Annotated in this window: 47 protein-coding genes and 5 pseudogenes (1 of these 52 only partly in view); 29 read left to right on the top strand and 23 right to left on the bottom strand. The window is 72.7% G+C overall.

The annotated features are described in order from the left end of the window. Window positions 1-87: the 3' portion of a hypothetical protein gene (locus ACGFRF_RS01370; RefSeq protein WP_393736002.1), read on the top strand. Its footprint begins 411 nt before the window's first position; 87 of the gene's 498 nt are visible here — the last part of the coding sequence; the start codon falls outside the window, past its left edge; the stop codon is at window positions 85-87. 14 nt (window positions 88-101) lie between these two features. On the opposite strand, the gene ACGFRF_RS01365 is transcribed toward ACGFRF_RS01370, so the two are convergent. Continuing rightward, window positions 102-2,072 (bottom strand): N-acetylmuramoyl-L-alanine amidase, encoded by a 1,971-nt coding sequence (locus ACGFRF_RS01365; RefSeq protein WP_393736000.1) that lies wholly within the window; start codon window positions 2,070-2,072, stop codon window positions 102-104. 290 nt (window positions 2,073-2,362) lie between these two features. Then, on the bottom strand, window positions 2,363-3,508 hold the full coding sequence (locus ACGFRF_RS01360; RefSeq protein ID WP_393735998.1) for an aminoglycoside phosphotransferase family protein: 1,146 nt from the start codon (window positions 3,506-3,508) through the stop codon (window positions 2,363-2,365). Between the two features lie 291 nt (window positions 3,509-3,799). Between ACGFRF_RS01360 and ACGFRF_RS01355 the strand changes: the two genes are divergently transcribed. Further along, window positions 3,800-5,293: a hypothetical protein gene (locus tag ACGFRF_RS01355; protein WP_393735997.1), complete on the top strand. Its 1,494-nt coding sequence runs from the start codon at window positions 3,800-3,802 to the stop codon at window positions 5,291-5,293. Between the two features lie 31 nt (window positions 5,294-5,324). Here the strand turns inward: ACGFRF_RS01355 and ACGFRF_RS01350 are convergent, their stop codons facing one another. Next, window positions 5,325-6,755, bottom strand: a complete 1,431-nt coding sequence (locus ACGFRF_RS01350) for a PP2C family protein-serine/threonine phosphatase (protein ID WP_393735995.1) — start codon at window positions 6,753-6,755, stop codon at window positions 5,325-5,327. A gap of 348 nt (window positions 6,756-7,103) precedes the next feature. Here ACGFRF_RS01350 and ACGFRF_RS01345 point away from each other — a divergent pair, with 348 nt between their 5' ends. After that, the gene (locus ACGFRF_RS01345) at window positions 7,104-7,517 is read left to right on the top strand and encodes an SsgA family sporulation/cell division regulator (protein ID WP_393735993.1); all 414 of its coding nucleotides are present in this window, start codon (window positions 7,104-7,106) and stop codon (window positions 7,515-7,517) included. 34 nt (window positions 7,518-7,551) lie between these two features. Here the strand turns inward: ACGFRF_RS01345 and ACGFRF_RS01340 are convergent, their stop codons facing one another. Next, window positions 7,552-8,562, bottom strand: a complete 1,011-nt coding sequence (locus tag ACGFRF_RS01340; RefSeq protein WP_393735991.1) for a Gfo/Idh/MocA family protein — start codon at window positions 8,560-8,562, stop codon at window positions 7,552-7,554. Window positions 8,563-8,659: 97 nt separating this feature from the next. Then, window positions 8,660-9,754, bottom strand: coding sequence for a chemotaxis protein (locus tag ACGFRF_RS01335; RefSeq protein ID WP_393735989.1), 1,095 nt, complete (start codon window positions 9,752-9,754; stop codon window positions 8,660-8,662). A gap of 156 nt (window positions 9,755-9,910) precedes the next feature. Between ACGFRF_RS01335 and ACGFRF_RS01330 the strand changes: the two genes are divergently transcribed. Together ACGFRF_RS01330 and asnB are read left to right on the top strand one after the other, a co-directional pair. Continuing rightward, a complete protein-coding gene (locus ACGFRF_RS01330; RefSeq protein WP_393735987.1) occupies window positions 9,911-10,690 on the top strand; it encodes an alpha/beta fold hydrolase in 780 nt (259 codons plus the stop codon). A 277-nt stretch (window positions 10,691-10,967) separates the two neighbouring features. Next, a pseudogene (asnB, locus tag ACGFRF_RS01325) lies at window positions 10,968-12,809 on the top strand (asparagine synthase (glutamine-hydrolyzing)). Here the strand turns inward: asnB and ACGFRF_RS01320 are convergent. After that, entirely contained in the window at window positions 12,802-13,326 is a 525-nt protein-coding gene (locus tag ACGFRF_RS01320; protein ID WP_393735985.1) for a DUF4232 domain-containing protein, read from the bottom strand. The pseudogene asnB and the gene ACGFRF_RS01320 overlap by 8 nt on opposite strands. 224 nt (window positions 13,327-13,550) lie before the next feature. Then, window positions 13,551-15,128, bottom strand: a complete 1,578-nt coding sequence (locus ACGFRF_RS01315; RefSeq protein ID WP_393735983.1) for an alpha/beta hydrolase — start codon at window positions 15,126-15,128, stop codon at window positions 13,551-13,553. 308 nt (window positions 15,129-15,436) lie between these two features. On the opposite strand from ACGFRF_RS01315, the gene ACGFRF_RS01310 reads away from it, so the two are divergent. Further along, the gene (locus ACGFRF_RS01310) at window positions 15,437-16,075 is read left to right on the top strand and encodes a chaplin (protein ID WP_393735981.1); all 639 of its coding nucleotides are present in this window, start codon (window positions 15,437-15,439) and stop codon (window positions 16,073-16,075) included. A gap of 334 nt (window positions 16,076-16,409) precedes the next feature. Then, the gene (locus tag ACGFRF_RS01305) at window positions 16,410-17,264 is read left to right on the top strand and encodes a GNAT family N-acetyltransferase (protein ID WP_393735979.1); all 855 of its coding nucleotides are present in this window, start codon (window positions 16,410-16,412) and stop codon (window positions 17,262-17,264) included. On the opposite strand, the pseudogene ACGFRF_RS01300 reads toward ACGFRF_RS01305, so the two are convergent. Continuing rightward, window positions 17,242-17,759: pseudogene (locus ACGFRF_RS01300) on the bottom strand (nucleoside deaminase). The gene ACGFRF_RS01305 and the pseudogene ACGFRF_RS01300 overlap by 23 nt on opposite strands. Continuing rightward, window positions 17,743-19,032 (bottom strand): MFS transporter, encoded by a 1,290-nt coding sequence (locus ACGFRF_RS01295; RefSeq protein ID WP_393735977.1) that lies wholly within the window; start codon window positions 19,030-19,032, stop codon window positions 17,743-17,745. The pseudogene ACGFRF_RS01300 and the gene ACGFRF_RS01295 overlap by 17 nt, the downstream one beginning before the upstream one ends. A gap of 62 nt (window positions 19,033-19,094) precedes the next feature. Between ACGFRF_RS01295 and ACGFRF_RS01290 the strand changes: the two genes are divergently transcribed. The 3 genes from ACGFRF_RS01290 (at window position 19,095) to ACGFRF_RS01280 (ending at window position 21,975) form a co-directional block, all read left to right on the top strand. Continuing rightward, window positions 19,095-19,481: a MerR family transcriptional regulator gene (locus tag ACGFRF_RS01290; RefSeq protein ID WP_393735975.1), complete on the top strand. Its 387-nt coding sequence runs from the start codon at window positions 19,095-19,097 to the stop codon at window positions 19,479-19,481. Window positions 19,482-19,521: 40 nt separating this feature from the next. Next, window positions 19,522-20,298 (top strand): GNAT family N-acetyltransferase, encoded by a 777-nt coding sequence (locus ACGFRF_RS01285; protein WP_393735973.1) that lies wholly within the window; start codon window positions 19,522-19,524, stop codon window positions 20,296-20,298. Window positions 20,299-20,532: 234 nt separating this feature from the next. Further along, a complete protein-coding gene (locus ACGFRF_RS01280) occupies window positions 20,533-21,975 on the top strand; it encodes a hydrolase (RefSeq protein ID WP_393735971.1) in 1,443 nt (480 codons plus the stop codon). Window positions 21,976-22,011: 36 nt separating this feature from the next. On the opposite strand, the gene ACGFRF_RS01275 is transcribed toward ACGFRF_RS01280, so the two are convergent. Then, window positions 22,012-24,732: a sugar-binding domain-containing protein gene (locus tag ACGFRF_RS01275; RefSeq protein WP_393735969.1), complete on the bottom strand. Its 2,721-nt coding sequence runs from the start codon at window positions 24,730-24,732 to the stop codon at window positions 22,012-22,014. A gap of 106 nt (window positions 24,733-24,838) precedes the next feature. After that, window positions 24,839-26,023 carry an ROK family transcriptional regulator gene (locus ACGFRF_RS01270; protein ID WP_393737085.1) on the bottom strand — a complete coding sequence of 395 codons (1,185 nt, stop codon included), beginning with the start codon at window positions 26,021-26,023 and terminating at the stop codon, window positions 24,839-24,841. 118 nt (window positions 26,024-26,141) lie between these two features. Between ACGFRF_RS01270 and ACGFRF_RS01265 the strand changes: the two genes are divergently transcribed. Continuing rightward, on the top strand, window positions 26,142-27,575 hold the full coding sequence (locus tag ACGFRF_RS01265; protein WP_393735967.1) for an APC family permease: 1,434 nt from the start codon (window positions 26,142-26,144) through the stop codon (window positions 27,573-27,575). 74 nt (window positions 27,576-27,649) lie between these two features. Here ACGFRF_RS01265 and ACGFRF_RS01260 read toward each other — a convergent pair whose 3' ends face one another. Beyond that, window positions 27,650-28,087: an SPW repeat protein gene (locus ACGFRF_RS01260; protein WP_393735965.1), complete on the bottom strand. Its 438-nt coding sequence runs from the start codon at window positions 28,085-28,087 to the stop codon at window positions 27,650-27,652. A 151-nt stretch (window positions 28,088-28,238) separates the two neighbouring features. Continuing rightward, complete coding sequence (locus ACGFRF_RS01255; RefSeq protein WP_393735963.1) at window positions 28,239-28,880, bottom strand: sigma-70 family RNA polymerase sigma factor; 642 nt, start codon at window positions 28,878-28,880, stop codon at window positions 28,239-28,241. A 177-nt stretch (window positions 28,881-29,057) separates the two neighbouring features. On the opposite strand from ACGFRF_RS01255, the gene ACGFRF_RS01250 reads away from it, so the two are divergent. Further along, on the top strand, window positions 29,058-30,113 hold the full coding sequence (locus ACGFRF_RS01250) for a MerR family transcriptional regulator (protein WP_393735961.1): 1,056 nt from the start codon (window positions 29,058-29,060) through the stop codon (window positions 30,111-30,113). A gap of 25 nt (window positions 30,114-30,138) precedes the next feature. On the opposite strand, the gene ACGFRF_RS01245 is transcribed toward ACGFRF_RS01250, so the two are convergent. Continuing rightward, entirely contained in the window at window positions 30,139-31,515 is a 1,377-nt protein-coding gene (locus ACGFRF_RS01245; protein ID WP_393735959.1) for a cryptochrome/photolyase family protein, read from the bottom strand. Between the two features lie 381 nt (window positions 31,516-31,896). Then, entirely contained in the window at window positions 31,897-33,414 is a 1,518-nt protein-coding gene (locus tag ACGFRF_RS01240; RefSeq protein ID WP_393735957.1) for an SDR family oxidoreductase, read from the bottom strand. 201 nt (window positions 33,415-33,615) lie between these two features. Here ACGFRF_RS01240 and ACGFRF_RS01235 point away from each other — a divergent pair, with 201 nt between their 5' ends. The 4 genes and pseudogenes from ACGFRF_RS01235 to ACGFRF_RS01220 all read left to right on the top strand — a co-directional run bounded on the left by ACGFRF_RS01235 (window position 33,616) and on the right by ACGFRF_RS01220 (window position 36,258). After that, window positions 33,616-33,792, top strand: coding sequence for a hypothetical protein (locus ACGFRF_RS01235; RefSeq protein WP_393735955.1), 177 nt, complete (start codon window positions 33,616-33,618; stop codon window positions 33,790-33,792). Window positions 33,793-34,088: 296 nt separating this feature from the next. Next, entirely contained in the window at window positions 34,089-34,172 is an 84-nt protein-coding gene (locus tag ACGFRF_RS01230) for a putative leader peptide (protein ID WP_393737084.1), read from the top strand. Window positions 34,173-34,371: 199 nt separating this feature from the next. Then, entirely contained in the window at window positions 34,372-34,926 is a 555-nt protein-coding gene (gene ssuE / locus ACGFRF_RS01225; RefSeq protein ID WP_393735953.1) for an NADPH-dependent FMN reductase, read from the top strand. Between the two features lie 191 nt (window positions 34,927-35,117). Next, window positions 35,118-36,258: pseudogene (locus ACGFRF_RS01220) on the top strand (LLM class flavin-dependent oxidoreductase). Window positions 36,259-36,411: 153 nt separating this feature from the next. Here ACGFRF_RS01220 and ACGFRF_RS01215 read toward each other — a convergent pair. Beyond that, the gene (locus ACGFRF_RS01215; protein WP_393735951.1) at window positions 36,412-37,476 is read right to left on the bottom strand and encodes an acyl-CoA dehydrogenase family protein; all 1,065 of its coding nucleotides are present in this window, start codon (window positions 37,474-37,476) and stop codon (window positions 36,412-36,414) included. A gap of 173 nt (window positions 37,477-37,649) precedes the next feature. On the opposite strand from ACGFRF_RS01215, the gene ACGFRF_RS01210 reads away from it, so the two are divergent. Beyond that, on the top strand, window positions 37,650-38,972 hold the full coding sequence (locus ACGFRF_RS01210; RefSeq protein ID WP_393735949.1) for an aldehyde dehydrogenase family protein: 1,323 nt from the start codon (window positions 37,650-37,652) through the stop codon (window positions 38,970-38,972). Between the two features lie 249 nt (window positions 38,973-39,221). Further along, window positions 39,222-40,148 carry an aldo/keto reductase gene (locus ACGFRF_RS01205; RefSeq protein WP_393735947.1) on the top strand — a complete coding sequence of 309 codons (927 nt, stop codon included), beginning with the start codon at window positions 39,222-39,224 and terminating at the stop codon, window positions 40,146-40,148. A 186-nt stretch (window positions 40,149-40,334) separates the two neighbouring features. Here the strand turns inward: ACGFRF_RS01205 and ACGFRF_RS01200 are convergent, their stop codons facing one another. Continuing rightward, window positions 40,335-40,457, bottom strand: coding sequence for a hypothetical protein (locus ACGFRF_RS01200; protein WP_393735945.1), 123 nt, complete (start codon window positions 40,455-40,457; stop codon window positions 40,335-40,337). Window positions 40,458-40,887: 430 nt separating this feature from the next. Here ACGFRF_RS01200 and ACGFRF_RS01195 point away from each other — a divergent pair, with 430 nt between their 5' ends. The 4 genes from ACGFRF_RS01195 (at window position 40,888) to ACGFRF_RS01180 (ending at window position 43,800) form a co-directional block, all read left to right on the top strand. Next, window positions 40,888-41,268 (top strand): BlaI/MecI/CopY family transcriptional regulator, encoded by a 381-nt coding sequence (locus ACGFRF_RS01195; protein WP_393735943.1) that lies wholly within the window; start codon window positions 40,888-40,890, stop codon window positions 41,266-41,268. Beyond that, window positions 41,265-42,191: a M48 family metalloprotease gene (locus ACGFRF_RS01190; protein ID WP_393735941.1), complete on the top strand. Its 927-nt coding sequence runs from the start codon at window positions 41,265-41,267 to the stop codon at window positions 42,189-42,191. Before ACGFRF_RS01195 ends, ACGFRF_RS01190 begins: the two co-directional genes overlap by 4 nt. A 107-nt stretch (window positions 42,192-42,298) precedes the next feature. After that, complete coding sequence (locus tag ACGFRF_RS01185) at window positions 42,299-42,691, top strand: VOC family protein (RefSeq protein WP_393735939.1); 393 nt, start codon at window positions 42,299-42,301, stop codon at window positions 42,689-42,691. A gap of 38 nt (window positions 42,692-42,729) precedes the next feature. After that, window positions 42,730-43,800 (top strand): adenosine deaminase, encoded by a 1,071-nt coding sequence (locus tag ACGFRF_RS01180; protein WP_393735937.1) that lies wholly within the window; start codon window positions 42,730-42,732, stop codon window positions 43,798-43,800. Here the strand turns inward: ACGFRF_RS01180 and ACGFRF_RS01175 are convergent. Together ACGFRF_RS01175 and ACGFRF_RS01170 are read right to left on the bottom strand one after the other, a co-directional pair. Next, the gene (locus ACGFRF_RS01175; RefSeq protein WP_393735935.1) at window positions 43,782-44,297 is read right to left on the bottom strand and encodes a DinB family protein; all 516 of its coding nucleotides are present in this window, start codon (window positions 44,295-44,297) and stop codon (window positions 43,782-43,784) included. The genes ACGFRF_RS01180 and ACGFRF_RS01175 overlap by 19 nt on opposite strands. A gap of 219 nt (window positions 44,298-44,516) precedes the next feature. After that, on the bottom strand, window positions 44,517-45,431 hold the full coding sequence (locus ACGFRF_RS01170) for a LysR family transcriptional regulator (protein ID WP_393735933.1): 915 nt from the start codon (window positions 45,429-45,431) through the stop codon (window positions 44,517-44,519). A gap of 111 nt (window positions 45,432-45,542) precedes the next feature. Between ACGFRF_RS01170 and mgrA the strand changes: the two genes are divergently transcribed. Further along, the gene (gene mgrA / locus ACGFRF_RS01165) at window positions 45,543-46,535 is read left to right on the top strand and encodes an L-glyceraldehyde 3-phosphate reductase (RefSeq protein ID WP_393735931.1); all 993 of its coding nucleotides are present in this window, start codon (window positions 45,543-45,545) and stop codon (window positions 46,533-46,535) included. Window positions 46,536-46,557: 22 nt separating this feature from the next. On the opposite strand, the gene ACGFRF_RS01160 is transcribed toward mgrA, so the two are convergent. After that, window positions 46,558-47,562 carry an oxidoreductase gene (locus ACGFRF_RS01160; protein ID WP_393735929.1) on the bottom strand — a complete coding sequence of 335 codons (1,005 nt, stop codon included), beginning with the start codon at window positions 47,560-47,562 and terminating at the stop codon, window positions 46,558-46,560. 73 nt (window positions 47,563-47,635) lie between these two features. Here ACGFRF_RS01160 and ACGFRF_RS01155 point away from each other — a divergent pair, with 73 nt between their 5' ends. After that, on the top strand, window positions 47,636-48,559 hold the full coding sequence (locus ACGFRF_RS01155) for an AraC family transcriptional regulator (protein WP_393735927.1): 924 nt from the start codon (window positions 47,636-47,638) through the stop codon (window positions 48,557-48,559). A gap of 145 nt (window positions 48,560-48,704) precedes the next feature. Here the strand turns inward: ACGFRF_RS01155 and ACGFRF_RS01150 are convergent, their stop codons facing one another. Beyond that, a complete protein-coding gene (locus tag ACGFRF_RS01150; protein WP_393735925.1) occupies window positions 48,705-49,088 on the bottom strand; it encodes a nuclear transport factor 2 family protein in 384 nt (127 codons plus the stop codon). 314 nt (window positions 49,089-49,402) lie between these two features. Between ACGFRF_RS01150 and ACGFRF_RS01145 the strand changes: the two genes are divergently transcribed. The 3 genes and pseudogenes from ACGFRF_RS01145 to ACGFRF_RS01135 all read left to right on the top strand — a co-directional run bounded on the left by ACGFRF_RS01145 (window position 49,403) and on the right by ACGFRF_RS01135 (window position 52,331). Then, window positions 49,403-49,813, top strand: a complete 411-nt coding sequence (locus tag ACGFRF_RS01145; protein WP_393735923.1) for a hypothetical protein — start codon at window positions 49,403-49,405, stop codon at window positions 49,811-49,813. Between the two features lie 125 nt (window positions 49,814-49,938). After that, window positions 49,939-51,685 (top strand): annotated as a pseudogene (locus tag ACGFRF_RS01140) (FHA domain-containing protein); the annotation flags it as partial. A gap of 193 nt (window positions 51,686-51,878) precedes the next feature. Next, window positions 51,879-52,331: an ATP-binding protein gene (locus ACGFRF_RS01135; RefSeq protein ID WP_393735921.1), complete on the top strand. Its 453-nt coding sequence runs from the start codon at window positions 51,879-51,881 to the stop codon at window positions 52,329-52,331. Window positions 52,332-52,364: 33 nt separating this feature from the next. On the opposite strand, the gene ACGFRF_RS01130 is transcribed toward ACGFRF_RS01135, so the two are convergent. Beyond that, entirely contained in the window at window positions 52,365-53,252 is an 888-nt protein-coding gene (locus tag ACGFRF_RS01130; RefSeq protein WP_393737083.1) for an RNA polymerase sigma factor SigF, read from the bottom strand. Window positions 53,253-53,542: 290 nt separating this feature from the next. On the opposite strand from ACGFRF_RS01130, the gene ACGFRF_RS01125 reads away from it, so the two are divergent. Beyond that, complete coding sequence (locus tag ACGFRF_RS01125) at window positions 53,543-53,953, top strand: helix-turn-helix domain-containing protein (protein WP_393735919.1); 411 nt, start codon at window positions 53,543-53,545, stop codon at window positions 53,951-53,953. A 13-nt stretch (window positions 53,954-53,966) separates the two neighbouring features. On the opposite strand, the pseudogene ACGFRF_RS01120 reads toward ACGFRF_RS01125, so the two are convergent. Then, window positions 53,967-55,163: pseudogene (locus ACGFRF_RS01120) on the bottom strand (epoxide hydrolase family protein). 118 nt (window positions 55,164-55,281) lie between these two features. Here ACGFRF_RS01120 and ACGFRF_RS01115 point away from each other — a divergent pair. Further along, complete coding sequence (locus ACGFRF_RS01115) at window positions 55,282-55,764, top strand: VOC family protein (RefSeq protein ID WP_393735917.1); 483 nt, start codon at window positions 55,282-55,284, stop codon at window positions 55,762-55,764. The last annotated feature ends 176 nt before the right edge of the window (window positions 55,765-55,940 follow it).

Genomic DNA, 55,940 nt, shown 5'->3' with positions numbered 1-55,940 from the left:
ACCATCGCCGCCTGGGACCGCCCCATCACCGACGACCTGTACGCCCTGCTGAAGCCGCTCCCGGCGGAGCTTTTCCAGCAGGGCTGAGACACCGGCCGCCGCTAGCGGGCCGAGCCCTCGGGCGTCACGTCCGCCGCCCGGACGAACGCGACCCGGTGGCCGTACTGGATCTCGTAGTACAGGTCCTTGCCCACCACGACCCGGTGCGAGTCGGTGGTGAAGGTGACCGCGTAGTAGTACTCGCCCGGCACCTCGTCACCGACCACGTACTTCTGCCCGGCCGGGATCGTGTACGGCAGCGGCACCACCGACTGGGCGGGGACGCCCGCCGGGTAGGCCTCCTTCTCCGGGTAGGCGCGGCCGTACACCGGCACGCTCGTCAGGCCGTCCTTCGGGGTCACCACGAGTCCCTTCGCGGGCACCGCCGTCGGCTCCTCGCCCGGGTTCCGGAACCAGGCCTTCTGCCCCAGGTACCAGATGGCCGTCCAGTCGCCCCAGCGATCGGCGACCGCGTACTGCTGGCCGGTGGACACCCGCGACGACAGGTCGTTCACCCCGTTGGTCGGGTCCGTCCTCAGACCGATGTCCTTGATGAGCGGCGCGTCCACATCGTGGTCGGAGTACAGCCGCACCTCGCTGGAACCGTGCGCCGCGCAGGGCTCGCCCTTGGTGGTGCAGCCCGTGTAGACGGGCCGGTTCGCGGCGTAGTCCGGAAGGATCGTCACCAGTGCGGCCTTCTTGCCGGCCGTGCGCTTGAAGGGGTGGCCCAGCAGCTGGAAGTAGTGCCGCCAGTCCCAGTACGGGCCGGGGTCCGTGTGCATACCGGGGACGGTGGACGTGGTCGGTCCGGGCACGTTGTCGTGGCCCAGGATGTGCTGCCGGTCCAGCGGGATGCCGTACGTGCGGGCCAGGTACCGCACCAGCCGCGCCGAGGACCGGTACATCGCCTCCGTGTACCAGGCGTCCGGATTCGCCAGGAAGCCCTCGTGCTCGATGCCGATCGACCGGGCGTTGATGTCCCAGTTGCCGGCGTGCCAGGCCACGTCCTTCGCTTTCACGTGCTGGGCGATCAGACCGTCGGTGGAACGGATGGTGTAGTTCCAGGACACATAGGTCGGGTCCTGGATCAGATTGAGCACCCCGTCCCAGGCGCCCTCGGTGTCATGGATGACGATGTACTTGATGCGCTGCGAGGCCGGGCGGTCGCCGAGGTCGTGGTTGCCGTAGTCGTCGTTCCCGAACTGCGCGTACGGCGCCGGGACCGACTCGCAGGACACCGACCGCGGGCACTCGGTGTCGTCCGCGGGGAGGGTGCGCAGGCCGGCCCGCTGCAGCTGGGCTGTGTCGGCGGTCAGCTTCGGCTGGGCGGCCAGGGCGACCAGCTGGCCGTCGTCGGTGGTGCGTTCCTCGCCCGTGCGCAGGACGTCGTACACGTCGTCGGCGTAGGCGGCGGCGGTCGCGGTGTCGTCGGCGCCGGAGAAGCGGGCCACCGCGCCGTACCAGTCGGCAGGGTCGGCGCTCAGCGGCTCGCCCAGCTCCCTCTGCGCGGCGGCGAGCAGGGCGGCGCCGCCGGCCACGTTCGCCGCCGGGTCGGTGCGCAGGTGCTCGGCCGGGATGCCGGTCAGTTCCGCCGCCTTCGGCAGCGTCGTCAGGCGGGCCGGGACCGTGGCTGCGGCCGGCACCTCGATGTCGGGGTGCAGGGCGGCCCGGGCGGTGTCGCCCCGGGCGTCCTCCGCACCCTCGGCGAAGTGCTCCGAGGTCGCGAGCGCGGTCCGGGCGTCGGTGAGGTGCATCGGGCCGTAGCCGCCGGTCACACTGGGCGCGCCGCCGTGCGAGTCCCAGCGGGACTGCAGATAGGAGACGGCCAGCAGGACACTCTGCGGCACGTGGTAGTCGGCCGCGGCGGTGGCGAACGCGTGCTGCAGCCGGGCGGCTGAGGAGTCCGTGGAGCCGTGGGCGGGGACCGCGCCGAGCAGCGGCAGCAGCAGGGCCGCGGAGGCCAGCGGGCCGACGGTGCGCCGGAGATGTCTGTGGCCGGGTGTGGACGTGGGGTCGGTGGCGGAACCTCGCAATGCGGCCTCCTGTGACGGGTGGGCTTGGCGGGGCGTGCGGCGCCGAGCTGGGTCAGTGGTACCTGCTTGCCGACGATCCGTCAATGATGCCTTCGCGGCAGTGATTTCCCACGTCACGGAGGGGTTTCGGCGAGTTTCGCGGCGGCGGTGCGCGGGCCTGCGGAGCGTCACTGGCATACACCATTGGGCACGGCGGCCGGGCGCGTTCCCCTGCGTCCGAAGGCGTCCCGCACACACGAAGGCCCGCGGTGCGCCGCCGCTCTGGGCGCATCGCGGAGCCGTCGTCCCCGTCAGCGAGTGCCGACCGCCGCGCGGACGGCCCTGCGGGCCATCTGGCAGTCGTCGTGCAGCCGCCTGAGCAGCAGCCGCTGTTCCTCGCCGGACGGCGCAGCACCCGGGTGGGCCGTGCCCGGTGCCGCCGGGGCCGTTTCGTGCATCGAACGCTGCACGGCCGTCTCGTACGTACGGATCTCCCGGGTGAGCAGGAGCATCAGGTTGACCAGGAAGGCGTCCCGGGAGGCCGGGCCCGCCGACTGGGCGATCTGGCTGATCTGCCGCCGGGCCACCGGAGCTTCCCCGAGGAGCAGCCACAGTGTCGCCAGGTCGTACCCCGGCAGATACCAGCCCGCGTGCTCCCAGTCCACCAGCACTGGACCGGCCGGTGAGAGCAGGATGTTCGAGAGCAGGGCATCGCCGTGGCAGAACTGGAGCATGCCGTGCCGGCCCACCTCATGGGCGATGCCGTGCAGCAGCTTCTGCAGGTCCCCGAGATCCCGGTCGGTGAGCAGGCCCAGCTCGTGGAACCGGGAGATCCGGGCGGCGTAGTCCAGCGGCATGTCGAAGGTGCCGGCCGGGGGGCGCCAGGCGTTCAGCCGGCAGATCGCACCCAGCGCGGCCCGGATGTCCGCGCGGGGCGGGGCCTCCGACGGATGCCGCTGCAGCGCCGCCACTCGGCCAGGCATCCGCTCGATGACCAAGGTGCAGTTGTCCGGGTCCGCCGCGATCAGTCTCGGCACGCGGACCGGGGGCCGGTGCCGGACGAACGAGCGGTACGCGGCTATTTCGTGGCGGATCCGCTCGGCCCAGGCGGGCGAGTGGTCCAGCAGGCACTTGGCGACGGCCGTGCTGCGCCCTGTCGTCCCGACGAGCAGGACGGACCGTCCGCTGCGCCGCAGTACCTGCACCGGAGAGAACTCCGGGCAGATCCGGTGCACCGAGGCGATCGCGGATCGCAGCTGCGCGCCCTGGGGGCCGGACAAGTCGAGTCTCCCGCTGAGCGGTTGGGTACCGGGTTGGCCCGGCAGCCGCCGGGGCCGGCCCGTGCCCAGCACGGGTGCGCCCGGCCGCGCCACCGGGTCGAGGTACGGCCCGCCGCCCGCCGGGCGGGGGCGCAGCGGCCGGGGCGGGGCGGACACGGAGGACGATGCTGCGTACATGGGAGATACAGATCCCTTCGTGTGCCTGCGGTGCCTGCCTGTGCGTCTCACGCGCAACCCGGCCCGGTCGCCCGGGCACACCCTGGGGAATGTGCCCGGCGGATGCCGTCATTGCGTGCCGTCCCGCGCCCTCGAGTGGAAGGCGGCGACCGGGTCGGGGTGGCGCGTTCCTACCTGACACCCGATGCCCAGTGGCACACCATCTGGCGCACCCTGGCGAACCGTGGCGAATAGTCGCCCGGCAACCTCCGGCGGGCTACTGTCAACTCAGCCGAGAACCTGGGGGCTTGAGTGAGCGGACAACCCAACACCCGCCTTGCGGACCTGTTCGGCCTGGCCGGCTGGTCGAAAGGCGAACTCGCGAGACTGGTCAACCGGCAGGCGGCGGCCATGGGCCACCCCCAGCTGGCGACCGACACCTCCCGGGTGCGGCGGTGGATCGACACGGGCGAGATCCCGCGCGATCCCGTGCCGCGGGTGCTGGCGGCTCTGTTCACCGAGCGTCTCGGCCGTGTCGTGACCATCGAAGACCTCGGTCTGGTACGGCACGGGCGTGCGGGGAAACGGCAGGGCGACGGGATCGAGGAACATCCCGACGGAGTGCCGTGGCCGCCCGAACGGACCGCCGCGGTCCTCACCGAATTCACGGGAATGGACCTCATGCTCAACCGACGCGGCTTGGTGGGCGCGGGTGCCGCGCTCGCCGCGGGATCCACACTCAGCAGCGCCATGTACGACTGGCTGCACACCGACCCGACCCTGAAGGCGGACGCCCCTGTCCTCGACGACCCCCTGCACGCCGACCCCGCTGGGTTCGACCGCTATGAGGCCGCCCCCATCGGATCGCAGGAGATCGAGGAACTGGAGCGCTCGGTCGAAGTGTTCCGCGCCTGGGACGCGGCCCGCGGCGGCGGGCTGCAACGCAAGGCGGTCGTGGGTCAGCTGAACGAGGTGGGCGGCATGCTCGCCTACCACCACCCACCCCATCTCCAGCGGCGCCTGTGGGGCGTCGCCGCCAATCTCGCCGTCCTCGCGGGCTGGATGTCGCACGACGTCGGCCTGGAGCCCACAGCACAGAAGTACTTCATCATCGCCGCCCATGCCGCCCGTGAGGGCGGTGACCGGCCCCGTGCCGGCGAGGCGCTGTCCCGGGCGGCCCGGCAGATGGTGCACCTCGGCCGGCCGGACGACGCGCTGGACCTGATGAAACTCGCCCAGTCCGGCGCCGGCGACCGCCTGCAGCCGCGTACGAAGGCGATGTTCCACACCATCGAGGCCTGGGCGCAGGCGTCGATGGGCAAGGGCCAGGCGATGCGCCGCACGCTCGGCCGGGCGGAGGACCTCTTCGTCTCCGACCGGCAGGACGTGGAGACGCCGGACTGGATGCAGACCTTCAAGGACGAGGACCTGTACGGCATGCAGGCCCTGGCCTACCGCACGCTGGCGGAGTTCGACCCGAGCGCGGCCGCGCACGCCCAGCACTACGCGGAGAAGGCCCTCGCCCTGCGCGTGGACGGACGCGAGCGGTCGAAGATCTTCGACCATCTGTCCATGGCGTCGGCCTGTTTCATCGCCGACGACCCCGAACAGGCCGACCGGTACGCACGGCTGGCCCTGATGTCGATGGGATCGAACTCCTCCCGTCGCACCTGGGACCGGCTGCGCCAGATGTACCGGCTGACCGCGGAGTACTCCGGCTACCCGAAGATCCACGAACTGCGGGAGGAGATCAGGCTCGCCCTGCCCCAGCCGAGGGCCAAGGGCGACAACAGCGCACAGGCATAGGAGGCCTGTCGGGTCACGAGGTGACCTCGGGTCACGAGGTGACCTTGGCGACGAGTACGCACGCGTCGTCCTCGCGCCCGGCCCCGCCGAACTCCTCGACGATCGTCCGCACACAGTCCTGCGCGGTGCGCGCCGCGCCGAACCGTGGCGCGAGGTCGAGCAGCCGGTCCACGGCCGCCGAGCCGCTGTACCCCGAGGCCAGTCCGTCGGTGTGCAGCAGGAGGAGGTCGTCCGGCTGAAGGGTCACTTCGGCCTGCCCGTAGACGGCGCCCGAGGTGGCGCCGAGCAGGACGCCGTCCGGTGGGTCCAGCCTGCGCCCCGTCCCGTCGCGATACAGCAGCGGGGCGGGGTGTCCGGCCTGCGCCCAGAGCAGGGTGCGGGTCTCGGCCTGGTAGCGGCAGCAGACGGCGCTGCCCAGGGCGGGCTGCACGGTGGCGTCCAGTAACTGGTTGAGCATGGCGAGCAGATGGCCGGGCGTGGTGCCGGCCATCGCCATGCCGCGTACGGCCCCGAGCAGCATCGCCATGCCCGAGGCGACGGTCACGCCCTGGCCGGTGAGGTCGCCGACGCTGAGCAGGGTCTGCCCGTCGGACAGCTCCAGCGCGTCGAACCAGTCCCCGCCGATGAGCGTGCTCGTCGTGGCCGACAGGTGGTGGGCGGCGAGGTCGAGAGCCGGTGGTCGCCGGTGCGGGAGCCGCAGGGAGCCGCGCCATGGCGGTAACACGGCCTCCTGCAGCTCGGCCGCGATCCGGTGCTCGGTCTGCTCCTGCCGGCGCCGGTGCTGCAGCGAGTCACGGGTCTCGCGCACCGTCCGCTGGCTGCGGCGCAGTTCGCTGACGTCGCGCAGCACCGCCCACATCGAGGCGGTGCCGCCGTCGGCGCCGAGCACGGGCTCGCCCATCATGTGCACGGTCCGCACGGAGGCGTCGGGCCGAAGGACGCGGAACTCCCCGTCGATGGGCTTGCCGTCGACCAGGCAGTCCGTCACCATCGCGGTCAGCTTCGGCCGGTCCTCCTCCAGGACCAGGGAGGGGAGTTCGTCCAGGGTGAGTGCGGGGTCGGCCGGGTCGCGGCCGAGGATCTGGTACAGCTCCCCGGACCAGGTGGCCTCGTCCGTCAGCAGGTTCCACTCCGCGCTGCCGACGCGGCTGAGCAGCGATCCGCGCGGGGTGCCGACCGGGGCCGGCCGGACGGCCGGGGTCTCGGCCGACTCCGCCGGGGCGGGATAAGGGCCGTCCCGCAGCTGTGCCAAGTGGGCGTCCAGGTCGTCCAGTTGGTGCAGCGCGAGGTCGTACAGAGCGCGCTGCCAGCGTTCCTCCGGGTCCGCACCGTCGCTCCGGGTGTCCCGCCGTACGGCGTCCACGTCGCCCTTGAGCCGCCGCGCCTGCGTTATCAACGCCTCGACCGAGCCGCGGCCTGGCGGCTGGGCGGCTGAGCGGTCCGCGGAGACTGGGGACGGCATGACGCACTCCGATGGGGAACGATACGGCCAAGGGGGACGGGGGACCGTTACGACTGTTGCACAGCCCGCGACGCCCCGTAAGGGATTTGGCAACACACGATACGGTGGTGCTTCCGGCATATGCCAGAGTCTTCCCGGAGCGATCCGCGGGTACGGATGACGTACGCGTCGGCGCCGTCAAGTCGTAGGAAGCCTACGGGAGTTGGACCATGTCGACGGCTCCGGAGTAGCGCTCAATCGGATGTTCGACGCTCATGTGTTCCATGGGCGTCGTCGACCGGCGGGTATCCGCCGAACTCTGACCGGATTTGGCGCCCTGCGCAGGGCCTCCGCGGACTCCATAAAGGCATGGACGTCTCCTTCGAACAACCCGCCCTTGCCCGGCTCATCACCGCCGAGGACCGGGAGATCCCGGTGTCGGCCACCCTTCGGTACACCACGGACGACCCCCTCGCCGTCTTCGTGGACTTCCCCGCCGAGGCCGCCCTGGACGGCGAGGAGTTGAGCTGGACCTTCGCGCGCTCCCTGCTCGACCAGGGGCTGCGGGCCCCGGCCGGCCACGGCGACGTGCAGATATGGCCCTACGGCCGCACGCGGACGGTGCTGGAGTTCCACTCGCCGTACGGCCTCGCCCTGGTGCAGTTCCAGGCGTCGGCGTTGCGCCGTTTCCTCCTGCGCACCTACGAGGTGGTGGCGGCCGGGCAGGAGGACATGGCGGTGGTGGTCGAGCGGGGGCTGAGCGCCCTGTTCGACGGGGTGTGAGGCGCGGCCCGGAGCATCCCCCCGCCGCGCCCCGCTACCGCAGGCCGGGGCGCGGGGCGAGGTCGACGGCGACCCGGCCGCCCGTCTCCAGGGCCCGGACCCCCGCCTCGGCGACGGCGGAGACCGCGTAGCCGTCCCAGACGTCCGGGCCGGTGACCTCACCGCGCCGGGTGGCGTCGACCCAGGCCTGCACCTCGCGGTCGTAGGCGTCGGCGAACCGCACGAGGTAGTCCTGCGCCACCTCCTCAGCGGCGCTGCCCCTGGTGGTGACCACCATGGTGTGCTCGTCGCCGATCCGGGCGCTGCCCCCCTCGCACACGGCCTCGCAGCGCACCTGGTAGCCGAAGCCGCAGTTGACGAAGACCTCCACGTCGACGAGGGCACCCCGCTCGGTCTCGAACAGGACGAACTGAGGATCGACCAGGCCCTCGGGGCCACCCGTGGCAGACCTGGGCCGCAGCACGGTCACCGCCGTCAGCTCCTGCCCCAGCAGCCAGCGGGCCGCGTCGATCTCGTGGGAGACGGAGCTGTTGATCAGCATGGCGCTGGTGAAGCCGGCGGGGGAGGAGACATTGCGGTGGGTGCAGTGCAGCATCAGGGGCCGGCCGAGGCCTCCCCCGTCCAGCAGCGCCTTCAGCCGCCGGTATTCGGTGTCGTAGCGGCGCATGAAACCGATCTGCGCCAGCCGGCGACCGAGCCGTGCCTCGGCCTCCACGACCCGCAGCGCGCCGGTGGCGTCCGGCACCATGGGCTTCTCGCACAGCACCGGCAGCCCGCGGCTGAAGCAGGCGAGCAGCGCCTCCTCGTGGGCGGGACCGGGGGAGGCGATCAGCACGGCCTCCACGCCGGGAGCGTCCAGCGCGGCCGCCGGATCGGCGTGCACGGTCACGCCCGCGAGACCCGCCGCCGCCTCCTTCGCCCGCTCGACGTCGGGATCGGCCACGGCCGCGACCCTGGCGCCGCTGACCACTTGGTCGAGACGTCGTATGTGATCGGCTCCCATGTGGCCGGCACCCAGTACGGCCACCCCCAGCAGGTCACCCATGAGCGCTCCCTCCCGTCGACGATCACGCCGTAGCGTACGCCGCCGGGAGAGCGCTTACCCCTGGGAGACCGGGAGGGGCTTCGGCAGGGCCTGTGGGTCAGTACCGCAGTACGCCCGCGATGCCGTTCGCGTCGGCCAGGGTCCCGTCGGGGACGAAGCGCACCTCGGCGCCGGTCTCCAGGCACTGCTCGACGATCTCGTCCACGATGTCGTCGCGGGCGTCCAGATCACCGGGCTCGGCCGGCATCAGATGCGCGCCGAGGTCGCGGACGGTCGCGCGGTAGTTGTCCTCCACGGCGAGCAGCCGAACCCGGCCCTCACGGGCGCTCTGCCACAGCTCGTCCAGCCCGGCCGCGAAGGTCCGGTGGCCGCGCGCGGAGGTCAGTTCCCGGACCACGGACGCCGTGTCCTTGGTCGTCTCCGCCTCCAGGACGGGCCGGACGGCCTGCCACACGGCCTCGGGACCCGCGTGCGCGAGCCCGCCCCGGTGCACCAGCACGGCGGCCTTGGCGACGGTGCCGACCTCCTCCAGCAGCGAGAGCGCCGCCTGTTCGCCGGTCACGTACAGCGGGCGGGGCTGCTCGCGCAGGACCGTGCTCATCGCGGTGTCCGCCTCCCGCAGGAACTGCCGAGTGCCCTCGTCGCGGAAGGTGCTCGGCACCTCGCCGATGCGCATCTGGCGCTCGGCGTCGAAGTTCGGCCGGTTGCGGATGAGCGGGAAGCCTCCGGAGCGGTCCTCGACGACCCGGCCCGGGCCGCCGCTCCACAGCGTGACGCGGTCCGCGGAGACCGACAGCACCCAGAAGGGCCGTTCGGAGGCCTGTGCGGCGACCAGGTTGCGGGTGAGGAAGGTGTCCGAGAGCACGACCCGTTCGGGGACGGTGCGCCCCAGCGACCAGACCTGGTGCTCGCCCGGGGCGGCGAAGATCACCAGGCCGTCCTCGGCGTGCGTCAGGTCCACCTCGGCCAGCGCACGGTCGAGTTGCGCCACGACCTCGGCGCGCCGGTCGCGGGTGACGGCGGGGTCGGACTCCAGGCGCTTGCGGGCCTCGGCCACGACATTGCGCAGCCGGACCGGATCCTGGCCCGCCCCGGGTTCGCGGCGGTGCGTCGGGGTCAGCACGGACACCGCCGGGTAGGGACGCGGGCGCCGCAGTTCGGCGAGGGTAGCGGGACTCAGTGCGTGCTCCATGAAGACGACGATAGGGCGGATTCGCCTTTACGGCATTCGGGGTAATCAGCGCGAAAGGTGCGGCGGATCTCGTCGGCGGACGCCGGTGACGCGATGTGGCGCGGCCGGTTACCGTACCCGTCAGTAACCGGACGGTACCGCGCCCCAGGAGGCCCCATGCCGCAGCTCGAAGTCGCCGGAGCGGCCCTGACGTACGACGACGAGGGGCCCCGCGACGCGGGGGACGTCCCCCTCGTCTTCGTCCACGGCTGGACCGCGAACCGGCACCGCTGGGACCACCAGGTGGCGCACTTCTCCGGCGGACGGCGGGTGATCCGCCTCGACCTGCGCGGCCACGGGGACAGCACCGGGGCCGGAGTGCGCACGATCGCGGAACTCGCCGAGGACGTCCTGACCCTGCTCGATCACCTGGAGGTCGAGCGGTTCGTGCTGATCGGCCACTCCATGGGCGGGATGATCGCGCAGACCATCGCCCTCGCCCACCCCGCGCGGGTCGAGCGGATGGTGCTGGTCAACTCCATCGGCCGGATGACGTACAGCCGCGGCCGGGGCCTGCTGATGGCGGCCTCCACGCTGGTGCCGTTCAGGCTGTTCGTCGCCGCCAACATCCAGCGGGCCTTCGCGCCCGGATACCCGCGCGAGGAGATCCGGGAGCACGTCCGCGCCTCCGCGGGTACCCCGCGGGAGGTCGTCATGACGCTGTACGGCGCGATGCGCGCCTTCGACGTCCTCGACCGGGCCGGTGAGATCCGTACGCCCACCCTGATGGTGCACGGCTACCACGACGTCCAACTGCCGGTGCGGCAGATGCTCCGGATGGCCAAGGCCTACCCGGACGCCGTCGTGCGCATCCTGGACGCGGGCCACGAACTGCCCGTGGAGAAGCCCGCCGAACTGACCGCCGTGCTCGACCGGTTCGTGACCGGGAAGCAGTGAACCGGACGGCGTTTGGGGAAGTTTTTGCCTGTGGCCGGTTCCTGACGGCACCGGCCGGGCGGCATGGGCCTCACTGTATTTCGCGCAAGCAAAACACGGCCGAAACGGCGGGGGCCTGCGGGCCGTCCGTGTTACGGCCGCGTTGACCGTGCCGAGTGCCTGACGGAGGCTCGTCATATAGGTGCTCGTTACAACTGGTTCGGCGTTCAGACACGCTCCCTCCCGGAAGCGCAGGTGAGCGAGGTGTCCGCGGTGAGCCGGAGGCAGGAGGTAGCGCATGTGCGGCATCACCGGATGGGTCTCCTTCGACCGTGACCTGACCGCCGAGGCCACCACCTTGCATGCGATGACCGAGACGATGGCCTGCCGGGGCCCGGACGACCGCGGCACCTGGGCCGAGGGCCCGGCCGCCCTCGGACACCGCCGGCTCGCCATCATCGACCTCCCCGGCGGCCGCCAGCCGATGTCCCTCACCACCCCCGAGGGGACGGTCGCCCTGGTCTACTCCGGGGAGACGTACAACTTCACCGAGCTGCGCCGGGAACTCGAAGGCCGTGGCCACCGGTTCACCACCGACTCCGACACCGAGGTCGTCCTGCACGGCTACCTCGAATGGGGCGACGCGATCGCCGAACGCCTCAACGGCATGTAGCGTTCGCCGTGTGGGACGGCCGCCACGACAAGCTCGTGATGATCCGCGACCGTATGGGCATCAAGCCGTTCTTCTACCACCCGACCCCCGACGGCGTCCTGTTCGGCTCCGAGCCCAAGGCCGTCCTCGCCAACCCACTGGCCCGCCCCCGCGTCGCGCTGGACGGACTGCGCGAGCTGTTCGTCCTGGTCAAGACGCCCGGACACGCGATCTGGGACGGCATGCGGGAGGTCGAACCGGGCACCGTCGTCACCGTCGACCGCTCCGGCCTCGCCACCCGCGTCTACTGGCGGCTCTAGACCCGCCCGCACACCGACGACCGTGACACCACCATCGCCACCGTGCGCTCGCTCCTCGACGACATCGTGCGCCGCCAGCTGGTCGCCGACGTGCCGCGCTGCACCCTGCTCTCCGGCGGCCTCGACTCCTCGGCCATGACCGCGCTGGCCGCCCGGCAACTGGCCGAGCGGGGGGAGCAGGTGCGCAGCTTCGCCGTCGACTTCGCCGGCCAGACCGAGAACTTCGTCGCCGACGAACTGCGCGGCACCCCCGACACGCCGTTCGTGCACGACGTGGTCCGGCTCGCGCACACCGACCACCAGGACATCGTGCTCGACGCGCAGTCCCTCGCCGACCCCGCCGTACGCGAGCAGGTGATCCGCGCCCGCGACCTGCCGGCCGGCTTCGGCGACATGGACGCCTCGCTCCTGCTGCTGTTCCGCGCGATCCGGGAGAAGTCCACGGTGGCCCTGTCCGGCGAGTCAGCCGACGAGGTCTTCGGCGGCTACCTGCAGTTCTTCGACGAGGAGGCGCGCCGCGCCGACACCTTCCCGTGGCTGGCGCACTTCGGCCGCCACTTCGGCGACGACACCGAGGTCCTGCGCGCCGACCTCGCCAAGTCCCTGGACCTCGAGGGGTACGTCGCCGACGGCTACCGCACCGCCGTCGCCGGCATCGACCGCCTGGCCGGCGAGAGCGACTTCGAGTACCGCATGCGGCAGATCAGCCACCTGCACCTGACCCGCTTCGTCCGTGCCCTGCTCGACCGCAAGGACCGGATGAGCATGGCCGTCGGCCTGGAGGTCCGGGTGCCGTTCTGCGACCACCGGCTGGTCGAGTACGTCTACAACGCCCCGTGGGCGCTGAAGTCCTTCGACGGCCGGGAGAAGAGCCTGCTGCGGGAGGCCGCCGCGGACGTCCTGCCGCGCTCGGTGTACGAACGGGTCAAGAGCCCGTACCCGTCCACGCAGGACCCCGCGGTACGCCCGTGCCCTGCAGGAGCAGGCCAAGGACCTGCTCGCCCGGCCCTCCCACCGTGTCTTCGACCTCGTCGACCGGGCCCGGGTCCGGGCGGTCGCCGAACGGGACGCACCGGTCAGCACCCAGGTGGCCCGGCGGGGTCTGGAACGCACCCTGGACCTCGCCTGCTGGCTGGACCGCTACACGCCGGAGCTGACGCTCAGCTGAGACCGATGGCCCGGTCCGCGGCCGCCGCCGTGCGCTGCCACCACGTCGTCACCGGCTCCCACACCAGGACCTCCTTGCCGGTGCCGAGCCGCGCGGCGGTGAAGGAGCGGCCCCAGTGCGCCGCCGACGCGGCCACGGTGAGCGAGTCCACCCGGCGGGCCTCGGGGTCCGCCGGGTCGCCGATGGTCCGGACGTCCGCGTAGGCGGTGCCGCCCGCCGCGAGCCGGTAGGTGCCGGTGCCGCCCTCCGGCACCGGCAGCGCGGCCCCGTCCAGGTCCCCGAAGGTCACCGTGGGCACCCGGTCGACGACGCAGGCACGGGCACCGCGGTTGGTGACGCTCACGCGCACCACGGTCGGGTCGGCGGCCGCGGCCTTCGCCCGGACCGTCAGCGCCTTCTCGGCGCAGCGCGCGGGCTGGGCATGCCCCGTGGCGGCCTGGCTCTGCGGCGCGGTCAGCAGCAGGGCCGCGGCGGCGGCCGAGGCGGCGGGTACGGCGATGGCGGCGCGGATGCGCATGGTGGTTCCCCTGTCGTGGTCACGTACGGGACACGGCGGCCGAAGCACGCCTGCCCAGTGTGACCGGCGGTACGCCCGGAAGGTTGTCCCGGATTCGGGCCTGTTGCGGGCTTGCGCCGGTCCTGTCATCGATCGGTGGCGTTCGTGTCGTCGACCGGTGGTGTCGGTGCGCCCTTCCCTCGCGGGCCGCGGGGCTCTCGGCCGGAGCCGTCCGGGCTGCCGCTTCAGTCGTTCCCGTCCGCCGGGCAGGAGCTGCCGTTCGCGGGCAGGGAGCCGTAGAGCAGGAAGTCGTTGACCTTGCGGTGCACGCACCTGGAGGAGGAGTAGCCGGTGTGGCCGTCGCCCTTGTTGTCGAGGACCACGGCCGACGAACCGAGCCGTGCGGCCGTCTCCACGGTCCACCGGTACGGCGTCGCCGGGTCGCCGCGCGTGCCCACGAGCAGCAGCTTGGCCGAGTCGACGTCCTTGACCCGGTCACGGATGAAGTCCGTGCCCCTGGGGCGGCCGTAACACATCAGCACCTGGGTGAGCCGGTAGCGGCCGAAGACCGGCGAGGCCTCCTCGTACGCGGCCCGCAGCTCCTTCAGGTCCTTGGTGATCCGGGCCTGGGCGGGCCGGTCCGGGTCGTCCGCGCAGTTGATCGCCATCAGCGCGGCCGGCAGGTTGTCCATCGGGACCTCGTCGGGGGCGACGAGGCCGCCGTCCTTCCGGTGCCCTTCCCGGGGCAGGCCGACGCCGCCGGCGGAGAAGTTCAGCACGCCCCGGGCGTCGCCGTCCTCGACCAGGGAGGCCAGCGCCCGCTCCAGCGAGGGCCACAGCTCCCTGCTGTACAGGGCCTGCCCGATGGCGCCCACCAGGTCCTGGCCGGAGAACGAGCCGCCGAAGTCCGTCGGCACCGGGTTCTCGTCGAGGGAGTGCACGACCCCCACGATCTGGGCCCCGGCGGCACGCCGGTCCTTGCCGAACGGGCAGGCGACATCCGTCGTACACCAGTCCAGGAAGTCGTCCAGCGCGGTCTGCTGCCCCTCGGCGCCCGCGATCCCCTGCTCCGACAGCGACTCGGTCAGCGTGTCCACCCCGTCGAGGGCCAGCCGGCCGACCTTGTCCGGGAACTGTGCCGCGTACACCGCGCCGAGCCGCGTTCCGTAGGAGAAGCCGAGGTAGTTGAGCTTGTCGTCGCCGAGCGCCTGGCGGATGACGTCCAGGTCGCGGGAGGCGTTCACGGTCCCGATGTGGGGCAGCACCGGGCCCGAGTGCCGCGCGCACTCCTCGGCGGCCTGCCGCAGCTTCTCGAGCAGTACCTGCGGATGACCCAGGTCGGCGTTCTCGTTCGTCACGGCCGAGGCCTCGTCGCCGCCTTCACCGCAGCTGACGGGGGAGGAGCGGCCGACACCGCGCGGGTCGAAGGTGACCACGTCGTAGCCGTTGGTCAGATCCATGAACTGGCGGCCCTCGGTGGCCAGTTCGTTGACGCCCGCGCCGCCGGGGCCGCCGAAGTTCAGCAGCACCGAGCCGCGCTTGTCGCCCGTGGCCCGGTAGCGGGCCAGCGCCACGTCCAGCGTGCCCGCGTGGGGGCGGGCGTAGTCGAGCGGCACGGTGACCTTCGCGCACTGGAGGTCCTTCGGCATGTCCGGGCCCTCGCAGGCGGCCCACACCGCCTTCTGCCGGTAGAAGCGCGACAGGTCGGGCTGCGGCCCGTCGGCGGCAGCCGCGGGCAGCCCGGCTCCGAGCAGCGCCAGGGTGAGGAGTCCGGCACTCGCGCAGCGCCGCACGGCGGACCGTGGGGACAGCATGACCATCATGGTTCGCCTCCCGGGGCGCCCGCCACGGGCCGGGGTACGGCGCCCTCGGATCACCATAAGCGGGCCCCGGACGGCCCGCCTCCGGACGAGCGGGACGGCCCCCGGTGCCGTACCCTTCGCACCTTCCGTCCCCGTTGATGATCATTGAGAAGCTTTACATGCAGTTCGATAAGCCTGCCACTCGATGGGGTGAAAGGCCGATCAGCCATAACCCGCATTGGTGCGTGTGCGTTTGAAGAGATGCGGGTGAGCGCCCGCGACGATGTCTGGAAGGCAGGGAACCTATGAGACGGGCTACCCGAAACGGTGTGATCGCCGTCGCCGCCGCGTCCGGCGCGATGGCCGTGGCGCTGCCGGTGTCCGCCGCTTTCGCGGCCGACGGTGCCGCGGCCGACGGCTCCGCGGCCGGCTCGCCCGGGCTGGTCTCCGGCAACGGCATCCAGCTCCCGGTGCACGTGCCGGTGAACCTGTGCGGCAACACCGTGAACGTCGTGGGGTTGCTCAACCCGGCCGTGGGCAACACCTGCGCGAACACCGGCGGCGCCGGGAAGGGCGGATCGGGCTCGTCCGGCGGGGCGTCGGCCCACGGCGGCACGGCCGACTCGCCGGGCGTGGTCTCCGGCAACGACATCCAGCTCCCCGTCCACCTGCCGGTGAACGTCAGCGGCAACAGCGTCGACGTGGTCGGCCTGGGCAACCCGGCCGTGGGCAACCAGTCGGTCAACGGCCCCGGCGACCGGCCCAGCACCAGCACCCCCCGCCACCGGCACACCCCGGCCCCCAAGCCCCCGGCCCCCGCCGAGTCCCACCCGGCCCCGCAGCCGGTGGCGTCCTCCCTGGCCCGCACCGGAGCGGACCTGACGGCCCCCGCCGTCGCCGGCAGCGCCGCACTCCTGCTCACGGGCACGATCCTGTACCGCCGCTTCCGCCCGGACCGCACCCACTGACCCGGCACCGGTGAGTCCCCACCGAACGCCGGTCCGGTGGGGACTCGCTCGGCAAGGCCGATCCGGGGGCCGACGGCATACGCGGGCGACGGCGGGCGCTGCCGCGCCGGGCGCTGCCGCGCCGGGCGCGATGTGCCGTGCGAACCGGCCCTCACCGAAGGAGGATCCGGCTGCCCCTCCCCCCCTTCGGCGCGTCCGTCGGCGCTGCGGTACCACCGCTCTCGAGCGGCCGTGTCGCGCGCCGCGCAACGGCTGATCTCCCCGTGGCGCGGCCCCCGTTGATCCGGAAGGATGCTGCGCGGCAGCCGACCCCGACGGAAAACGGAGCGCACCGATGACCTCTGCGGCCCCCCACGACCTCGTCGTCACGCAGGCCACCCTCGCCGACTGGCCGGTGATCAGCGGGTGGGCGGCGGCGGAGGGCTGGAACCCCGGGCTGTCCGACGGGCCCGCGTTCTTCGCCCAGGACCCCGACGGCTTCTTCCTCGGCCGGATCGACGGGGAGCCGGTGTCCGCCATCTCCGTCGTCGACTACGACCCCGACTACGCCTTCCTGGGCTGCTACCTCGTCCGCCCCGACCTGCGCGGCCACGGTCACGGCCTCACCACCTGGAAGACCGCCCTCGCCCATGCCGGCAACCGCACCGTCGGCCTCGACGGGGTCGTCGCCCAGCAGGACAACTACCGCCAGTCCGGCTTCGTCCTCGCCCACCGCACCATCCGGTTCACCGGCACCGCTCCCGAGGGGGAGGTCGCCCGGGGTGTCCGGCCCGCCGGGACCGCCGACCGGGCCGCGATCGCCGCCTACGACAGCGCGTGCTGTCCGGCGGATCGCCCCCGCTTCCTCGCCGAGTGGCTCGCCGGCGCCGGCCACCGCGTCTTCGTCCGCCACGACGGCGAACGGCTCGTCGGCTACGGCGTGATCCGCCCCGGCCACGACAGCCTGCGCATCGGCCCCCTCTTCGCGGACACCGCCGAGGACGCCCGGGCCCTGTTCACCGCCCTCGTCGCCGATGCCGCCGGCCGCGAGGTCGCCATCGACGTGCCCGAGCCGAACGCGGCCGGCGTCGCGCTCGCCGAAGAGGCGGGCTTCCACGCCTCGTTCGAGACCGCCCGCATGTACACCGGCCCGGTGCGCGACTTCGCCCAGGAGCGCGTGTTCGGCGTCACCACGCTCGAACTCGGCTGACCCCCCGAGCGGATCGGGTGCGCGCCGCCCGGAAGCGGCGGTGCAGGTCCCGCACCCGCTCCGCCGGCTCCGGCACCGGCCCCTCGACGGTCACGGCGGGCGCGACCTCCCGGACGGGCAGGGTCCGCACCGGCGGCGCGGGTACGCCCAAGTCGGCCGGCCGGCCCATCAACTGCTCGGACGAGACGACGTACACGATCCGGCCGAGCCCCACCCAGGCGTGCGCCGCCGCGCACATCGGGCAGTGCTCGCCGGAGGTGTACACGGTCGCCGCCGCCCGCTCCGCGGGAGTGAGGTGCGCGGCCGACCAGCGGGCCGGCTCGAACTCGGGGTGCCGGGTCCGGTCCCCGCCGGCCACCCGGTTGCGGTCCTGGGCCGGCACCCTGCCGTCGCCGGCCACGAGCACCGACCCGAAGGGCTCGTCCCCGGCGTCCGGCGCCTCGGCCGCCGGCTCCACGCACGGCGCAGACATCCCAGCTCACTGTCCTTCACCATCGGCCACCGACCTCCTCACGGCATGATCCCCGGCGGTGCGGGCCACGGCCTCCGCGGCGGCCCGGCGAGCGGGATGTGCCGCTGGGGCGACGTCGCGCCGTACGGCCGGGAAGGCGTAGCGGCGCCCGGCCGCGACCGTCGCGAGCGCCACCAGGGCAGGCGGCAGCGCGGTCCAGGGCAGGGCTCCGGGACCCAGCGCGTCCAGCGCCACACCGCCGGTGAGCGAACCCGCGGCGATGCCCGCGTTGTACACCGTGGTCTGCAACGACGTCGCCACATCGGCGTCGGCAGGACCCGAGACGTCGACCAGCGCCGTCTGGATCAGGGTGGGCGCCCCGCCGAAGGCCACACCCCACAGCGCGACGGCGCCCACCAGCAGCGCGTGCACCCCGGCGCGCAGGCCCAGCACCAGCAGGACGGCGGTGAACAGGGCGAGCGCCGTGAGCAGGGTGGGGCGCGGCCACCGGTCGATCAGCACACCGGTGACCCAGACCCCGGCCACCGTGGCGGTGCCGAACACCGCGAGCAGCAGGCCCGTACGGCCGTACCCGGCATGCGCGGCGAACGGGGCCACGTACGTGTACATCACCTGGTGCCCCAGCAGCAGGAACAGCGTCACCGACAGCACCGGGCGGATCCCCGGGCGTACGGCGACCCGGGTGAGCGGCACGCGCGCGTGCGACGGCTCCCCGGGGAAACCCGGCACCCGCAGCCGTACCCACACCACGAGCACGACGGCGAGCACGGCCGGTGTCGCGAACGCCGCCCGCCAGCCCACCGCCCCGGCCAGCGCGGTACCGGCGGGCACCCCCAGCGACAGGGCCAGGGTGATCCCGGCGAGCACGATCGCGATGGCCCGGCCGCGCCGCTCGGCCGGCACCATCCGGGCTGCGTAGCCGACCAGCATCGCCCACAGCGTGCCACCCGTCGCCCCGGCGAGCAGCCGGGCCGCGAAGGTGAGCGGATACGACGAGGACAGCGCGACCAGGGTGTTGCTGACGGCGAACCCCAGCAGCGCACCGCACAGCACCCGCCGCCGCGGCAGTCCGCGCAGCGCGACGGTCACCGGGACCGCGGCCAGGAAGGAGGCGGCCGCGTAGGCGGTGACGAGGAAACCGATCCGGGACTCGGCGACCCCGAGCGGGGCTGCCATCGCCGGCAGCAGGCCGGCCGGGAGGAGTTCGGTCAGTACGGCGGTGAACGCGGCGCAGGACAGGGCCAGCAGCCCGGACCACGGCAGCCGGCCGCCCTTGACCTGGGAAGGCAGGGACATGTGACCATGGTCGAAGCCTCACATCAGTGTGAAGGTCAAGCCGGAGGTCCCGGGAGGTCGGCATGCGGATCGGCGAACTGTCGCGTCGCACGGGCGTGCCGACACGGTTGCTGCGCTACTACGAGGAGCAGGACCTGCTCCATCCGGAGCGCGCCGGCAACGGCTACCGCAGCTACCCCGCATCCTCCGTCGCGGACGTCCAGCAGATCCGGGGCCTGCTCGACTCCGGCCTGACCACCGAGATGATCCGCGTGATCCTGCCCTACCTCTCCGACCCCGGGGACCTCCACCCGCCCGCCGACTGCGTGACCCCGCAGACGGCCGCGCTGCTGCAGGGGCACATCGACCGCATCCAGGCCCGCATCGACTGCCTGGCCCGCAACCGCGACCGGCTCGCCGCCTACCTGGCCGCCGTGCGGCCGGAGGCGGCCACGCCGGGCGACCGGTAACTCCGTTGCCGCACGCGGGCGCACATGATGCAGTGAGCGCATGGATCACACAGCGGTGCTCGCCCTGTACGACCGGGACATGCGCGAGGGTGCCCGTCCCGACGGCCCCGGCGCCCGGATCGAGCGGATCGGCGGGGTGGTGCGGCAGGTCGCGGACCCCGGGGGCTGGAACGGCGTGCTGTGGTCGGCGCTGGACGCGGCGCGCGCGGACCGGGCGATCCGGGAGCAGATCGCGTACTTCACCGGCCTCGGCCGCGACTTCGAGTGGAAGCTCTACGGCCATGACCGGCCGGAGGATCTCGGCGCCCGGCTCGCCGCCGCCGGGTTCCGGGCCGAGCCCGAGGAGACGCTGATGATCGGCGAGCCGGCCCGGATGGGCCTGGACGCCGCACCGCCCGAGGGTGTCCGGCTGGTGCCGGCCACCGACCCGGCCGGCGTCGACCTCGTCGTGGACGTGCACGAGAAGGCCTTCGGTACCGACGGCTCCTGGCTGCGGCACCGGCTGCTCGCGCGCCTCGCCGCCGATCCCGGCTCGGTCGTCGCGGTGGTCGCGCTCGCCGGCGAGGAACCCGTCAGCGCCGCCCGGATGGAGCTGGTGCCCGGCACCCGGTTCGCCGGGCTGTGGGGCGGTGGCACGGTCGAGGCCTGGCGGGGCCGGGGCGTCTACCGCGCCCTGGTCGCCCACCGTGCCCGCGTCGCCGCCGCCCGCGGATACCGCTACCTCCAGGTCGACGCCTCAGCCATGAGCCGCCCGATCCTGGAACGCCTCGGCTTCCACGCGCTGAGCACCACGACCCCCTACCACTACGGGAGTTGACCGACGGATCGACGGCGGGGTCCGTCCGCGGCACGCCGGCGCCCTGACGTCCTGAGCCCCCTGCGAGCGGCGGCACCGCGCTCCGGTCATGTCATTACCGGGAGTTTCTGTTCACCGCGCCTTCATGCCATGTACCTTTCAACCAAGCGACGCGTGGGGAACCCTCAGGCAGGCTCTACGCGCGCAGACTGGCGCCCGCACCGCCTTCTCCCCACCCTCATGGAGGTTCGCCGGATGCTCGGACCCAGGAGATCCCGCCGCAGACTCACCACCGCCCTGACCGGATGCGGGCTGCTCCTCACCGGAGCCGTCCTCCAGGTCGGCGCCGTCACGCCCGCCCGCGCGGCGACCACGCACCGCATCCTGTTCGACAACGCCCACGCCGAGACGGCCGGCAACGCCGACTGGATCGTCTCCACCAGCCAGCCCGACCCGCTCGGCCAGGATTCCTCCCCGTCCGCCGAGACCGACTGGACCGGCGCGCTCTCCTCCTGGGGCGTCGCGCTGCAGAAGACCGGCGGCTACAGCCTGAAGACACTGCCGTCGGGCTCCGGCCTGAGCTACGGCGGCTCGTCCGCGACCGACCTGTCGAACTTCGACACGCTGGTCCTGCCGGAGCCGAACACGCCGTTCACCTCGGCCGAGAAGACCGCCGTCATGACGTTCGTCAAGAACGGCGGCGGACTGTTCATGATCTCCGACCACACCGGAGCCGACCGCAACAACGACGGCTATGACGCGGTCGAGGTCCTCAACGACCTCATGACGAACAACAGCGTCGACTCCACCGACCCGTTCGGCTTCTCGATCGACTCGCTGAGTATCGGCTCCGACCACCCCTCCGCGATCGGTGACAGCACCGACCCGGTACTGCACGGCCCGTTCGGCACGGTCACCAAGAGTCTGATCGCCAGCGGAACGACCGCCACGCTCAAGCCCGCCGACAACCCCGGCGTCAAGGGCCTGCTCTACCGCACCGGTCAATCCGGCAACACCGGCGTCTTCTTCGCCACCAGCACCTTCGGCAGCGGGCGGGTCGCGTTCTGGGGTGACAGCTCCCCGGTCGACGACGGCACCGGCCAGTCCGGCAACACCCTGTACGACGGCTGGAACGACTCCAGCGCCACCAACGCGCCGCTCGCCCTCAACGCCACGGCCTGGCTGGCCGGTTCCGGCAGCAGCGGGTCAGGCGGCACCGGAACCTGCACCGCCGCCCAGCTCCTCGGCAACAACGGCTTCGAGTCCGGCGCCACCACCTGGACCGCTTCCAGCGGCGTCATCACCGACGACACCGGCGAGGCCGCCCGCACCGGCTCCTACAAGGCCTGGCTGAACGGCTACGGCTCGGCCCACACGGACACCCTCGCCCAGTCGGTGACCATCCCCGCCGGATGCACCAGCGCCACCCTCGGCTTCCACCTCCACATCGACACCGCGGAGACGTCCGCCTCGACGGCCTACGACACCCTGAAGGCGCAGGTGGTGAGCAGCAGCGGCACAGTGCTGTCGACGCTCGCGACGTACTCCAACCTGAACGCGGCGAGCGGCTACACCCAGCGCAGCTTCAACCTCGCGAGCTGGGCGGGCCAGACGGTCACGATCAAGTTCACCGGCACCGAGGGCTCCACCCTGCAGACGTCGTTCGTCATCGACGACACGGCGCTCGACGTCGGCTGACAGCGCGGGGTGGGCCCACCGGCCCACCCCCTCCGGTCAGCTCGCCGGCACCGTCCGCTCCGGCGTGTTCCACCCGGAGACCCGCACACTCGGTGCCGAGCCGTGCAGGTCGGCCGTCCGGTAGGTGGCGGTCAGCGTGATCGACTCGCCCGGCCACAGGCTCACCTGGTTGTCCGACCAGCGCACCGGCAGCACCGGCCTGCCCTGCGCGTCGACCAGGTGGACGTCCGTCAGCAGCGACGGCGTCCTGTCGCTGCCCGTGTGGCGCACGGTCACCGTGGTGGTCGACGTACCGCCGGACGACGTGGTCGACGCCGTCGCCGACACCGGCACCCGCGCCATCGAGGCGAGACCCTTTAGATCGGCGTAACGCGTCGTCGGCGTGTAGTACCAGGTGGAGTCGCTCCAGTCGAGCGTGTCGGGCTCGGTGGAGAGCCAGTACACGTTGCGGCTCACCTCCTTGCCGTCCGCGTCCGTCAGCACCAGGCGGAGCAGGTACGTCCGCGCCGGCCCGCGCACGGAGGACGGCAGGGTGAGCGGTGTGCCGTGCGCCCCGTCACCGTTCACCGCCACCCCGCTGACGGTCCTGTCGTACGTCTGCGTGCCGTCGGGGTTGAACAGCGTGGCCCGTGCGGTGAGGCCCTCGACCGGAGCGGTCCGGTTGTTCACCACCACGACCGAGCGGTCGTCGTAGGAGTACTGGACGTGCAGCGGCTCGTTCGCCTTCTTCGCGCCGAAGTAGCTGCCGTTCTGGTCGAGGTAGCGGTCCGTCAGCTGCCAGTGCAGGGACGTCCAGCCGCTGTTGAACATCCAGTGGATCACCCCGGTGGAGGGCTGGTCCTCGTCCGTCGCGTTGCGCTCGTACGCCTCGAACTGGGCGCGCACGTTCTCGTACTGGGCCAGCTGGGCCTTGCGCACGTAGTCGGCGAGGCTCGTCGGGGCGCCGTAGCGGCCGGTGAGGGCCTCGTCGTAGATCTTCAGCGTGCCGAACACGGAGGACGGCGAGCGGTGGTACTGCCGGGCGTCCGGGTCCTTCCAGAGGGTGTCGAGTTCGGCGGGCGTCATCATCCGGCGCAGGGTGTCGAGGGTGGGGATGCTCGGGCCCGCGCTGGTCTCGGAGTTGAAGCCGGTGGCCCCGCCCTCGCGCTTGGCGTACCAGTAGCCGGGCGGTACCCAGTCGTAGGGGCCGGTCATCTTCATGCCGGAACTGCCCAGCCGCGGGGAGGACCTGTCGGAGGCGGAGGAGACGACCGGGGTGGGCCAGTCGGCGGCCTTCAGGGCGTCCAGGTAGTTCTTCTCGATCGTCGCGTCGGGTGCGAAGTCGCTGCCGATCAGGAAGGAGATCACGCTCGGGTGACCACGCAACCGGGCGGCCTCGGCGGCCATGGACGCCTTGGCGACCGGATAGTCGGCCTCGGTCCACTCCTCGCCCTTCTCGCTGCCGTTGACGTCGCCCTCCCACTTGGTGCAGCACTCCCAGCCCGGCAGGGTGAGCACGCCGTAGCGGTCGGCCAGGTCGAAGAACTCGTCCGGTTCCAGGTGCCCTTCCAGCCGGAGGGTGTTCAGGCCCAGGTCGAGGGCGTACTTCAGGCGGTCCTCGACATAGCGGCGGTCCCAGCGCAGGAACTCGTCCGGGGACCAGCCGCCGCCCTTGATCAGCAGTCTGCGGCCGTTGATCCGGTACTGGCGGGCGCCGTCGGGGTTCAGCGGCGCCCGCACGTCACGGATGCCGAACGTCTCGTGCGCGGTGTCCGACGTCCCGCCGGCGACGGTGGCGGTGAGGTCGAGGTCGTACAGCGGCTGCCCGCCCATTCCGGCCGGCCACCACACCTTCGGCCCGGTCAGGTGCAGGCCGGGCACCTCGGCGGGGGAGAAGGCGACGGTCTTCGTCTCGTGGGCGGCGAGCGACACGGTCCTGGTGAAGTGCGTCCCGCCGACACTGCCGGAGATCTCCGCCGTGAGCGGAGTCCCCGTGTCGTTGCGGGCCTGTGCCTTCACCGTCAGGTCCGCGGTGGCGAGCGAGGGCACGGCCAGCTCGGTGACCACATGCGCGTCGCGGAGCGCGACCGGGCCGCCCCTGCGGACCAGGACGTCCCGGACGAGGCCCATGTTCTGGTCCGGCGGCGGCTGGAGCCAGTCGAGCCAGCCGATGGTGAGGTCGTTGACCGGGTCGTTGGGCCGGACGCGGAAGGCGACCGTGTTCGTGCCCGGCCGGACCAGCGAGGTGATGTCCAGCTCGTGGTGGGTGTAGGCGCCGGTGACCTCAGAGGCCGGCGCCACCTGCCGGCCGTTGACGTAGACGTCGGCCGCCGAGACGACACCGCTGAAGTCGAGGGAGGTGCGCCGCGCGGTGTCCTCGACGGTGAAGTCACTCCGGTACCACCAGGGGACCTGGAAGTCGGCCCGCGGGATCTTCTGCAGGTTCGTGGAGTGGAAGGGGTCGGCGTAGACGCCGTCGGTCAGGAGCGCGCCCAGGACCGTCGAGCGCGGGCCCGCCGGGTACCAGCCGGCCGCCGGATAGCCCGGTGAGGAGACGGCCGCGGGGGAGTCGCTCACCTTCGCCGTGGACTGGATGGCGTAGCCGGAGAGCGGGGTGCTCGATCCGGCGGCCGAGGGGACACGGGTGACCTCGGCGTGCCCGTGCGACGGCGCCGGTGGCCGGGCGCCGGCCCAGGCGCCGGAGGTCAGCGTGCCGAGCAGACCGAGGACCAGGGCGGTGGTGGTGTACCGGCGTCCGAGTGCGGGGCGAGGGAACACAGGGGTCTCCAGCCTCGTAAAGTTAGGAAACTTTACTAATTTCGCTCAAGCTAGGCCGCCCCGCCGGTGGTGTCAACGACCCCGGCCGTGGTGGACGGTGAAGGGGTCAGGATCCGGTCGCCCGGCGCTCGAACACCAGATCCCGGGCGGTGTCCAGTGCCGTGGCCACCGCGCCCAGCAGCACCGCGTCCTCGCCGAGCCGGCTCGGCGCGATCCGCGGGCGCAGCGGAGTGAGGGCGCGCAGTCGCTCCTGGACCGGCCGCAGCAGCAGGTCGACGCTGTGACCGACGCCCCCGCCGAGCACCACGAGGTCCGGGTCGAGCACGGCGGCGGCCGACGCGACGGTGTGCGCGATCCGCTCGCCCTCCAGTTCCACCGCGCGCACGGCGGCCGGGCTGCCCTGCCGTGCCGCGTCGAAGACGGCCTTCGCCGTCAGCTGCCCGCTCATCCCGAACCGCCGGGCGGCCTCCACCACCGCCACCCCGGACACCGCGTCCTCCAGCCGCTCCGGCTTCTGCCGGCCGGCCCAGGGCAGGAACCCGATCTCCCCGGCCAGCCCGTGCGCCCCCGAGAACAGCCGCCCCTCGCTGACCACCCCCATGCCCAGGCCGGTGCCTATGAGGATGTACGCGAAGAGCCGGCTGCCCGCGCCGACGCCGTACGTGTACTCGCCCAGCGCCGCCAGATTGGCGTCGTTGTGCACCTCCAGGGGCACGCCCAGTTCCTCGCGCATCCGGTCGACGATCCCGGCCCGCCCCCAGCCCGGCAGATGCATCGCGTACCGCACCCGCCGCTGCCGCTCGTCGTACACGCCGGGTGTGCCGACCACCCCGTGCACCACCTGATCCGGGTCCACGGCCGAGTTGGCGATCACCTGGCGGGCGGTGCCCACGACCAGGTCGGTCAGGGCGGCGGAGGCGCGGGCCCGGTTGCGCACATCGGCCCGGGCGACGACCGTGCCGTCCAGATCGACCACCGCGACGCGCAGCCAGCCGCGGCCGATGTCCACGCCGAGCGCGTACCCGGCCGCCGGGTCGGGGGCGTAGAGCACGGCGGTGCGCCCGCGCTCCGGGGCCTGGGTGCCGACCTCATGGACCAGGCCCGCCGCCTCCAGCGAGGCCAGCGCGCTGGACACCGTCGGTTTCGACAGGCCGGTCTCCCGGGCCAGTTGCGCGCGCGACGCGGCGCCGAGGCCGCGCAGCCGGTCCAGGAGCAGCCGCTCGTTGGAACTGCGCAGGCGTCGGCGGCTCCAGGGCTGTTCCTGCTGCTCTATGACGTCACCGGCGGGCATCGCACCATTCTCGTGCATGGCTGACGCGTACTTGACGCCTCTAGTAAGGCTCCTTAACTTTATCGGCCAGTCGGCCCCGCCGGGTGCCGCGCAGCGCCCGTCGCGTCAGGAGTCCCCCATGTCCGGTAGCCCGCCACCCCCGGGTGGCTTCGTCCGCCGCGTCGGCCTGTTCCAGGCGACGGCCATCAACATGAGCCAGATGTGCGGCATCGGCCCGTTCGTGACGATCCCGCTGATGGTCGCCGCGTTCGGCGGCCCGCAGGCGGTCATCGGGTTCGTCGCGGGCGCGGTCCTGGCGTTGTGCGACGGGCTGGTCTGGGCCGAGCTGGGCGCCTCGATGCCCGGCTCGGGCGGCAGTTACGTCTATCTGCGCCAGGCCTTCCAGTACCGCACCGGCCGTCTCGCGCCGTTCCTCTTCGTGTGGACGGCGATGCTGTTCATCCCGCTGATCATGTCCACCGGCGTGGTCGGCTTCGTCCAGTACCTGGGCTACCTCGCCCCCGATCTGGGCCGGACGTCCGGCGACCTGACCGGCCTCGGCATCATCGCCCTGGTCGTGATCCTGCTCTGGCGCGGCATCGAGCACATCGCCCGCATCACCGCCGTGATGTGGACGGTGATGATCGCCGCGGTGCTCCTGGTGATCGTGGCCGCCGCCACGGACTTCAGCCCGCACCTGGCCTTCACCTACCCGGCGCACGCCTTCGACCTGACGAGCGACCACTTCTGGCTGGGCTTCGCCGCCGGCCTGACCATCGGCATCTACGACTACCTCGGCTACAACACCACCGCATACATGGGCGCCGAGATCAAGGACCCCGGCCGCACCCTGCCGCGCTCCATCCTCTTCTCGATCCTCGGCATCATGGCGATCTACCTGCTGCTCCAGATCGGCACGCTCGGTGTCGTCGACTGGCACCGGATGACCGACCCGCACGACATCGCCTCGACCTCGGTGGCCTCTGCGGTGCTGGAGGAGACGTGGGGCAAGGGTGCGGCCGACACGGTGACCGTGCTGATCCTGATCACCGCGTTCGCCTCGGTGTTCACCGGCCTGCTGGGAGGCTCCCGGGTCCCGTACGACGCCGCCCGCGACCGGGTCTTCTTCCGCCCGTACGAGAAGCTGCACCCCAGGCACCGCTTCCCGACGCTCGGCCTGGCGACCATGGGCGTGATCACCGCCTGCGGCTTCCTGATCGGCCGGCACACCGACCTCGCGACGCTGATCCAGCTGCTCACCACGGTGATGGTCATCGTGCAGGCCCTCGCCCAGATCGTCGCCCTGAGCGTCCTGCGCACCCGCCGGCCGGAGCTGCACCGCCCGTACCGGATGTGGGTCTACCCCCTGCCGAGCATCGTCGCCTTCGTCGGCTGGTGCGTCATCTACGGGTACGCCGACAAGAACTCCCCGGGCCGCCATCCCATCGAGTGGTCCCTGGCCTGGCTCACCCTCGGCTGCGTGGCCTTCCTGATCTGGGCCCGCCTGGAGAAGGTGTGGCCGTTCGGGGCGAAGGAGGTCAGCGAGGAGTACGGCGTCGCCGCGGCGCGGTGACAGGAGAAAGGCCGGTCGGCGTGGGCGGACCGGCCTTCCCTCTTCTCCCTGTCCTTCCCTTCCTCGCGTTTCTCCTACGGCCTGGGCGTGCTCTTCGCCGCCGTACCGGCGCAGATCAGTCCGAGGACGAGCGTCAGGGCGCCTATGACGATGTTGTTGACGATCACCCCCGCGTCCGGGCCGCTGCCCACGATCCACGGAGCGATGATCATCCAGATGCCCATGGCGCACATGGCCCAGCTCAGGCCGTACATCCGCTCGGGGGCCCTGGTGAATCCCAGTGCCAGCAGGCCTATCGCTATCCCCATGATGAGGTTGTGCGTCATGAGCGCCGGCTGGCTCGCGGAGTAGTGCACGATCCACGGAGATGCCGCGCAGTACAGTCCGAGCAGGAACACCGGCCCGTCCACGAGCGCCACATCACGGCCACCGAGCATGCGGGCGTAGCGATCCCGCATTTCGGGGACATCGGGGTGGGTCGACAAATCACCCCTGTGCGAGACGTTGGCCATAACTCGTCTCCTTTGACTTGGCAGGCCAGACCGCGTCTGGTGCGGTGCGGGAGTATCCTGCGACCCACGTACCCGTTTTCCCCTTATTAATCCTTTATGTGTACAGGCGAGCGCCATGTCTGCCCCAGGAGGCGCATCGTTTCCGCACCACTCACTCCGTCCCGGTCTCCGGCCGGAGGTTGCGGCGCAACTGGTGCAGGCCCCGGCGCACGTGGCTCTTGACGGTGCCCAGCGGCCAGCCGGTCCGCTCCGCGATCTGTGTCTGGGTGAGGTCCTCGAAGTAGGCCAGGCGCAGCACGCGCTGCTGGGCCGCGGGGAGCCGGGCCAGTTCGCGGCGCACGAAGACCCGCTCCAGGACGGCCTCGGGACGCCCGGCGGCGGACTCGTCCGGCGGCAGGGCCGCACCGGCGGCCGCCACCAGCTCACCGCGGCGCGTCCGGGCGGCGAGGGCGTCGGCGATCCTGCGGCGGGTGATGCCGACGATCCAGCCGGCCACCGTCCCCCGCTCGGGCCGGTAGCCGGCGCGCCCGCGCCAGACGCCGAGGAACACCTGCTGGGTGACGTCCTCGGCCTCCTTGGCGTCGCCCAGCGTGCGCCACGCCAGGGTGTGCACCAGGCCGGACCAGCGGCGGTGGACCGCGGCGAGACACGCGTCGTCGCCGGCCACCAGGCCCCGGCCCAACTCCTCGTCGGTGAGCGGTTCCTCGGCGGACGGCCACGCCGGTGCACCGGCGGACGTGCGGGCCGGCGGCACCGTGGTGCCGCGCGCGACGGTGGTCGAGTACGGGATCATGGCGACGGCTCCTTCGCGTCGAACGGGCCGACCGGGCCGCCCGGCTCGTGCCGAGCCGGCACGTCCCGTCTCCGCGGCTGATCAGGACGGTCTCCGGGCCCGCCCGGTCGGGTCCATCGTGTGAGCCCGTACGCAACCCGGACAACTCGCATCGCTTCTGCGTCGTATGCTCGACCCATGGACGCGTCCGAAGCCGCCGGGACTCCGCAGAGCGGGCCGGCCGGCCCCTCGGGCAGCGGCGAGCCGGGACTCAGCACGGGCGCGCTGGCCCGCCGGCTCGGTGTCTCGCCCACCACCCTGCGGTCCTGGGACCGCCGTTACGGCATCGGCCCCGCCGCCCGCACCGACGGCCGGCACCGGCGCTGGACACCGCAGGACGTGGCCTTGCTGGAGACGATGTGCCGGCTGACCGCGTCCGGCGTGCCGCCCGCCGAGGCCGCCCGGGCCGCGCAGCAGCGGGCTCGTCCGTCGGGCAGCCGGCGCCCGGACGCCGTCGCCCCGGCACCGGCCGCCGGGGCGGGCCGCGCCGTCCCCCGTGTGCCGGCGTCCGGCACACCGTCCCGCGGCGATGCCCGGCAGGAGGGCCGGGGCCTGGCCCGTGCGGCCGTCCGGCTGGACGCCCCGGCCGTCGGCGAGCAGGTGGAGGCGGCCGTCACCCGGTACGGACTCGTGGCCGCGTGGCACGAGGTGATGGTGCCGACCCTGCACGCCGTGGGCCGCAAGTGGGCCTCGTCCGGTGACCGGTACGTCGAGGTGGAACACCTGCTGTCCTGGCAGGTCTCCACCAGCCTGCGCCGTCACACCCGGCAGCCCGCGGCGACGGCCGAGCCCACGGGCGCCGGTCCCGTGGTCCTGGCCTGCGTCCCCGGTGAGCAGCACACGCTTCCGCTGGAAGCGCTGGACGCAGCACTGAGCCACCTCGGCGTCCCGACGCGGATGTTCGGCGCCGCGGTCCCGGCGGAGGCGCTCGTGGCGGCGGTTCGGCGCCTGGGCCCGGCCGCGGTCGTGCTGTGGGCGCAGGCACGCTCCACCGCGAGCCTGCCGCTGGCCGAGCACATCGCCGCCATGGAATGGGGAGTCAAGGGTGCCCGCGCGCAACCGCTGATGATGCTCGGCGGCCCCGGCTGGGCCGGCCGCCCGGCCCGCGGCATGCTCCGCCCTTCCGGCCTGCCCGAGGCCCTCGACACCCTGAAGGCCGCCTACGACGCCGCACCACCCGGCGGACCGCGCTGACGCCGGGGCCGCCGGAGCCGTCTCCTCAGCCGCGGTCCCGGGCCTGCTTGAAGCGGGCCAGTCCGGCGGCCAGGTCGATGATCGGATCCGGGTAGTCCTCAAGACCTGCGCGGCTCCGGTCCGGCACCTTCCACGGCTCGTGCACCGCCGCGCCCGCGACGCCCCTCAGCTCGGGCACCCAGCGCCGGACGTACGCGCCGTCGGGGTCGTGCCGCTTGCCCTGGGTGACGGGGTTGAGGACCCGGTTCGGGCGGGTGTCCGTACCGGTTCCCGCGACCCACTGCCAGTTCAGCTGGTTGTTGGCCACGTCCCCGTCGACCAGCAGCTCCAGGAAGTGCCGGGCCCCGATGCGCCAGTCCACGTACAGCGTCTTGGCGAGGAAGCTCGCCGTGAGCAGGCGGGCGCGGTTGTGCATCCAGCCCTCGTGGAGCAACTGGCGCATCGCCGCGTCGACCACCGGATAGCCGGTACGGCCCTCCCGCCACGCCGCGATGTCGTCGCCGGCCGCCCGCCCGGACCGCCAGCGGTCGCGCTTGGTGCGGTAGTCGGCGGTGGCCGCGGCCGGCCGCGCCGCCAGCACCTGGCGGTGGAAGTCCCGCCAGGCGACCTGCCGTACGAACGCCTCCGCGCCGGGCCCGCCCGCCCGGCGCGCCCGGTGGACGAGTTCGACGGGGGACACCGTGCCGAAGTGCAGGTGCGGCGAGAGCCGGGAGGTCGCGTCACCGGCCAGATCGTCCTGCCGGTCCACGTACGCGGCCACGCCCGAGCCGAGCCAGGCGGTGAGCCGTCTCCTGCCCGCCGTCTCGCCGCCCGCGGCCACCGCGGGCGACACGCCCGCCGGCGAGGCCCGGGACGGCAGGTCCTCGGACCCGATGCCGGGCGGCACGCGGACCGAGCGGGGTGCGCCGAGGACGTCCCGCAGACGCTGCCCCGACCACTGGCGAAAGTATGGCGTGAACACGGCGAAGTGGTCGGAGGAGGCCGGGGTCACCGCTCCGGGGGCCACGGCGGTGGTCACGGACTCGTGGACGTGCAACCGCCGTCCGCCGGCCTCCAGGGCACGCCGCAGCCGCCGCTCGCGCAGCTGGGCGTAGGCGCTCACGTCGGCCGCCATGTGCACCTCGTCGGCGTCCGCCTCTGCGGCCACCTTGCACACCTCCGCGACGACGTCGCCGGAGCGCACCACCAGCCGTCCGCCGCGCTCGCGCAGCCCGGCGTCCAGGTCCCGCAGGCAGTCGGCGAGGAACGCCAGCCGGTTCGGCGCCGCGAAACCCGCGTCGGCCACCCCCCGGTCGTGGACGAAGAGCGGGACGACCTGACGGGGACCGTCCAGCGCGGCCCGCAGGGGCGGGTGGTCGTGCAGGCGCAGGTCGGCGGTGAACAGGACGACCGAGACGTACATGGCGCGGCTCCGGGACGAGGGATGCGGACGCTGAGCACTTCCGGCCCGGCGGGCCCGGCGGATGCGGTGCGGGGGCGGGGCGGCACTGTTCAGGGGAACGGGTACGGGCGCGGTTCAGCGGGCCTCCGGCAGGTGTGGGTGCGGTTCGGCGTGCCGGTGGGGGTGTGGGTGTCGGTGTGGGTGGCGTTCGGCGGGCGGGTGGGGGTGTGGTGCGGTGGCCGGGCGGCGGCAGGACTCAGCGGGCGGGCGTGGCCGGCGCGACTGTGTGGGTCAGCGTGCGGGTGCGGGTGGGCGCGGTTCGGCGGGCGGGTGGGGGTGTGGTGCGGTGGCCGGGCGGCGGCAGGGTTCGGCGGGCGGGCGTGGCCGGCGCGACTGTGTGGGTCAGCGTGCGGGTGCCGGCGCAAGTGTCTGCCGGGTCGCCGCCTGTGCGATGTTGCGGGCCATACCGCCGAACACGAGGGCGTGGAAGGGGGAGATGCTCCACCAGTAGGCGTGGCCGAGCAGCCCGTGCGGATGGAACAGGGCCCGCTGGCGGTACCGGCTGCGGCCGTCGCCCTCCGGCTCGGCGGACATCTCCAGCCAGGCCAGGCCGGGCAGCCGCATCTCCGCCCGCAGCCGCAGCAGATGTCCGCGCTCGATCTCCTCGACCCGCCAGAAGTCCAGCGAGTCGCCCGCCCGCAGCCGCTCCGCGTCCCGTCGGCCCCGGCGCAGGCCGACGCCACCGACCAGTCGGTCCAGCCAGCCCCGCAGGCTCCAGGCGAGCGGGAAGGAGTACCAGCCGTTCTCCCCGCCCACGCCCTCGATGACCCGCCACAGCACGTGCACCGGGGCGTCCACCACCGCCTCGCGCCGGTCGGTGTACAGGCTGCCGCCGGCCCAGTCGGGGTCGGTGGGCAGCGGATCGCTGGGCGCGCCGGGCACCGCGGCGGACGACCAGCGCGTGCTCACCCGTGCCTCGCGCACCCGGTGCAGGGCCAGCCGTACCGCCTGGTCGAAGCCGAGCGGATGCCCCGGCGGATCCGGTACGTACCGGGTGATGTCGTGCTCGCGGCAGATCACCTCGTGGCGCAGCGACTCGGTCAGCGGCCGCGCGATGGACGCGGGGACCGGCGTCACCAGTCCCACCCAGTGGCTGGAGAGGCCGGGGGTCAGGACCGGCACGGGCAGGATGAGCCGCCGGGGCAGGCCCGCGACGCGTGCGTAGCGGATCATCATGTCCCGGTACGTCAGGACGTCCGGCCCGCCGATGTCGAAGGAACGGCTGACGTCGCCGGGAAGGCGCGCGCTGCCGACGAGGAGGCGCAGCACGTCCCGTACGGCGATGGGCTGGAGGCGGGTGCGCACCCAGCTGGGGGTGATCATCACCGGAAGGCGTTCGGTGAGGTACCGCAGCATCTCGAAGGAGGCCGAACCCGAGCCGATGACGACGGCGGCGCGCAACACGGCGGTCGGCACGCCCGAGGCCAGCAGGATGCGGCCCACTTCCGCCCGGGACCTGAGGTGCGGGGACAGTTCGTCCTCGGGCACCCCGGACGGTGCCAGACCGCCCAGGTACACGATCCGCCGCACGCCGGCCGCCTTCGCCCGTTCCCCGAAGATGCGGGCGGCGCGCCGGTCGGTCGCCTCGAAGCCCTCACCGCTGCCGAGGGCGTGCACCAGGTAGTACGCCACGTCGACGCCCCGCATCGCCTCGGCGACCGAGTCGGCGTCGGTCACATCGCCCGCCACGACCTCCGCGTCACCGGCCCACGGGTGGTCGCGCAGCTTGCCGGGTGACCGCGCCAGGCAGCGCACCCGGTGCCCGGCGGCCAGCAGTTCCGGTACCAGCCGACCGCCGATGTAGCCCGTGGCGCCCGTCACCAGGCAGCGCAGTCCGTCCGCCGAGTCGTCTTCGTTCATCGCTCCCGGTTCCTCCGCGTCGGTGGCCCCCTGGGATCCCTTCCCACCGGGCCGGGTCCGCGGATGCGTGTCCTTCCACCTGTCCCCCGACTGGTCCTCCGCCTTCTGTGCGCACATGCCCGCGGCGATCCGGGGCAGCAGGATCGGTACAACCCGTACGTTCCGTTCGTTCCGTCAGCGTCGCTGGAGGTGGCCGCCGTCATGAGTGCGAAGGTGTTGGAGCGTTTTCCCGCGGGGGCTCCGCGTGGTTCGTGGCCGGCGGAGGAGTACGCGGCCGCCCGACGCGCCGAGGGGGAACCGGCGACCGTGGTGATGGACCTGAAGGCGGACGCCTTCCTCGTCGTGGTCGAGGGACAGGAGGAGGACGGCAGCGCCTGATCCCCGGCCGTCATCCCACTGCCGGCGCGGCGGCTGCGGGGAGCCGCACTTCCGCGCGGTCCGGCTCAAATCGGTTCGGCACGCACGCAGTTGGCCGCGCGGTCCGGCGCAGTGCGCCGGATCGGCATCGCCCTGCATTCCCCCCGGTTCCGTCCGCACCGCCGCGGAATGCACGGCGCCGATCGGACGGTTCGAGGATTTCCCTGTCGCGCCCTCGTGAAATCCCATGGTCCGCGATACGAGACCGGTCGGTTTTTCCTTGACGGTCATCACCGGCTGCTGCCACGATCGGCGGCATGACGATGCGACTGGACCTCACGCGGCGACGCCATGTCGACCTCGCGCGTGTCTCCAGCGCCTGTTGTCGCCTCGCGGTCTGATCCGCCCCTTCCTGCCGTCCCTTCGGGTCTCCCGGCACGCCTGAATTCCCCGCCCTTTCCCTGCCGGAATTCGGCGTGCCCGAAATCCTCGTCGAGAATCCGGCCGTTCCCAGGGCGAGTTCACCTACTCCTGACCGACGTTCTCCCTGGGCGCCCGTCCCGTCACGGACGCCCGGCGCACCACAGAAACGAGGCACCCATGGCCACCGTCCTGTCCGTCTCCGGCAGCCCTTCAGCGTCCTCGCGCACCGGCCGCCTGCTGCGCCACCTGGACCAGCGGCTGATCGCGCAGGGCCACCAGGTGATCCCGCTCGACGTCCGCACCGTCCCGGCCGAGGCCCTGCTCGGCGCGGACTTCCGGCACCCGGCCGTCGTCGAGGCCACCGAGTTGTTCGCGCGTGCCGACGGCGTCGTGGTCGGGACCCCCGTCTACAAGGCGTCGTACTCCGGTGTCCTGAAGGCGCTCCTCGACCTGCTCCCGCAGTACGCGCTGACCGGCAAGACCGTGCTGCCGCTCGCCACCGGTGGCTCCACCGCACATGTCCTCGCCATCGACTACGCCCTGCGCCCGGTGCTGAACTCCATGGGCGCCGCCCACATAGTCCAGGGCTGGTTCACCCTCGACAAGGACATCACCGTAGGGGAGGACGGCTCGCTGGCCGTCGCCCCCGGCACCGCCGAGGCCCTGGAGCAGGTGGTCGACCAGTTCTCGGCCGCTCTCGACCGCACCCCGGCCCTGGCGGCGGCGAGCTGAACGCCATGACCGCACGCGTCGTCGCCGATGACGCGGAACGCTCACCGGCGCCGCGGCCCCGGCCCGCCAGTCGCACGCCGGGGAACGCCGAACGGCGCCTCCACCGAGCCCAGTCGGGCCGGCACACCGGCTTGGACGTGCTGAACGGTCCTCGCCGCCCCGGCACCGCCCGCTCTGATCGGAGACCCCACGTGTCGCTCTCGTTCCACTGGTTCCTGCCCACCAACGGCGACAGCCGCCACGTCGTCGGCGGCGGCCACGGCACCCCGGCGACCGCCTCGGGCCGGGACCGACCGCCGACGATCGCCTACCTGAGCCAGATCGCGCGGGCCGCCGAGGACCTCGGCTTCGTCGGTGCGCTCACCCCGACCGGTGCCTGGTGCGAGGACGCGTGGCTGACCACCGCGATGGTCAGCCAGAACTCCGAGCGGCTGAAGTTCCTCGTCGCCTTCCGGCCCGGCTTCGTCTCGCCCACGCTCGCCGCGCAGATGGCGTCCACCTTCCAGCGGCAGACCGGAGGACGGCTGCTGCTGAACGTCGTCACCGGCGGCGAGAGCCACGAGCAGCGGGCCTACGGCGACTTCCTCGACAAGGACGCCCGCTACCGCCGTACCGGTGAGTTCCTGCATGTCGTACGGGGGTTGTGGGAGGGCAAGAGCGTCGACCTGCACGGCGAGCACCTCCACGTGGAGAACGCGACGCTGAGCCGGGTGCCCGACCCGGTGCCCGAGGTCTACTTCGGCGGCTCCTCGCCCCTCGCGGGACAGGTCGCCGCCCGGTACGCCGACGTCTACCTGACCTGGGGCGAGCCGCCCGCGCAGGTCGCGGAGAAGATCACCTGGATCAGGGGCCTCGCCGCCGGGCACGGCCGTACCGTGCGCTTCGGCATCCGGCTGCACGTCATCACGCGGGACACCTCCGAGCAGGCCTGGGCCGAGGCGAACCGGCTGCTCGACGGCTTCGACCCGGAGACCGTACGGTCCGTGCAGGCGGGCCTGGCCCGCAGCGAGTCGGAGGGCCAGCGGCGCATGCTCGCCCTGCACGGCGGCAGCCGCGACGCGCTCGAGATCCACCCCAATCTGTGGGCCGGCATCGGACTCGTGCGGGGCGGTGCGGGCACGGCCCTGGTCGGCAGCCATGACGAGGTCGCCGAGCGGATCAGGGAGTACCACGCCCTCGGCATCGACGAGTTCGTGCTCTCCGGCTACCCGCATCTGGAGGAGGCGTACTGGTTCGGTGAGGGCGTACTGCCCCGGCTGGCCGACCAGGGACTGTGGGCGCACCCCGACGGGACCGCCGCCCCCCGCGACGCAGGTGCCGTTCACGAGCTGAGCAACCACGCCCGGCCGACCGCCAGTTCGTGACGAGGCAGTCGAACGGGGCCGCCAGGAACGTCACTTGGGTTCTGCCGACTGCACGGGCCGTACACGACACCGAGGAGATCGTGACGCTCCAGCGCTGGGTGCGGACGCACCCGGCGTCCGGTCACCCGTGCCCCGCACCGCCTGCCCCGCCCGGCCCCCCGGTCAGCGCGCGCAGGTGGGCCGTGCGCGATTCCGGCGTCTGTCCCTGCACCAGCAGGAACAGACCCTCCCGGGCGAGGCGCTGCGCACGGCTCGTCAGGGCCATCGCGCGGCCGCCCCCGGCCACCACCGCGGCGGTGGTGGCCGTACGCAGCACCTCGTACGCCTCCGCCCGCACGGCCAGCCGTTCGCCGACCCGTTCGAGCGGCGCCGGATGGTCGGCCAGGGCGTAGGCCCGGCGGCGGACGTCGGCGAGCCGGGCCCGCAGTGGTCCGGCCGTCTTGGCGTCCAGCAGGGACGTGGCCGCCTCCGCGACGCCGAAGACGGCCGGATTGGCGTTCAGCGTCCTGGCCCGGTCCCCGGGCGCCCACCGCTCGTACGGGGTCCGCAGGGCCACCGCGTCCTCGGGCAGCCACAGGCCGTCCAGTTCCAGCGACACCGTGCGCGCGGCCGTGAGGGCCGCGAGGCGCATCGGCGGCGAGGCCCGCAGCCCCGGCTGCTCGCGTGCCTCGGTGAAGGCGAACAGCACCTCGCCGGTGTCGGTCACCGCCGCCAGCAGCATCACGTCGTTCAGGCCCCAGCCGGTGTACCAGGGGACGGTCCCGTCGAACCGCCAGCCGCCGCCGTCCCGGCGGACCCTGACCGGGACCCGCGGATACGACCGCAGATGCGCATAGGCCACCCCGGACAACAGCTCCCCGCGCGACAGCGGTCCGAGCAGCCGTCCCCGCACCGGTAGTTCGCTCTTCGCCAGGGTCTGCACCGGTGTGTGGTGCTGGGTCTGCACGAACCACGTCGAACAGCAGGCCCCGGCCAGGATCTCGGTTGTCTCCCGCAGCACGGCAGGCGGCGCCCCCGAGCCGCCGTGCGCGACCGGCGCGACCACCCCGAGCAGCCCGGACCGCTTCACCGCCGCGACATGGCTCGCCGGCACTCCCTCCTGGTCGACCCGCTCGGCCTGGGGGAGGAGCAGGTCCGCGGCGAGCCGGCGGGCGCGGACGACGAGGGGATGCGCGCTGTTGGTCATGCGGACGATTTTCCCGAAGTCTCCCGCCCGATCGGGGAGCGGAGCCGACGTGACCCACGTCACCGAGAGGGGGCCGGAATGAACTTGAGGACCTGAAAGGTTGGCGTTTACATCTGACTGCCGAAACCCTAGGCTCGGCTCCACCCGGCACCTGCACCATCAGCGAGGCACCCGTGACCCACTCCACCCCCGAGCAGCCCGCCGACGTCGTGGCCCGGCTGCGCGCCACCTTCGGCACCGGCCGCACCAAGTCCGTCGACTGGCGCACCGCCCAGCTGCGCCGCCTGCGCGCGATGCTCACGGAACGTGGCGCCGACCTCGCCGCCGCGCTCCACGCCGACCTGGGCAAGAGCAGCACCGAGGCCTACCGCACCGAGATCGACTTCACCGTCCGGGAGATCGACCACACCCTCGAGCACCTGGACGAGTGGCTGCGCCCCGAGCCGGCCCCCGTCCCGCCGCACCTCGGCACCGACGCGACGGCCTGGACGCAGTACGACCCGCTCGGCGTCGTCCTCGTCATAGCCCCCTGGAACTACCCGGCACAGCTCCTGCTCGCCCCCGTCGTCGGGGCGCTGGCCTCCGGCAACGCGGTCGTGGCCAAGCCGAGCGAGCTGGCCCCGGCCACCTCGGCCGCGCTGGCCGAGCTGGTCCCGGCCTACCTCGACACCGACGCGGTCGCCGTCGTCGAGGGCGGCGTCCCGGAGACCACGGCTCTGCTGGCCGAGCGCTTCGACCACATCTTCTACACCGGCAACGGCACCGTCGGCCGCATCGTGATGCGCGCCGCCGCTGAGCACCTCACCCCGGTCACCCTCGAACTGGGCGGCAAGTCCCCGGTGTTCGTGGACCGCGGCACCGACCTCGACGTGGTCGCCGACCGGCTCGCACGCGGCAAGTTCCTCAACGCCGGCCAGACCTGCGTCGCCCCCGACTACGTCCTGACCGACCCGGAGACCGCCACCGCCCTGGAGTCCGCGTTGGTCCGAGCGATCGAGGCCCTCTTCGGGGCCGACCCGGCGGCCTCGCCCGAGTACGGCCGGATCGTCAACGAGCGGCACTTCGACCGGCTCACCGGCCTGCTCGGCTCGGGCCGTGTCGTGGTCGGTGGCGTGAGCGACCGTGCGACCAAGTACATCGCGCCCACCGTCCTCGCGGACGTCGACCCCAAGTCGCCCGTCATGCGGGAGGAGATCTTCGGTCCGATCCTGCCGGTCGTCACCGTGTCCGGTCCGGACGAGGCGATCGGCTTCGTCAACGACCGTGACAAGCCGCTCGCGCTGTACGTCTTCAGCGAGTCCGAGGAGACCCGTGCGCGCATCGCCGCCGAGACCTCCTCCGGCGGCCTCGGCCACGGCCTGCCCCTGGCGCACCTCACCGTCTCCGATCTGCCGTTCGGCGGCGTGGGGGAGAGCGGAATGGGCAGCTACCACGGCCGCTACTCCATCGAGACGTTCAGCCACCGCAAGGCGATCCTGGCGAAACCGCTGAGCTGATGTTCCCCAGCCCCCGGGCCCGGCCGTGTGGGCGGGCCGGGCCCCGTTTCCGTGCGCCGTCACCGCTGTCGCGGACCGGCCCCGGCGGCGCACCACGCGACGGTGGCCGGCGCCGGGCCGGACCGTCCGCGGTGTCGACGGCACAACCCCCGCGCGGGTGCGGAGCCGGGTCTTCGCCCACCAGCGCGTCACCGGGTGCCGGCCCGTACTGCTGACGCCCGGCCGGGCGCCGTGTGCGAAACTCCGCCGATGACTGCTGAAACGATCACCGCGGACGCCTCCGGCACCTGGGAACTCGGCGATCTGCCCGTCAGCCGCATCGGCTTCGGTGCGATGCGGCTGACGGGCAGCGCCGCCTTCCACCTCGGCACCCCCAGTGACCGGCAACGGTCACTCGCCGTCCTGCGCAAGGCCGTCGAGCTCGGTGTGAACCACATCGACACGGCGGCCTTCTACTTCTCGTCGCTGCGTTCCGCCAATGAACTCATCAACAGCGCGCTGTCCCCGTACCCCGACGACCTGGTCGTCGTCACGAAGGTCGGGCCCTACCGCGACTACTACGGCGAGTGGGGCACCTCCGCCCGGCCCGACCAGCTCCGCGGCCACGTCGAGGAGAACCTGCGTCAGCTCGGGCGCGACCACCTCGACGTCGTCTACCTCCGCCGGATGCGGCAGGACTCCATAGCCGAACACTTCGGCGCCCTCGCCGAGTTGCGGGAGGCAGGGCTGATCCGGCACCTCGGGATCTCCGCGGTCGAACCCCAGCACCTCACCGAGGCGCTGGAGATCGCGCCCGTGGTGTGTGTGCAGAACCGCTACGCGGTGGACCGCGCCGACCCCGTGGGCGACGAGGTGCTGCGGCTGTGCGGTGAGCACGGCATCGCCTTCGTCCCCTTCTACGCCGTCGCCGGAGAGGCCGGAGATCAGGGGGCGACGACCGCTCACGACGACGCGGTGCTCTCCGTCGCCCGGGCCCACGGAGCGAGCCCCGCGCAGGTCCGCATCGCCTGGACGCTGCACCAGGGCCCGCACGTCCTCGCCATTCCCGGCACCGGCAACCCCGGCCACCTGGTCGAGAACGTCGCCGCCGGGGCGCTGCGGCTCACCGCCGAGGAACTGGCGCGGCTCGGCGAGGCCCGCACGCAGGCCGACGGTGGCCGCCGCACCAGTCCCTAGCCGGTCGGGAGGGACAGGCCGGCGTAGGCCTGGTCCGGGACGGTGGGCAGCAGGGCGTCGACCGTGGTGCGGCCGTCGGGCGACAGGGGCACGTTCGTACCCTCTGCCCGTCGGGTTCGGCCGGGTTCTCGGCCTGCGGGCTGTGCGGCCACCGCCGCTGGGGCGCGGGGTCGAGGACCTTGCCCGTCACCAGGGCCCGGATCCGGGCGGCCAGGTCGTCCGCGGTGGAGCCGTGCCCCGTTCGGTGGTGCCGATGGTCGCCCGGAAGGTTCGCTGCGGGGTGCGCAGCAGCACCACCGCGCCGGGCACCAGGAGCTTCTTCGCCGCGCGCGCCGCGGCGGACCGGAGCGCGGCCGGATCGACGTGCCTCAGCGCCGACGGAGTGGGGTCGGTGGTGCCCGCCGTCGCCGCCGGTGTGCGTGAGACGTCGGACGGCGCCGCGGAACTCGCCCCCCGGGGGAACGGCCCAGCCCACGACGAGGAGGGCCGCGCACACCACCGGCACAGCCGCGCGGCGGGCGTCCGCTCGGTAGCTCCTCCGTGGTCGGCGGTCCGTTACCGCGATCCCGTGGGGGCCAGGCGATGCGCCAGGACCGAAGAGGGGCACAAGCGAATAAGTTGGTCGATTTCATCGGCCGCGACGGTCGGACTCCTCCCCAGCCGTGGGCAGGCAGCCGGCCAACTACAATCCTGTAGACGTCTTCCGGACGGCAGACGAAGACGGGGTGAGGAACGTTCCATGACCGACGCCAAGGACGAACGCCGGCCGGCCGGCGAACTCGAAGCGAGCGTCCTGGCCGCGCTCTGGGCCGCCGGCGCGCCCCAGACGCCCGGCCAGGTCCAGCAGAGCCTCGGCGCCGACCTCGCCCGCACGACGGTGACGACGATCCTCACGCGCCTGCACGACAAGGGAGTCGTCGACCGGCAGCGCCAGGGCCGCGGATACGCCTACGCCCCCGTCCGGGCCGTCCAGGACGCCCACGGTCTCACCGCCCGCCGGATGCACAGCGAACTGGACCGGGACAGCGACCGCGAGACCGTCCTGGCGCGTTTCGTCGCCCAGCTCAGCCCCGACGACGAACGCGTCCTGCGGGAACTGCTCGCATCCGGCGACCGATGACCGTCCTGCTCCTGCTGCCCCTGCTGCTGCCGTTCGCCCTGCCGGCCCTGGCTCGCCGGACCCTGGACCGGCTGGCCCCGGCCGCCGCACTGCGGGCCGTCACCGTCTGCGCGGTCGTCCTCGCCGGGTGTTCGCTCGCCGCTCTGGGTGCCTTCGTCCTCGTCGGGCTGCTGAAGCTGCCGCTCTTCGCCACGCTCGGCGAGCTGGTCCACCCGCTGCGCACCGCCTCCGACGTCCTCGTCGTCCCGGCCGCCGCCGCCTCGGTCGGTGTCCTGGCCGTGGGCGGCTGGACCCTCGTCCGTTCGGCGCTGCGCCAGGGCCGCGCCTTCCGGGCGGCCCGGACGCAGGCCGGGCGCGGACCTGCGGCCGGTGACCTGTGCGTGGTGGACTCGCCGCACCCCGACGCCTACGCGCTGCCCGGCCGTCCGCACCGCATCGTCGTCACCACCGCGATGCTCCGCAGTCTCGACGGCCCCGAGCGCGAGGCGCTGTTCGCGCACGAGCGGGCGCACAACGAAGGCGGCCACCACTACTTCCTCGCCGCCGCCGAACTCGCCGCCCACTGCCACCCCGCGCTGCGCCCGGTCCGCGAGACGATCCGCCTCGCCGCCGAGCGCGCCGCCGACGAGGCCGCAGCGGCCACGGTCGGCGACCGCCGCCTGACCGCCCGCGCGATCGCCCGCGCGGCCCTCGCCGGCCGGGCCGCCCGCTCCCCGCGCCCGCCCTTCGCCGCCGCCGCGATCGGCGGGCCCGTGCCGCAGCGTGTCCAGGCCCTCCTGGACGCCCCTCGCGTGCCCCGCTCCGGCCGCGCGATCACCGCGCTCCTCGTCGCCTGCGCCGCCGTCTCCTGTCTGGCCTCGGTCACCGGGGCGGCCGACTTCCACCACCGTGTCGAGGTCGCCCAGGGCGAGGAAAGTCCCTGACGGGACGCTCGCCCCACCCGTGTCGCAACGCGCGTAGAACAAGGACTGGCGTCCGTGAGGTTTTACGTATAACCTCACCGGCTAACCACCCCCACCGGAAGGTACCGATGCGACGCGTCGCCCTGGTCACCCTTGTCGTCGACGACTACGACGAGGCCATCCGCTTCTACACCGAGGCCCTCGGATTCCGTCTGGCCGAGGACGCCCCGCGTCCCGACGGCTCGCGCTGGGTCGTCGTGGAACCCGGCGGCGACGCGACCGCCACCGGCCTGCTGCTGGCCCGCGCCAAGGACGAGGACCAGCGGGCCCGCGTCGGCGACCAGACCGGCGGACGCGTCGGGTTCTTCCTGCACACCGACGACTTCGCCCGCGACCACGCCCGGATGACCGCGGCCGGCGTGACCTTCCTGGAGGAGCCGCGGCACGAGCCGTACGGCACCGTCGCCGTCTTCCAGGACCTGTACGGCAACCGCTGGGACCTGCTCCAGCCCGCCGCCTGATCACCCTTCTGAACCATCTGCCGAGGAAAGCCCCTGCCATGACCGCGCCCCACATCGACACCGAGACCCTCCGCCGGCTCCCCAAGGCCGTGCTGCACGACCACCTCGACGGCGGCCTGCGCCCCGCCACCGTCGTCGAACTGGCGGCCGCGGTCGGCCACAAGCTGCCCACCACCGACCCCGACGAGCTGGCCGCCTGGTACTTCGAGGCCGCCAACTCCGGCGACCTGGTCCGCTACATCGCCACCTTCGAACACACCCTCGCCGTCATGCAGACCCGCGAGGGCCTGTTGCGCACCGCCGAGGAGTACGTCCTCGACCTCGCCGCCGACGGTGTCGTCTACGCCGAGGTGCGCTACGCCCCCGAGCTGAACGTGAACGGCGGGCTGACGCTGAACGAGGTGGTTCAGACCGTCCAGGAAGGTCTCGCCGCCGGTATGGCCAAGGCGGCCGCGGCCGGTACCCCGGTCCGGGTCGGCACCCTGCTGTGCGGCATGCGGATGTTCGACCGCGTCCGCGAGGCCGCCGACCTGGCCGTCGCCTACCGCGACGCCGGTGTCGTCGGCTTCGACATCGCCGGCGCCGAGGACGGCTTCCCGCCCGCCGACCACCTGGCCGCCTTCGAGCACCTGCGCCGCGAGAGCGTGCCCTTCACCATCCACGCCGGTGAGGCGCACGGCCTGCCCAGCATCCACCAGGCGCTGCAGGTGTGCGGCGCCCAGCGCATCGGTCACGGTGTGCGCATCACCGAGGACATCGTGGACGGCAAGCTCGGCCGCCTCGCGTCCTGGGTGCGCGACCGCCGCATCGCCCTGGAGATGTGCCCCACCTCCAACCTGCAGACCGGCTGCGCCACCTCGATCGCCGAGCACCCGATCACCGCGCTGAAGGACCTCGGCTTCCGGGTCACCCTCAACACCGACAACCGGCTGGTGTCGGGCACGACGATGACCCGGGAGATGTCCCTGCTGGTCGAGCAGGCGGGCTGGACGGTCGAGGACCTGCGCACGGTCACGGTGAACGCCCTCAAGAGCGCCTTCGTCCCGTTCGACGAGCGCAACGCCCTCATCGAGGACGTGGTGCTGCCGGGTTACGCGGCCGCGCTCTGAAGCAGGCCCCTGAGGTAGGCGACCTGTCCGATGTGCTGAAGGTCGTCGGACAGGACGCTCACCAGGCGGACGCCCAGCGTGACCGGGGGGTCCCAGCGCTCGTCGACGACACGTTCGAGATCCTTGGCGGCCAGGGAGCGCAGGGCCCCCAGGGTCTGCTCGTGCACGGCGTCGTAGTACCCGGTCAGCAGGTCCGCCGAGTCGACCCGCACCTTGGCGACCTTGGCCGGGCTGTGCCCGTAGCCGGTGTCGTGCCGGGGCAGGTCCAGGCCGAAGCGTTTCTCCCAGCCCTGGGAGAGCCACACCTGGTCGAGGTCGAAGGCATCGGCGATGTGGTCGTCCTGCACCCGGGTGAGGTGCCAGGCGAGCCAGGCGATGGAATTGGCGTCGGGGGCCGGTCGGTGACGCAGCTCGTCCGGTCCGAGGCCGTCGAGGGCGGCATGGACTTCTTCCTGGATGCGGCCGTAGCCGTCGATGAGGATGTCCTTCGCATGCATGGGTCCACCATCGCGCATGGAGCGCGGTCATACCTCCGGGATCCGGATTCCATGGGACGGTAAGTGACGGTTCGTCGCCTCCTCGCAGGGACTGGCCACCGCCTCCTCCTGGGGGCTGGCCACCGCCTTCTCCTGGGGGCTGGCCACCGCCTTCTCCGAGGGACTGGCCACTGCCCGGAGCGGTCGCGCCTCACGAGTCCGCGGCGGCGGACGCCGGCATCAGGAGGCCTGGGGCCCGTCCGCCGGTGGTGTCAGGCCCTCTGTCTCGAGGAGGGTGACGAGCGCGCGGGCGGCGGGGCTGGTGGCCCGATCAGGTGGCAGCAGGGCGACGGTCTGGTACTCGGCCTCCCTGGTGCCCTTCAGCGGCAGTGCCGTCAGCGTGGGCCGCTTGTGCCGGAAGTGCCGGGGCACGACCGCGATCCCGAGGTTCTCGTCGACGAGGTCCAGCAGGCTGTGCACGTCGTTGACCTCCAGCGGGACCGTGCGCCGCACCCCGGCGGCGGCGAAGGCGGCGTCGGTGGTGCGGCGCGGACCCCAGTCCGGGTGGAAGTCGACGAAGACCTCGCCGGTGAGGTCGTCAGGGGCGAGGACGGCGGCGGCCGAGGCCAGGCGGTGGCTGGGATGGCACAGCACGGTCATCGGCTCGCTGGTCAGCGCCACCGAGCGCAGCTGGTCGGTGTCCGCCTGGGTGCGGTAGGCGAAGGCCAGGTCGAGCCGCCCGGCCGCGACCTCCTCGGCCAGCGCGCCCGAGCCCGCCTGCCGCAGCTGGATCTCCACGTCCGGATGCCGGCGCCGGAACGCCGCCAGGAGCCGGGCCACGTTCACCCCGGCGATGCACTGCTCGGTGCCCAGTGCCAGCGTGCCGCGCAGCACGCCCTGCACCGCCGCCACCGCCTCGTGCGCCGAGCGCACCTGTGCCAGGATCCGCTCGGCCTCCGCCAGCAGCGCGCGCCCCGCCTCGGTGAGCGTCACCCGGCGGGTGGTGCGCACGAACAACGGTGCCCGCAGCTCCCGCTCCAGCGCCCTGATGGACGCCGACAGACCGGACTGGGACACCATCAGGCGTTCGGCGGCCCGGGTGAAGTGCTGGTCCTCGGCGACGGCGACGAAGTGCTGGAGATGGCGCAGTTCCATGATTGAGAAGCCTAGCCGCACAATTCCATCGGATTCTTCTGTTGGACCGCTGCCCGCGGCTCGGTGAAGAGTGGAACCGGTAGATCGTGTGCCAACCCCTCTGGAGTCGCGTTGTACACCGCACACCCCGACCGTTACGCCGACATGCCCTACCGGCGCACCGGCCGCAGCGGGCTGAAGCTTCCCGCGCTGTCGCTCGGCCTGTGGCACAACTTCGGGCCCGACCGGCCCGTCGACACCCAGCGTGCCATCCTGCGCCGTGCCTTCGACCTCGGCATCACCCACTTCGACCTCGCCAACAACTACGGCCCGCCGCCCGGTGCCGCCGAGTCCGCGCTCGGCGAGGCCCTGAAGGCCGACTTCGCGCCGTACCGCGACGAGCTGGTCATCTCCACCAAGGCGGGCTACCTGATGTGGCCCGGACCGTACGGCGAATGGGGCTCGCGCAAGTACGTGCTCTCCTCGCTGGACCAGAGCCTGGCGCGGATGGGCCTCGACTACGTCGACATCTTCTACTCGCACCGCCCCGACCCGGACACTCCGCTGGAGGAGACGATGGGCGCGCTGCACTCGGCGGTGCAGCAGGGCAAGGCACTGTACGTCGGCGTCTCCAACTACTCCGCCGAGCAGACCCGCGAGGCCGCCCGCATCCTCGCCGACCTCGGTACCCCGCTGCTGATCCACCAGCCGCGCTACTCGATGCTCGACCGGCGCCCGGAGGACGAGGGCCTGCTCGACGCCCTGGACGAACTCCAGGTCGGCTCCATCGTGTACTCCCCGCTGGAGCAGGGCCTGCTCACCGGCCGCTACCTCGACGGCATCCCCGAGGACTCGCGGGCCGCGAGCGACAGCCCCTTCCTGAAGACGGAGGCGGTCACCGAGGACCTGGTCGGCCGCCTCCGTGCCCTGGACGAGATCGCCAAGTCCCGCGGCCAGACCCTGGCCCAGCTGGCGCTGGCCTGGGTGCTGCGCGGCGGCCGGGTCACCTCCGCCCTGGTCGGTGCCAGCAGCGCGCGGCAGATCGAGGACAGCGTCGGCGCCATCCGCAACCTCGACTTCGACGCCGAGGAACTGGCCCGGATCGACGCGATCGTGAAGGGCTGAGAACGCCGGGCGGCGGTCGCGCTCAGGCCGTGAGCCGTTCGCTCACCTCCCACAGCCGCGCCGCCGCCTCCGGGTCGACCGCGTAGGGAAGCACGCCCGGTGCGGACTCGTCGGCCTTCCAGGCCTCCTCGTCCTCGACCAGGGGGCTGATGTCGACGTTCTCGCAGTAGACCCCGCCCCGCCCGGCGAGCTGCTCGCCGGTGGCGCACCAGACAGTGGTGGCCGCACCCTGCGGAACCGTCTTCAGCTGCCGGGCGGGGTCCCGGACCGGGCGGCCCTGGGCGTCCACGCTGCCCGCGGCCCGCAGGGTCTCCTGGTCGAGATGCTTCGCGAGGCCCGTGTCGACGATGCGACCGGGATGCACGGCGAAGGCCCGCACACCCTCCGCCCGCCCCCGTCGGTCCAGCTCGACGGCGAACAGCACGTTCGCGGTCTTCGACTGACCGTAGGCAGCGAACGGTTCGTAGGGCCGGTGCGCGAAGTGGAGGTCGTCGAAGACGACGGGGGAGAAGCGGTGGCCTCGCGAGGAGAGCGAGACCACCCGCGCCCCGCCTGCCGCCACCAGGGCGGACCACAGCCGGGCCGTCAGCTGGAAGTGCCCGAGGTGGTTCGTCGCGAACTGCGCCTCGTAGCCCCGCGCGTCCCGCCTCAGCGGGGTCGCCATGATCCCGGCGTTGCCGACGAGGATGTGCAGCACACGCCCGGACGCCAGGAAGCGCTGTGCGAAGGCGTCGACGGAGGCCGGGTCGATCAGGTCCATCGGCTCCACCTGGACGCCGTCCACCTGGGCCAGAGCGGCACGGGCCCGCGCAGGGTCCCTGGCCGGTACGACGACCTCGGCGCCCGCCGCCCGCAGCACGCGGCTCGTCTCCAGGCCGATTCCGGAGTAGCCGCCGGTGACGATCGCGACCTTGCCGGTCAGGTCGATGCCGGCGGCCACCTCCTCGGCCGTGGAGGCGGCACCGAAACGGGAGGGCAGGGCCTGCTGCGCGGTGGTCAGGGAAGGTGTCTTCTCAATGTGGGTCATACCTCCACCGTAGGTCCGCGCATGCGTACGGCGAATACTTGAGAGTGCGTCCTACTTGCGCGATAGTTCGAGCATGACCTCCGATCCCCTCTCCGACGCCCTGGCCGTCGCCGACGCACGCGGTGTCTTCTCCGGCGGCTTCACGGCCGGCGGGCGCTGGGCGATCCGGCTCACAGGCCGTGACAAGGTCAAGGTGAACGTCCTGGTGCGGGGCGGCTGCCTGCTGATCGCCGACGGCGCGACCGAACCCGTGGTGCTCGGCGAGGGCGACGTCATCGTCTCGGACGGGCAGCGGTCGTACGTCCTGTGCAGCGAGCCCGGGCTGACGCCCACCGACCCGGCCGAGGTCGCCGTCGACCCGCGCACCGGGATGGGAGCGCTCGGCGGGGGTGAGGAGGTGGTGTGCGTCTCCGGGCACATCGACCTGAGCCGGGACAGCGGCGACCTGCTGCGCCGGGCCCTGCCGGAACTGATCCACCTGCGCTCCGGCGGGGCCGAGGCGCCGGTGCTGCGCTGGCTCACCGGGCAGTTGATGGAGGAGATGACCGGCGGCCGCGCCGGTTCCGCCTTCACCTCCGACCATCTGGCCCAGCTGATGTTCGTCCAGGTGCTGCGGGCGTGCCTGGACGAGGCCGCCGCGCTGCCGCCGGGCTGGCTGCGGGCGCTGGCGGACGAGCGGCTGGCTCCCGCCCTGCGCCTGATGCACGCCGACCCCGGGCGGCCGTGGCAGTTGGCGGACCTGGCCAGGGCCGCCGCGATGTCCCGGACGACCTTCGCCGTCCGCTTCCGTGAGGCCGCCGGGGTGCCGCCCCTGACCTACCTGCAGAACTGGCGGATGAGCCTCGCCGCCCGCGCTCTCAGGCAGGACTCCATCCCGGTGGCGGCACTGGCCCGCTCGGTGGGCTACACCTCCGAGAGCGCGTTCAGCAACGCCTTCAAACGCACCGTCGGCGTCGCACCCCGCCGCTACCGGGAGACGGCCGCGAGCCGCTCCTGAAGGCGGACGGTCACCGGCTTGCCGTCCTCCGTCCCGGCGGCCCGGCAGCCGGCGGGCCGGCACGAGGCCCGCCGCGTGGTGGCCTCGGCACGTTCACCGGGGCAGTCCACCGCACGCGGCGGTACCCGTCGCCGGCCTGGCGCTGTCAGACACCCGCCGGCACCCGGTCCAGGAAGCCCAGCACCTGCCGGATGCGGCCTTCCTCGTCCAGCGTGACCACGTCGAACCCGGCCACCGGTGCGGAGCCGTCGGCCTCGTTCACCAGCTCCCAGCCGAAGCGGGCGGTGTCGTGGTGCCCGTCCACCGCGCCGAGCGGACGGAACACGAAGCCCGGGAACTGCTCGTGGACCGCCGCGATCACGGCGGCGATCTGCTCGTGGCCGCGAACCTCGGCGAGCGGGTCGGTGTAGCCGCCGTCGGCGGTCCACGCGGCGGCGACCGCCTTCTCGACGGCCGCCGGCCCGGTGGCGTTCCAGGCCTCGAAGTAACGGGCGGCGGCGCTCTCGTAACGGTTCGTGTTCACGGACATGGCGAATCAGCCTCCATCGAGGTCGTCACTCCTGGTCAGGGCCCGGATCCGGGGTTCGTCGATCCGGTGTCACCACCATGCCGGAGCAGTGTGGGGCGGGTCGATTACCTCCGACGTCATGCCCGGACGCCCGTACAGCCTGGTGTATTCCGGCCAGAACGGGCCGTGAATATGCCAACAGACTGGCCAAAAAGTCATGGTGACTCTGTTTCGCCAGTGGCGATACTCGAAGGTCAGGGGCACTTCACCGCACAGGAGCCGCACGGAGAGCGAGGGCCTGGCCGGCCATCAGCGAGGCGACGGGGGAGTGAGAGGTGCACGACGAATTCCTGTGCCACGTCACGGCGTACGGCATGTGCGACGGCAGGCGCATCGGCGTACCGCTCGGCACCTACCGCGCGCCGACCCTGGCGCTGGCGCTGTGGTGGCTGCGGGACCGGGCCTCCTGGATCGCCGAGCGGCTGGATCCGAGCCCGGAGGATGCCGCCTTCCCGGCGGGCGCGCTGGTGCCGGTCGCCGACACGGTGGCCGACGTGCCCGTCCTGCTGCGCGCCTGGTGCGCCGACGACGCCCAGCAGGAGCTGGTCGCCGACGAGCTGGCGGGCGGGCGGCTGGTGCGGATCGCCGCCTGCGACGACACCACCGAGTACGAGCTGCTCGCCGAGTCCGTCGACGCCCTGCGCATGCAGCGCACCCTCCCGGCGCTCGTCGTGCCCGTCGCCTGACACGTGTCCGTGGGCGTCGCACGCGCCCGTGGTGGCGGTGCGGCCGAACGGGCAGGCGGTACGCGTGGCCGAACGGGCAAGCGGACGGCGGGCGCACAAGTGAGCGGATCGGTGGAATTCCGACCATGGCGGAGCGGCCGGTCGCCCGGACGGCGCCCGAACTCGTCCTGGAGACCGACACGGGCTCCACGGTCATGAGCCCGGGCCACGACTACCGTGTCGGGCGCGACCCGTTGAGCGACATCGTCCTCGACGATGCCCGGGGCTCGTGGCACCACGCCGTACTGCGCTGCGCGCACGACCACTGGACCCTGGCGGACCGGCAGAGCACCAACGGCACCTACGCCGACGGCATCAGGGTCGAGCAGTGGCAGGTCAGGCCCGGCAGCGAGGTCCGCTTCGGCAACCCCACCGACGGCCCCCGCGCCGTCCTGACGGGCGCCCCGCGCCCCACCCCGGACCGCCCCTCGGCGGTGTCGATGCCCGAGCTGACCGGCACCTTCCGCCGCCCGCCAGCGTCCGCCCGCTGCCCGCTCGCACCCTCCGCATCGGCCGGGCCCCCGACAACGACCTCGTCGTGGACGACCTGACCGTCTCCCGCAGCCACGCCGAACTGCGCGCCCACACCGACGGCACGTTCGAGATCGTCGACCTCGGCAGCCACAACGGCACGTATCTCAACGGCCGGCCCACCACCCGCGCGCCCGTCGGCCCCGGCGACATCATCGGCATCGGGCACTGCGCGTTCAGCCTGGTCGGCGACGAACTCCAGGAGTACGTCGACACCGGCGAGGTCTCCCTCGACGTGCAGGACCTCACCGTCACCGTGGACCGCGGCCGCAAGGTGCTCCTGGACCACGTCTCCTTCCCGGTCGGCGAGAAGTGCCTGCTCGCGGTGGTCGGACCGAGCGGCGCCGGCAAGTCCACGCTGCTGAACGCCCTGACCGGGCAGCGCCCCGCCGACCGCGGAACCGTGCTGTACGACGGACGCGACCTGTACCGCGACTACGCCGGCGCATCGGCCTCGTCCCGCAGTACGACATCCTGCATCCCCAGCTCACCGTGCGCGCCGCTCTGACCTACGCCGCCGAGCTGCGGTTTCCGGAGGACACCGGAAAGGCCGAGCGACGCGCCCGGGTGGCGGAGGTGATCCGGGAACTGGGCCTGGAGCAGCGCGCGGAGCAGCCCGTGCACAGCCTCTCCGGCGGTCAGCGCAAACGGGTCAGCGTGGCCCTGGAGCTGCTCACGAAACCCTCGCTGCTCTTCCTGGACGAGCCGACTGCCGGTCTCGACCCGGGCATGGACCGGTCGGTGATGAACATGCTGCGCGGCCTCGCCGACGACGGCCGCACGGTCATCGTGGTCACCCACAGCGTCCTGAGCCTGGGCGTCTGCGACCGCCTCCTGGTACTGGCCCCGGGCGGCAAGATCGCCTACTACGGCCCGCCCGGCGACACCCTCGCCTTCTTCGGCTTCGAGCAGTGGCCGGAGGCCTTCGACGCCTTCGACCGCGACCGCGAGCGGGACTGGGCCAGGGAGTACCGCGAATCCCCGTTCCACCGGCACTACGTCACCGAGGCCACGACCCAGCCGCACCGTCCCGGTCCGGCCCCCGTCACCCCGGTGCCCCCGCCCCGTCCGCGCAGCCGGAGCGCCCAGCTCGGCACCCTGGTCCGCCGCTACACGGCCGTCCTGAGCGCCGACCGCACCTTCCTCATGATCATGGTCGCCCTGCCGTTCGTGATGGGCGCCATGGCCCGGGCCCTGGCGGGCGGCGGACTCGTCCGGGACACCGCGATGAACGCGCTGCTCATCCTCTGCGTCGGCGCCGTGCTGACCGGCGCCGCCAACGCGGTGCGCGAACTGGTCAAGGCGCCCGAGTCGCGGGGGTAGCAGGAGAACGACTCGTCGGCGAGGTGAACGGTCCCACCTTCCCGGGCCCGGGGCCGTGAGCCTCGCCACTGTGCGTTCGGCGAACGCATTCGGTGGACTGCCGGGCTCGGCTCGGGGTACAGGGACTGGTGCAACAGCGACCGGCCGGACCGGGCTTTCCGAGAGAGACAGCATGATCGATCACCTGGGCGGGGCAGTGATACCGACTGGTTTCGACGTACCCGTGGAGCCGCTGCGGCGCGCGGCGCACTACACCGGCGAACCCGGATGCATCGCGGAGGCACGGGCCTTCGCGTCCCAGTTCCTGGAACAACTCAGGACCGAGTGGTGCGCGGTCGCCGACAGCCGCACCGACGGCGAGCTGCTCCTGATGGTGAGCGAGCTGGTGACCAACGCCGACCAGCACAGCAACGGTCCGTACATCCTGGAGCTGGAGGGCACCGACAGCTCCGTCACGGTGTCCGTGTACGACAGCAGCACCGCCGTCCCCCGCCGCTACCCCAAGGACCCCCAGCGCGTCGGGCGGCACGGCCTGGAGATCGTGCACGCCCTGGCCTCGGAGGTCACCGTGGAACGGGTGCCCGTCGGCAAGCGCGTGCGTGCCCGCTTCGAACTGGGGCGCTGAGGGCCGACCGGACGGCCCGCCCCGGCCGCCCCGTCAGGCGCAGCCGAGCTCGCCGAGCATGCCCTGGCGCAGCCGCATGATGATCCGCTTGATCAGCCGGGAGACGTGCATCTGGGAGCAGCCGAGCCGTTCCCCGATCTCCGCCTGGGTGGCCTCCTCGACGAACCGCATGTGGATGATCTGCCGGTCGCGGTCGCTGAGTTCCGCCATCAGCGGGGCGAGCGCGTGGAAGTCCTCCACGAGCCGCAGCCCCTCCTCCTCCACACCGATGAAGTCGGCGAGCACGGCCTCGCCGTCCTCGGCGCCGTCACCGGTGAGCGCCGCGTCCAGGGAGGCGGAGTTGTACCCGTTGGAGGCGATCTGCGCCTCGACCACCTCGGGCTCGGAGAGGTTCATGAGCGTGGCCAGCTCGGCGACCGTCGGGTCCCGGTCCAGCCGGCTGGACAGCTCCTCGCGCGCTTTGGCCAGCTCCACGCGCAGCTCCTGGAGCCGGCGCGGCACGTGCACCGCCCAGGTGGTGTCACGGAAGAACCGCTTGATCTCGCCCACGATGTACGGCAGCGCGAAGGAGGTGAACTCGACCTCGCGCGACAGCTCGAACCGGTCGATGGCCTTGATGAGGCCGATCATGCCGGTCTGGACGATGTCCTCCATGTCGTCGCCGCGGCCCCGGAACCGGCCGGCCGCGAACCGCACCAGCGACATGTTCATCTCGATGAGGGTGTTGCGCGCGTACTGGTACTCGTGCGTGCCCTCCTCCAGCTCGGCGAGCCGGCGGAAGAACTGGCGGGACAGCTCCCGCGCGTCGCGCGGTGCGACGGCCGTCGGGTCCGCGATACCAGGCAGTGATCCTTCGCCCGTCCTGTCCTGCTCGGTCCTCATGGCGACCTCTGCTTCCGACCGGATCCCGGCGGTGTTCATTACCTCTCCCACGAAAGTCACGGTGACGTCTGCCTTCACGGCCTCGGTGTCCGTTTCCCTGCCCGAAGTGCGTCCCCGCCGTATACCCCCGATCCGGAGCTTCATGCACACCGGCCTGCATACCTGCGGAGCCGCTCACCCGGCGGGTACCCCTGGTGACGCCTCGCATGCACCCCTCGCTCGGTACTGGCGCGAAACCGTCACCGTCGTGCCGCGGCGGCCCGCCGATTTCCCTCAGGGCGCAATACCGGGCCCTTGCCCCGCGGAGCGCGGCTCCTAGGCTGACGGGGGTGAGCAACCAGGTGAGCAACGAAGCCAGAGTGATCCCCCTGCGACCGGCACCCGCTGGTCACCCGGACGGGACCGAGCCCGAGCCCAAGGAACCGCTGTGGCGCGATCTGGTGGGTGAGGTGCTGCGCCGCGAGCGTCAGGCGCAGGACCGCACGCTGAAGGACGTGGCCGACGCGGCCCGGATCTCGCTGCCCTATCTGTCCGAGATCGAGCGTGGCCGCAAGGAGGCGTCCTCGGAGGTCCTCGCGGCCGCCGCCCGCGCGCTCGGGCTGGGGCTCGGTGACCTGCTGTCGCTGGCCCATGGCGAGCTGACCCGCCGGACGACGCAGCACCGTCTCCTGACGACGCAGCACCGCCGGCCGGCCGCCGCCCCGCACCGGCCTCACAACGGGCTCTGCCTGGCCGCCTGACGGGACTGCCGGGTCACTTCTCCCGCGTCTGCCGGAAGAACGCCCGGACGTCGTCGACCAGCAGATCCGGTTCCTCCATCGCCGCGAAGTGCCCGCCCCGGTCGAACTCCGTCCAGCGCACGAGGTTCTCGGTCCGCTCCGCCTTGTGCCGCAGCGGGATCTGGGGTTCGCCCGCGAACAGGGCCAGCGCGGTCGGCGCCGTCGACGGCTCGGTCGGCCGGGCGGTCCGGCCGGTGGCGTGCGCCCGCTCGTCATAGATACGGCCGGACGAGCCGGCCGTGCCGGTCAGCCAGTACAGCATCACGTTGGTCAGCAGCCGGTCCCGGTCGACCGCCTCCTCCGGCAGTTCCCGCGAGTCCGTCCACTCCCGGAACTTCTCGACGATCCAGGCGAGCTGACCGACGGGGGAGTCCGTCAGGGCGTAGGCGAGGGTGTGCGGCCGGGTGGACTTCAGCACCGCGTAGCCCGTGCCCTCACGCGACCAGTGCGCCCAGCCGTGCCACGAGCGCAGCATCCGCTCCCGCTCCTCGGGGCCGAGCCCGGCCAGTTCCTCCTCGGTCGGCTCGGTGGTCGCGTGGGCGCCGGGCAGCAGGTTGAGGTGGACGCCGATCACCCGGTCCGGGTGGGCGCGGCCCAGCTCCCGCGAGATCGCCGCGCCCCAGTCGCCGCCCTGCACCCCGAACCGTGGGTAGCCGAGCCACCGCATCAACTCCGCCCAGGCGTCGGCCACCCGGCCCGCCTCCCAGCCCGGTTCTGTGGTGGGCCCGGACAGCCCGAAGCCCGGGATGCTCGGTACGACGACGTGGAAGGCGTCCGCCGCGTCCCCGCCGTGCGCCACCGGGTCGGTGAGCGGGCCGACGACGTCCAGGAACTCCACGATCGAGCCGGGCCAGCCGTGGGTCAGCACCAGCGGCACGGCCTTCGGCTTCGCGGAGCGCACATGGGCGAAGTGGACGTTCGCCCCGTCGATCGAGGTGGTGAACTGCGGCCACTGGTTCAGTTCCGCCTCGGCGGCACGCCAGTCGTAGCCGTGCCGCCAGTGCTGCGCTAGCTCCCGCAGGTAGCCGGCCGGGACCCCGTACTCCCAGCCGGCGCCGGGCAGCTCGGCGGGTCAGCGGGTGCGGTCGAGGCGGTCGTACAGGTCGTCGAGGTCGCTCTGCGGGACCGACAGGCGGAAGGGCTGGATGCTCTCGGCAGACGAAGCGGTCATGATCTGGATGCTATGCGGGCCCCACTCGCCCGTCCGGGTGATGTGCCGGTCCGGCCGATGAGTTTCGCGCCGTGGACCGGTCGATACAGATGACCGCGTTCCATACCAGGAGGTGTTCATGACCACCGACGGATTCACCACGTGTCTCTGGTTCGACGGCCAGGCCGAGGAGGCCGCCGACTACTACGTGTCGATCTTCAAGAACTCCAGCATCGACCGTGTCAGCCGCTCCACCGAGGCCGGCCCGGGCCCGGCCGGCTCCGTGCTGGTCGTCGAGTTCACGGCCAACGGCCAGAAGTTCGTCGCGCTGAACGGCGGCCCCCAGTTCAAGTTCAACGAGGCGATCTCCTTCCAGATCCTCTGCGCCGACCAGCAGGAGATCGACCATTACTGGACCAAGCTCACCGAGAACGGCGGCGAGGGCGGCCCCTGCGGCTGGCTCAAGGACAGGTACGGCGTCTCCTGGCAGGTCGTCTACGACCGGCTGATCGACATGGTCGGCGACCCAGACCCGGAGAAGGCCGGACGTGCCACCCAGGCCATGATGGGCATGGGCAAGCTCGACGTCACCGCGCTGGAGAAGGCGTACGCGGGGCAGTAGCACCCAGTGAGCGGGCCGGACCACGACCCGGCCACGGCCGCTCGACTGCGGCCTAGGCCAGCCGGCCTCGGCTCGGCCACCCGGCCTCGGCTCGGCCACCCGGCCTCGGCTCGGCCACCCGGCCTCGGCTCGGCCACCCGGCCTCGGCTCGGCCACCCGGCCTCGGCTCGGCCACC

Origin of the sequence: Streptomyces sp. NPDC048521 (assembly GCF_043199855.1) — a bacterium.
Classification (GTDB): Bacteria; Actinomycetota; Actinomycetes; order Streptomycetales; family Streptomycetaceae; genus Streptomyces.
The sequence above is the reverse complement of the archived record's forward strand: the minus strand, read 5'-3'. Positions and strand labels throughout refer to the sequence as shown.

What these genes read in the sequence shown, in the direction of transcription:
- ACGFRF_RS01360 (WP_393735998.1), bottom strand. Translation starts at nt 3,508, where the DNA reads ATGTACGCAGCATCGTCCTCCGTGTCCGCCCCGCCCCGGCCGCTGCGC.
- ACGFRF_RS01350 (WP_393735995.1), bottom strand. Translation starts at nt 6,755, where the DNA reads ATGCCGTCCCCAGTCTCCGCGGACCGCTCAGCCGCCCAGCCGCCAGGC.
- ACGFRF_RS01345 (WP_393735993.1), top strand. Translation starts at nt 7,104, where the DNA reads ATGGACGTCTCCTTCGAACAACCCGCCCTTGCCCGGCTCATCACCGCC.
- ACGFRF_RS01340 (WP_393735991.1), bottom strand. Translation starts at nt 8,562, where the DNA reads ATGGGTGACCTGCTGGGGGTGGCCGTACTGGGTGCCGGCCACATGGGA.
- ACGFRF_RS01335 (WP_393735989.1), bottom strand. Translation starts at nt 9,754, where the DNA reads ATGGAGCACGCACTGAGTCCCGCTACCCTCGCCGAACTGCGGCGCCCG.
- ACGFRF_RS01330 (WP_393735987.1), top strand. Translation starts at nt 9,911, where the DNA reads ATGCCGCAGCTCGAAGTCGCCGGAGCGGCCCTGACGTACGACGACGAG.
- ACGFRF_RS01320 (WP_393735985.1), bottom strand. Translation starts at nt 13,326, where the DNA reads ATGCGCATCCGCGCCGCCATCGCCGTACCCGCCGCCTCGGCCGCCGCC.
- ACGFRF_RS01315 (WP_393735983.1), bottom strand. Translation starts at nt 15,128, where the DNA reads ATGATGGTCATGCTGTCCCCACGGTCCGCCGTGCGGCGCTGCGCGAGT.
- ACGFRF_RS01305 (WP_393735979.1), top strand. Translation starts at nt 16,410, where the DNA reads ATGACCTCTGCGGCCCCCCACGACCTCGTCGTCACGCAGGCCACCCTC.
- ACGFRF_RS01295 (WP_393735977.1), bottom strand. Translation starts at nt 19,032, where the DNA reads ATGTCCCTGCCTTCCCAGGTCAAGGGCGGCCGGCTGCCGTGGTCCGGG.
- ACGFRF_RS01290 (WP_393735975.1), top strand. Translation starts at nt 19,095, where the DNA reads ATGCGGATCGGCGAACTGTCGCGTCGCACGGGCGTGCCGACACGGTTG.
- ACGFRF_RS01285 (WP_393735973.1), top strand. Translation starts at nt 19,522, where the DNA reads ATGGATCACACAGCGGTGCTCGCCCTGTACGACCGGGACATGCGCGAG.
- ACGFRF_RS01280 (WP_393735971.1), top strand. Translation starts at nt 20,533, where the DNA reads ATGCTCGGACCCAGGAGATCCCGCCGCAGACTCACCACCGCCCTGACC.
- ACGFRF_RS01270 (WP_393737085.1), bottom strand. Translation starts at nt 26,023, where the DNA reads ATGCCCGCCGGTGACGTCATAGAGCAGCAGGAACAGCCCTGGAGCCGC.
- ACGFRF_RS01265 (WP_393735967.1), top strand. Translation starts at nt 26,142, where the DNA reads ATGTCCGGTAGCCCGCCACCCCCGGGTGGCTTCGTCCGCCGCGTCGGC.
- ACGFRF_RS01260 (WP_393735965.1), bottom strand. Translation starts at nt 28,087, where the DNA reads ATGGCCAACGTCTCGCACAGGGGTGATTTGTCGACCCACCCCGATGTC.
- ACGFRF_RS01255 (WP_393735963.1), bottom strand. Translation starts at nt 28,880, where the DNA reads ATGATCCCGTACTCGACCACCGTCGCGCGCGGCACCACGGTGCCGCCG.
- ACGFRF_RS01250 (WP_393735961.1), top strand. Translation starts at nt 29,058, where the DNA reads ATGGACGCGTCCGAAGCCGCCGGGACTCCGCAGAGCGGGCCGGCCGGC.
- ACGFRF_RS01245 (WP_393735959.1), bottom strand. Translation starts at nt 31,515, where the DNA reads ATGTACGTCTCGGTCGTCCTGTTCACCGCCGACCTGCGCCTGCACGAC.
- ACGFRF_RS01240 (WP_393735957.1), bottom strand. Translation starts at nt 33,414, where the DNA reads ATGAACGAAGACGACTCGGCGGACGGACTGCGCTGCCTGGTGACGGGC.
- ACGFRF_RS01235 (WP_393735955.1), top strand. Translation starts at nt 33,616, where the DNA reads ATGAGTGCGAAGGTGTTGGAGCGTTTTCCCGCGGGGGCTCCGCGTGGT.
- ACGFRF_RS01230 (WP_393737084.1), top strand. Translation starts at nt 34,089, where the DNA reads ATGACGATGCGACTGGACCTCACGCGGCGACGCCATGTCGACCTCGCG.
- ssuE (WP_393735953.1), top strand. Translation starts at nt 34,372, where the DNA reads ATGGCCACCGTCCTGTCCGTCTCCGGCAGCCCTTCAGCGTCCTCGCGC.
- ACGFRF_RS01215 (WP_393735951.1), bottom strand. Translation starts at nt 37,476, where the DNA reads ATGACCAACAGCGCGCATCCCCTCGTCGTCCGCGCCCGCCGGCTCGCC.
- ACGFRF_RS01205 (WP_393735947.1), top strand. Translation starts at nt 39,222, where the DNA reads ATGACTGCTGAAACGATCACCGCGGACGCCTCCGGCACCTGGGAACTC.
- ACGFRF_RS01195 (WP_393735943.1), top strand. Translation starts at nt 40,888, where the DNA reads ATGACCGACGCCAAGGACGAACGCCGGCCGGCCGGCGAACTCGAAGCG.
- ACGFRF_RS01190 (WP_393735941.1), top strand. Translation starts at nt 41,265, where the DNA reads ATGACCGTCCTGCTCCTGCTGCCCCTGCTGCTGCCGTTCGCCCTGCCG.
- ACGFRF_RS01185 (WP_393735939.1), top strand. Translation starts at nt 42,299, where the DNA reads ATGCGACGCGTCGCCCTGGTCACCCTTGTCGTCGACGACTACGACGAG.
- ACGFRF_RS01180 (WP_393735937.1), top strand. Translation starts at nt 42,730, where the DNA reads ATGACCGCGCCCCACATCGACACCGAGACCCTCCGCCGGCTCCCCAAG.
- ACGFRF_RS01175 (WP_393735935.1), bottom strand. Translation starts at nt 44,297, where the DNA reads ATGCATGCGAAGGACATCCTCATCGACGGCTACGGCCGCATCCAGGAA.
- ACGFRF_RS01170 (WP_393735933.1), bottom strand. Translation starts at nt 45,431, where the DNA reads ATGGAACTGCGCCATCTCCAGCACTTCGTCGCCGTCGCCGAGGACCAG.
- ACGFRF_RS01160 (WP_393735929.1), bottom strand. Translation starts at nt 47,562, where the DNA reads ATGACCCACATTGAGAAGACACCTTCCCTGACCACCGCGCAGCAGGCC.
- ACGFRF_RS01155 (WP_393735927.1), top strand. Translation starts at nt 47,636, where the DNA reads ATGACCTCCGATCCCCTCTCCGACGCCCTGGCCGTCGCCGACGCACGC.
- ACGFRF_RS01150 (WP_393735925.1), bottom strand. Translation starts at nt 49,088, where the DNA reads ATGTCCGTGAACACGAACCGTTACGAGAGCGCCGCCGCCCGTTACTTC.
- ACGFRF_RS01135 (WP_393735921.1), top strand. Translation starts at nt 51,879, where the DNA reads ATGATCGATCACCTGGGCGGGGCAGTGATACCGACTGGTTTCGACGTA.
- ACGFRF_RS01130 (WP_393737083.1), bottom strand. Translation starts at nt 53,252, where the DNA reads ATGAACACCGCCGGGATCCGGTCGGAAGCAGAGGTCGCCATGAGGACC.
- ACGFRF_RS01115 (WP_393735917.1), top strand. Translation starts at nt 55,282, where the DNA reads ATGACCACCGACGGATTCACCACGTGTCTCTGGTTCGACGGCCAGGCC.